General features: G+C 57.7%; 59 protein-coding genes and 1 pseudogene (1 of these 60 only partly in view). 30 read left to right on the forward strand and 30 right to left on the reverse strand.

Annotated features, from left to right (window positions below; translation table 11 throughout):
* Positions 1–58 precede the first annotated feature (58 nt).
* Together MUU53_RS05280 and MUU53_RS05285 are read right to left on the reverse strand one after the other, a co-directional pair.
* Positions 59–1432, reverse strand: a complete 1374-nt coding sequence (locus MUU53_RS05280) for an amidase (protein WP_247259960.1) — start codon at positions 1430–1432, stop codon at positions 59–61.
* Positions 1433–1500: 68 nt separating this feature from the next.
* A complete protein-coding gene (locus MUU53_RS05285; protein ID WP_247259961.1) occupies positions 1501–2256 on the reverse strand; it encodes an IclR family transcriptional regulator in 756 nt (251 codons plus the stop codon).
* Between the two features lie 137 nt (positions 2257–2393).
* Here MUU53_RS05285 and MUU53_RS05290 point away from each other — a divergent pair, with 137 nt between their 5' ends.
* Genes MUU53_RS05290 through pcaF form a run of 3 tightly spaced genes read left to right on the forward strand, consistent with a single transcriptional unit; the run spans position 2394 to position 5004 of the window.
* On the forward strand, positions 2394–3101 hold the full coding sequence (locus MUU53_RS05290; protein WP_247259962.1) for a 3-oxoacid CoA-transferase subunit A: 708 nt from the start codon (positions 2394–2396) through the stop codon (positions 3099–3101).
* The gene (locus MUU53_RS05295) at positions 3098–3787 is read left to right on the forward strand and encodes a 3-oxoacid CoA-transferase subunit B (RefSeq protein WP_247259963.1); all 690 of its coding nucleotides are present in this window, start codon (positions 3098–3100) and stop codon (positions 3785–3787) included. Before MUU53_RS05290 ends, MUU53_RS05295 begins: the two co-directional genes overlap by 4 nt.
* A gap of 11 nt (positions 3788–3798) precedes the next feature.
* A complete protein-coding gene (gene pcaF / locus MUU53_RS05300) occupies positions 3799–5004 on the forward strand; it encodes a 3-oxoadipyl-CoA thiolase (RefSeq protein WP_247259964.1) in 1206 nt (401 codons plus the stop codon).
* A 24-nt stretch (positions 5005–5028) separates the two neighbouring features.
* Here the strand turns inward: pcaF and MUU53_RS05305 are convergent, their stop codons facing one another.
* The 3 genes from MUU53_RS05305 to MUU53_RS05315 all read right to left on the reverse strand — a co-directional run bounded on the left by MUU53_RS05305 (position 5029) and on the right by MUU53_RS05315 (position 7728).
* On the reverse strand, positions 5029–6531 hold the full coding sequence (locus MUU53_RS05305) for a S10 family peptidase (protein ID WP_247259965.1): 1503 nt from the start codon (positions 6529–6531) through the stop codon (positions 5029–5031).
* A gap of 96 nt (positions 6532–6627) precedes the next feature.
* Complete coding sequence (locus MUU53_RS05310; protein ID WP_165131744.1) at positions 6628–7482, reverse strand: sulfite exporter TauE/SafE family protein; 855 nt, start codon at positions 7480–7482, stop codon at positions 6628–6630.
* Between the two features lie 87 nt (positions 7483–7569).
* The gene (locus MUU53_RS05315; protein ID WP_082547372.1) at positions 7570–7728 is read right to left on the reverse strand and encodes a YqaE/Pmp3 family membrane protein; all 159 of its coding nucleotides are present in this window, start codon (positions 7726–7728) and stop codon (positions 7570–7572) included.
* A gap of 241 nt (positions 7729–7969) precedes the next feature.
* On the opposite strand from MUU53_RS05315, the gene MUU53_RS05320 reads away from it, so the two are divergent.
* Entirely contained in the window at positions 7970–8812 is an 843-nt protein-coding gene (locus tag MUU53_RS05320) for a TIGR02587 family membrane protein (protein ID WP_377307317.1), read from the forward strand.
* 8 nt (positions 8813–8820) lie between these two features.
* A complete protein-coding gene (locus tag MUU53_RS05325; RefSeq protein ID WP_062557158.1) occupies positions 8821–9237 on the forward strand; it encodes a hypothetical protein in 417 nt (138 codons plus the stop codon).
* Between the two features lie 12 nt (positions 9238–9249).
* Here MUU53_RS05325 and MUU53_RS05330 read toward each other — a convergent pair whose 3' ends face one another.
* Together MUU53_RS05330 and MUU53_RS05335 are read right to left on the reverse strand one after the other, a co-directional pair.
* A complete protein-coding gene (locus tag MUU53_RS05330) occupies positions 9250–9588 on the reverse strand; it encodes a hypothetical protein (protein WP_247259966.1) in 339 nt (112 codons plus the stop codon).
* A 37-nt stretch (positions 9589–9625) separates the two neighbouring features.
* Positions 9626–10516, reverse strand: a complete 891-nt coding sequence (locus tag MUU53_RS05335) for a helix-turn-helix domain-containing protein (RefSeq protein ID WP_247259967.1) — start codon at positions 10514–10516, stop codon at positions 9626–9628.
* A 120-nt stretch (positions 10517–10636) separates the two neighbouring features.
* On the opposite strand from MUU53_RS05335, the gene pobA reads away from it, so the two are divergent.
* The 3 genes from pobA (at position 10637) to MUU53_RS05350 (ending at position 14219) form a co-directional block, all read left to right on the forward strand.
* Positions 10637–11806: a 4-hydroxybenzoate 3-monooxygenase gene (gene pobA, locus MUU53_RS05340; RefSeq protein WP_247259968.1), complete on the forward strand. Its 1170-nt coding sequence runs from the start codon at positions 10637–10639 to the stop codon at positions 11804–11806.
* A 141-nt stretch (positions 11807–11947) separates the two neighbouring features.
* Positions 11948–12997, forward strand: coding sequence for an NAD(P)-dependent alcohol dehydrogenase (locus tag MUU53_RS05345; RefSeq protein WP_247259969.1), 1050 nt, complete (start codon positions 11948–11950; stop codon positions 12995–12997).
* Positions 12998–13001: 4 nt separating this feature from the next.
* Positions 13002–14219: an MFS transporter gene (locus MUU53_RS05350; RefSeq protein ID WP_247259970.1), complete on the forward strand. Its 1218-nt coding sequence runs from the start codon at positions 13002–13004 to the stop codon at positions 14217–14219.
* Here the strand turns inward: MUU53_RS05350 and pcaQ are convergent.
* The gene (pcaQ, locus tag MUU53_RS05355; RefSeq protein ID WP_062557153.1) at positions 14214–15131 is read right to left on the reverse strand and encodes a pca operon transcription factor PcaQ; all 918 of its coding nucleotides are present in this window, start codon (positions 15129–15131) and stop codon (positions 14214–14216) included. The two genes, MUU53_RS05350 and pcaQ, sit on opposite strands and share 6 nt — an antisense overlap.
* A 90-nt stretch (positions 15132–15221) precedes the next feature.
* Here pcaQ and pcaD point away from each other — a divergent pair, with 90 nt between their 5' ends.
* The 6 genes from pcaD (at position 15222) to MUU53_RS05385 (ending at position 20082) form a co-directional block, all read left to right on the forward strand.
* Positions 15222–16010, forward strand: a complete 789-nt coding sequence (gene pcaD, locus MUU53_RS05360) for a 3-oxoadipate enol-lactonase (RefSeq protein WP_247259971.1) — start codon at positions 15222–15224, stop codon at positions 16008–16010.
* A 12-nt stretch (positions 16011–16022) separates the two neighbouring features.
* Positions 16023–16442: a 4-carboxymuconolactone decarboxylase gene (gene pcaC, locus MUU53_RS05365; protein ID WP_137134727.1), complete on the forward strand. Its 420-nt coding sequence runs from the start codon at positions 16023–16025 to the stop codon at positions 16440–16442.
* Positions 16439–17179 carry a protocatechuate 3,4-dioxygenase subunit beta gene (pcaH, locus tag MUU53_RS05370; RefSeq protein WP_062557150.1) on the forward strand — a complete coding sequence of 247 codons (741 nt, stop codon included), beginning with the start codon at positions 16439–16441 and terminating at the stop codon, positions 17177–17179. Before pcaC ends, pcaH begins: the two co-directional genes overlap by 4 nt.
* A 1-nt stretch (position 17180) precedes the next feature.
* Positions 17181–17798, forward strand: a complete 618-nt coding sequence (gene pcaG / locus MUU53_RS05375) for a protocatechuate 3,4-dioxygenase subunit alpha (protein WP_247259972.1) — start codon at positions 17181–17183, stop codon at positions 17796–17798.
* A gap of 6 nt (positions 17799–17804) precedes the next feature.
* Complete coding sequence (locus tag MUU53_RS05380) at positions 17805–18860, forward strand: 3-carboxy-cis,cis-muconate cycloisomerase (RefSeq protein WP_247259973.1); 1056 nt, start codon at positions 17805–17807, stop codon at positions 18858–18860.
* A gap of 151 nt (positions 18861–19011) precedes the next feature.
* The gene (locus MUU53_RS05385; RefSeq protein WP_247259974.1) at positions 19012–20082 is read left to right on the forward strand and encodes a glycoside hydrolase family 25 protein; all 1071 of its coding nucleotides are present in this window, start codon (positions 19012–19014) and stop codon (positions 20080–20082) included.
* A 22-nt stretch (positions 20083–20104) separates the two neighbouring features.
* On the opposite strand, the gene MUU53_RS05390 is transcribed toward MUU53_RS05385, so the two are convergent.
* The gene (locus MUU53_RS05390) at positions 20105–21154 is read right to left on the reverse strand and encodes an ornithine cyclodeaminase (protein ID WP_247259975.1); all 1050 of its coding nucleotides are present in this window, start codon (positions 21152–21154) and stop codon (positions 20105–20107) included.
* A 130-nt stretch (positions 21155–21284) separates the two neighbouring features.
* Here MUU53_RS05390 and MUU53_RS05395 point away from each other — a divergent pair, with 130 nt between their 5' ends.
* The 6 genes from MUU53_RS05395 (at position 21285) to MUU53_RS05420 (ending at position 27210) form a co-directional block, all read left to right on the forward strand.
* A complete protein-coding gene (locus tag MUU53_RS05395) occupies positions 21285–21722 on the forward strand; it encodes an Lrp/AsnC family transcriptional regulator (RefSeq protein WP_247259976.1) in 438 nt (145 codons plus the stop codon).
* 89 nt (positions 21723–21811) lie between these two features.
* On the forward strand, positions 21812–22231 hold the full coding sequence (locus tag MUU53_RS05400) for an RbsD/FucU family protein (protein WP_062557196.1): 420 nt from the start codon (positions 21812–21814) through the stop codon (positions 22229–22231).
* A 199-nt stretch (positions 22232–22430) separates the two neighbouring features.
* Positions 22431–23489 (forward strand): LLM class flavin-dependent oxidoreductase, encoded by a 1059-nt coding sequence (locus MUU53_RS05405; protein WP_247259977.1) that lies wholly within the window; start codon positions 22431–22433, stop codon positions 23487–23489.
* A 39-nt stretch (positions 23490–23528) separates the two neighbouring features.
* Positions 23529–24173: a TetR/AcrR family transcriptional regulator gene (locus tag MUU53_RS05410; RefSeq protein WP_156379362.1), complete on the forward strand. Its 645-nt coding sequence runs from the start codon at positions 23529–23531 to the stop codon at positions 24171–24173.
* A gap of 47 nt (positions 24174–24220) precedes the next feature.
* Complete coding sequence (locus MUU53_RS05415) at positions 24221–25816, forward strand: GMC family oxidoreductase (protein ID WP_247259978.1); 1596 nt, start codon at positions 24221–24223, stop codon at positions 25814–25816.
* Positions 25816–27210 carry a coniferyl aldehyde dehydrogenase gene (locus MUU53_RS05420; protein ID WP_247259979.1) on the forward strand — a complete coding sequence of 465 codons (1395 nt, stop codon included), beginning with the start codon at positions 25816–25818 and terminating at the stop codon, positions 27208–27210. The genes MUU53_RS05415 and MUU53_RS05420 overlap by 1 nt, the downstream gene beginning before the upstream one ends.
* A 123-nt stretch (positions 27211–27333) precedes the next feature.
* Here the strand turns inward: MUU53_RS05420 and MUU53_RS05425 are convergent, their stop codons facing one another.
* The 4 genes from MUU53_RS05425 to nirK all read right to left on the reverse strand — a co-directional run bounded on the left by MUU53_RS05425 (position 27334) and on the right by nirK (position 30768).
* Positions 27334–27783 (reverse strand): pseudoazurin, encoded by a 450-nt coding sequence (locus MUU53_RS05425; RefSeq protein WP_247259980.1) that lies wholly within the window; start codon positions 27781–27783, stop codon positions 27334–27336.
* Between the two features lie 113 nt (positions 27784–27896).
* Positions 27897–28643 (reverse strand): Crp/Fnr family transcriptional regulator, encoded by a 747-nt coding sequence (locus tag MUU53_RS05430; protein WP_247259981.1) that lies wholly within the window; start codon positions 28641–28643, stop codon positions 27897–27899.
* A gap of 33 nt (positions 28644–28676) precedes the next feature.
* The gene (locus MUU53_RS05435; RefSeq protein ID WP_247259982.1) at positions 28677–29564 is read right to left on the reverse strand and encodes an SUMF1/EgtB/PvdO family nonheme iron enzyme; all 888 of its coding nucleotides are present in this window, start codon (positions 29562–29564) and stop codon (positions 28677–28679) included.
* Positions 29565–29634: 70 nt separating this feature from the next.
* Positions 29635–30768, reverse strand: coding sequence for a copper-containing nitrite reductase (gene nirK / locus MUU53_RS05440; protein WP_247259983.1), 1134 nt, complete (start codon positions 30766–30768; stop codon positions 29635–29637).
* A 183-nt stretch (positions 30769–30951) separates the two neighbouring features.
* Between nirK and MUU53_RS05445 the strand changes: the two genes are divergently transcribed.
* On the forward strand, positions 30952–32175 hold the full coding sequence (locus MUU53_RS05445; RefSeq protein ID WP_247259984.1) for an NnrS family protein: 1224 nt from the start codon (positions 30952–30954) through the stop codon (positions 32173–32175).
* A gap of 74 nt (positions 32176–32249) precedes the next feature.
* Here the strand turns inward: MUU53_RS05445 and MUU53_RS05450 are convergent, their stop codons facing one another.
* The 10 genes from MUU53_RS05450 to MUU53_RS05495 form a co-directional block, all read right to left on the reverse strand.
* Positions 32250–32534: a metal-sulfur cluster assembly factor gene (locus MUU53_RS05450; protein WP_247259985.1), complete on the reverse strand. Its 285-nt coding sequence runs from the start codon at positions 32532–32534 to the stop codon at positions 32250–32252.
* A complete protein-coding gene (locus MUU53_RS05455) occupies positions 32527–33045 on the reverse strand; it encodes a DUF2249 domain-containing protein (protein ID WP_247259986.1) in 519 nt (172 codons plus the stop codon). Before MUU53_RS05455 ends, MUU53_RS05450 begins: the two co-directional genes overlap by 8 nt.
* 4 nt (positions 33046–33049) lie before the next feature.
* Positions 33050–34384 (reverse strand): hypothetical protein, encoded by a 1335-nt coding sequence (locus MUU53_RS05460; RefSeq protein WP_247259987.1) that lies wholly within the window; start codon positions 34382–34384, stop codon positions 33050–33052.
* 28 nt (positions 34385–34412) lie between these two features.
* Positions 34413–34682, reverse strand: coding sequence for a DUF2249 domain-containing protein (locus MUU53_RS05465; protein ID WP_247259988.1), 270 nt, complete (start codon positions 34680–34682; stop codon positions 34413–34415).
* Positions 34683–34789: 107 nt separating this feature from the next.
* Positions 34790–36688: a nitric oxide reductase activation protein NorD gene (locus tag MUU53_RS05470; protein WP_247259989.1), complete on the reverse strand. Its 1899-nt coding sequence runs from the start codon at positions 36686–36688 to the stop codon at positions 34790–34792.
* Between the two features lie 7 nt (positions 36689–36695).
* Positions 36696–37508 carry a CbbQ/NirQ/NorQ/GpvN family protein gene (locus MUU53_RS05475; protein ID WP_281435001.1) on the reverse strand — a complete coding sequence of 271 codons (813 nt, stop codon included), beginning with the start codon at positions 37506–37508 and terminating at the stop codon, positions 36696–36698.
* 66 nt (positions 37509–37574) lie between these two features.
* Positions 37575–38918: a cbb3-type cytochrome c oxidase subunit I gene (locus MUU53_RS05480; protein WP_247259990.1), complete on the reverse strand. Its 1344-nt coding sequence runs from the start codon at positions 38916–38918 to the stop codon at positions 37575–37577.
* Between the two features lie 23 nt (positions 38919–38941).
* Positions 38942–39394, reverse strand: a complete 453-nt coding sequence (locus tag MUU53_RS05485) for a c-type cytochrome (RefSeq protein WP_247259991.1) — start codon at positions 39392–39394, stop codon at positions 38942–38944.
* 158 nt (positions 39395–39552) lie between these two features.
* Positions 39553–39831: a hypothetical protein gene (locus tag MUU53_RS05490; protein ID WP_247259992.1), complete on the reverse strand. Its 279-nt coding sequence runs from the start codon at positions 39829–39831 to the stop codon at positions 39553–39555.
* A gap of 2 nt (positions 39832–39833) precedes the next feature.
* Positions 39834–40379 carry a cytochrome c oxidase subunit 3 gene (locus MUU53_RS05495; RefSeq protein WP_247259993.1) on the reverse strand — a complete coding sequence of 182 codons (546 nt, stop codon included), beginning with the start codon at positions 40377–40379 and terminating at the stop codon, positions 39834–39836.
* A gap of 140 nt (positions 40380–40519) precedes the next feature.
* On the opposite strand from MUU53_RS05495, the gene MUU53_RS05500 reads away from it, so the two are divergent.
* Positions 40520–40675 carry a hypothetical protein gene (locus MUU53_RS05500; RefSeq protein WP_247259994.1) on the forward strand — a complete coding sequence of 52 codons (156 nt, stop codon included), beginning with the start codon at positions 40520–40522 and terminating at the stop codon, positions 40673–40675.
* A 24-nt stretch (positions 40676–40699) separates the two neighbouring features.
* On the forward strand, positions 40700–41341 hold the full coding sequence (locus tag MUU53_RS05505) for an NnrU family protein (protein WP_247259995.1): 642 nt from the start codon (positions 40700–40702) through the stop codon (positions 41339–41341).
* Here the strand turns inward: MUU53_RS05505 and MUU53_RS05510 are convergent.
* The 7 genes from MUU53_RS05510 to MUU53_RS05540 are packed head-to-tail and all read right to left on the reverse strand — an operon-like array spanning position 41335 to position 48097.
* Positions 41335–42264 (reverse strand): sugar kinase, encoded by a 930-nt coding sequence (locus MUU53_RS05510; RefSeq protein WP_247259996.1) that lies wholly within the window; start codon positions 42262–42264, stop codon positions 41335–41337. The two genes, MUU53_RS05505 and MUU53_RS05510, sit on opposite strands and share 7 nt — an antisense overlap.
* Before the next feature lie 6 nt (positions 42265–42270).
* A complete protein-coding gene (locus MUU53_RS05515) occupies positions 42271–43326 on the reverse strand; it encodes an ABC transporter ATP-binding protein (protein ID WP_247259997.1) in 1056 nt (351 codons plus the stop codon).
* Between the two features lie 43 nt (positions 43327–43369).
* Positions 43370–44191 carry a carbohydrate ABC transporter permease gene (locus MUU53_RS05520; protein WP_183898045.1) on the reverse strand — a complete coding sequence of 274 codons (822 nt, stop codon included), beginning with the start codon at positions 44189–44191 and terminating at the stop codon, positions 43370–43372.
* A 14-nt stretch (positions 44192–44205) separates the two neighbouring features.
* Positions 44206–45141 carry a carbohydrate ABC transporter permease gene (locus MUU53_RS05525; RefSeq protein WP_247259998.1) on the reverse strand — a complete coding sequence of 312 codons (936 nt, stop codon included), beginning with the start codon at positions 45139–45141 and terminating at the stop codon, positions 44206–44208.
* Positions 45141–46472, reverse strand: a complete 1332-nt coding sequence (locus MUU53_RS05530; protein WP_247259999.1) for an ABC transporter substrate-binding protein — start codon at positions 46470–46472, stop codon at positions 45141–45143. The genes MUU53_RS05525 and MUU53_RS05530 overlap by 1 nt, the downstream gene beginning before the upstream one ends.
* A 54-nt stretch (positions 46473–46526) precedes the next feature.
* A complete protein-coding gene (locus tag MUU53_RS05535; protein WP_247260000.1) occupies positions 46527–47186 on the reverse strand; it encodes a GntR family transcriptional regulator in 660 nt (219 codons plus the stop codon).
* A 26-nt stretch (positions 47187–47212) separates the two neighbouring features.
* Positions 47213–48097 (reverse strand): dihydrodipicolinate synthase family protein, encoded by an 885-nt coding sequence (locus MUU53_RS05540; RefSeq protein WP_247260001.1) that lies wholly within the window; start codon positions 48095–48097, stop codon positions 47213–47215.
* 442 nt (positions 48098–48539) lie between these two features.
* Between MUU53_RS05540 and MUU53_RS05545 the strand changes: the two genes are divergently transcribed.
* From MUU53_RS05545 to MUU53_RS05575, 7 genes and pseudogenes are all read left to right on the forward strand, one after another.
* Entirely contained in the window at positions 48540–50099 is a 1560-nt protein-coding gene (locus MUU53_RS05545) for an ABC transporter substrate-binding protein (protein WP_247260096.1), read from the forward strand.
* 103 nt (positions 50100–50202) lie between these two features.
* Complete coding sequence (locus tag MUU53_RS05550; RefSeq protein ID WP_247260002.1) at positions 50203–51156, forward strand: ABC transporter permease; 954 nt, start codon at positions 50203–50205, stop codon at positions 51154–51156.
* A gap of 2 nt (positions 51157–51158) precedes the next feature.
* The gene (locus MUU53_RS05555) at positions 51159–52052 is read left to right on the forward strand and encodes an ABC transporter permease (protein WP_247260003.1); all 894 of its coding nucleotides are present in this window, start codon (positions 51159–51161) and stop codon (positions 52050–52052) included.
* Entirely contained in the window at positions 52049–53110 is a 1062-nt protein-coding gene (locus MUU53_RS05560; RefSeq protein WP_247260004.1) for an ABC transporter ATP-binding protein, read from the forward strand. The genes MUU53_RS05555 and MUU53_RS05560 overlap by 4 nt, the downstream gene beginning before the upstream one ends.
* Positions 53111–53114: 4 nt before the next feature.
* Complete coding sequence (locus tag MUU53_RS05565; RefSeq protein ID WP_247260005.1) at positions 53115–54077, forward strand: ABC transporter ATP-binding protein; 963 nt, start codon at positions 53115–53117, stop codon at positions 54075–54077.
* Positions 54078–54089: 12 nt separating this feature from the next.
* Positions 54090–54767 carry an aspartate/glutamate racemase family protein gene (locus MUU53_RS05570; RefSeq protein WP_281435009.1) on the forward strand — a complete coding sequence of 226 codons (678 nt, stop codon included), beginning with the start codon at positions 54090–54092 and terminating at the stop codon, positions 54765–54767.
* A gap of 73 nt (positions 54768–54840) precedes the next feature.
* A pseudogene (locus MUU53_RS05575) lies at positions 54841–55527 on the forward strand (MurR/RpiR family transcriptional regulator) (its annotated part continues 138 nt past the right edge of the window); the annotation flags it as partial.

Raw genomic sequence — 55527 nt, forward strand, 5'->3', positions numbered from 1 at the left:
AGGCGTTCAGCCCCCAGGAGTGCTCCAACTACTTCAGACATGCAGGTTATGGTTCAATTTAAAACTGACAGACTCTAGAGGCCTGCTGCAACACGCGTTCGATGGCGAGACCGACCGAGAGAATCTGGCGGTCACGCATCTCCGTTCCCGCAATCATCAGACCGGAAGGAGCTTCATCGCCCAGATGCATCGGAACGGAGAGTGCACATCCATCGAGGAAATTGATCATCGTCGGGTTGCGAAGGATGAGTCCATTGGCCGCGAAGAACTTCGCATCGTTATCAATGAGCGGCTGGATTGCGGAGGCAATGACCGGCACCGTCGGCATGATCATTGCATCGAAACAGTGAAACGTCTGCAAGACGCGGCGCTTCAATGCAGCCCGTGTCTCGAGAGTGCGGATGTAATCGGCGGCGCTCAGTTCCCCTCCGCGCGTGATACGCAATTTTACCCGTGGGTCATAGTTGTCACCTGCTCTGGCAAGAAGCTCACGGTGCCAGGCGAAAGCCTCGGCAGCAACCATGTTGCCGCGCGCGTAGATTTCAGCGACTTCGGAAAACTCCTCCAGGCCGATTTCGCTGATGATCGCACCTGCATTGGACAGTCGATCCAGCGTTCGGGAGAAGGCTCGCGAGACCGTTTCGTCCATGTCCGACAGGACGATCGTCTGCGGAACAGCAAGCCGTAAACCCTTGATCGGGGCTTCCATCGGAACATCCAGGCCGTCCCCGGAAATGATACTGTCGATGATGGCACAGCAGGTGACACTAGCCGCCAGAGGTCCGATCGAATCAAGGGAGGTCGAAAGCGGCACCACACCATGCGCAGAAACCCGACGCGCGGTGGGCTTGAAACCGGTCAGTCCGCACAGCGCGGATGGAATCCGGATAGAGCCACCCGTATCCGTTCCGATTGCCGCGACGGCCATTCCGTCCGTCACGGAAATCGCTGCACCCGACGAGGAGCCACCCGGTACCCGCCCCGTGGTCCGGTCGTAAGGATTGCGCGGCGTCCCGTAATGCGGATTGATGCCTATGCCTGAAAAGGCAAATTCGCTCATGTTGGTCGTACCGGTGATCACCGCACCGGCGGCGACAAGGCGCTGCACAACTGGCGCATTCTCAAGCGCTGCGGGGGCGTCTTTAAGCGCGATGCTACCCGCAAGCGTCGTCTCACCAGCGATATCGAACAGATCCTTGACCGATATCGGGACACCCTCAAGTGGTGATCGCTTGATCCCTGCCGATCTTAGTATATCCGAGGCTTCGGCCAGCTTCACGGCTCGCTGATCGTTGCGGCGGATGTAAACTCGAACTCCTTCGCCTGCCGGATCATTGATCCGCGCCAGCGTGTCCTGGGTCAGTGTGCTCGACGATACGATCCCACCATCCAGGGCCTTGGCTGTTTCGACGACGGTAGGATATCTGGACATGAATGCTCCGCAGCTGACGTTTTGAGGTCTACCGATTCATTAGCCGCCTGCAATACGAATTCAAAGCTTTATCGCAGCATCGGACGTAGTTCTGCGGCGATCCTTTGCAGCGGGCGAAGGAAGCGGTCCGCCATCTCATCCGCCGCGATTTGCGCTGCCGGCGCGCCGATGTTGACGGCCGCGACCACCCTGCCCTTCGCATCGTGAAGCGGCACCGCGAGAGAGCACAGGCCCAGTTCCAGTTCCTGGTTGATCACCGCATATCCCTGACCCCGTACTCTCTGAAGCTCCGCCATGATATCGTCGGTTTCCGTCATCGTGTGCGGCGTGTTTTTCGTCTTGGGACATTGCTCCAGCAGAGTTCTGGCCTGATCCGGCGGCATCGACGCCAGCAGAACACGACCCATGGACGCGCAATAGGCCGGGAGCCTGCTGCCCGCCGTCAGGTTGATGGACATGACCCTTCTCTGGGAGGCTCGGGCGATATAGACCACCTCCCAGCCGTCCAGAACGCTGACGGATGCGCTTTGACCAACCTCCTCTGAAAGCCTGTCAAGAAACGGCTGCACGATGTTGGGCATGGGCGTTGCAGACAGATAGGCGTGGCCGAGCCGCAGAATTCGCGGCGTCAGACTAAAGAACTTGCCGTCATAATCGGCATAGCCAAGATCCGACAATGTGAGCAGGCAGCGGCGTGCGGTTGCGCGATCGAGGGCCGTGATCTTCGAGACGTCAGCTATGGAAAGCTTGGGCGTGTGTTCGCCAAACGCTTCGATCACGCGCAGGCCCTTGGCAAAGCCAGCCATCAGATCCGTATCAGCCATAGCCACACTCCTCTGCTCCGCATAACTGTAGAATGTGCGATAATCGAACAAATGTCAAATAACGCACAAATTTGTTGACGGTTGCCGGTGACAGGCGCTTACTGCGCCGCGAAGAGGAGCATCGGGAGTCTCTCATCATGGACAAGACAATTCGGAGCGCGGCGGAAGCCGTCTCCAAGATAACGGATGGCGCAACCGTCATGATCGGCGGTTTTGGCGGTTCTGGCGCGCCGATCGAGCTCATTCACGCGCTGATTGACCACGGTCCGAAGAACCTGACCGTCATTAACAACAATGCTGGCAATGGACGGATCGGCATCGCCGCGATGATTGATGCAGGCATGGTCAAGAAGATGATCTGCTCGTTCCCGCGCTCCTCGGATCCACGCGCCTTCACAGATCGCTATCTCGCGGGCGAGATCGAGCTCGAACTGGTGCCGCAGGGGACGCTTGCAGAGCGGATCCGCGCTGGTGGCGCAGGCATCCCGGCTTTCTACACCCCCACGGGTTACGGCACCGAGCTGGCGGACGGCAAGGTGATCGCGGAATTCGAGGGGCGTCACTATGTGCAGGAACGCTGGCTGAAGGCCGATTTTGCAATCGTGAAGGCCGAACTCGGCGATGTTCACGGCAACCTGACCTACAACAAGGCAGGACGAAACTTTAACCCCCTGATGTGCATGGCAGCCAGGACGACAATCGCCCAGGTGTCCAAAATTGTCGAAGCAGGCGCCATCAATCCGGAACATGTCGTCACACCGGGTATCTTCGTAAACGGCGTCGTGGAAATCGCCGACCCGCAACAGGAAGAAGTTCTGATCCGCGCAGGAGTTGCATACGCATGACCCTCGACACACGCGAAGACATCAAGCTTTCCAACGCGCAGATTGCATGGCGCGCCGCACAGGACATCGAAAATGGCGCCTATGTAAATCTCGGCATCGGCTTTCCAGAAATGGTTGCCCGTTTCCAACCGCCCGGACGCGAAGCGATCTTTCACACCGAGAACGGAATCCTCAATTTTGGCGAAGCCCCTGCTGCCGGTGAGGAAGACTGGGATCTCATCAACGCTGGCAAGAAAGCAGTAACGCTGAAGCCGGGTGCAGCCTTTTTCCACCACGCGGACAGTTTCGCCATGGTCCGCGGCGGTCACCTGGATGTCGCCATCCTCGGCGCCTATCAGGTCGCCCAGAATGGTGATCTCGCAAACTGGCGTGTCGGGTCCAAGGGCGTTCCGGCCGTAGGCGGGGCCATGGATCTCGTGCACGGTGCCAAGCAGGTTTTCGTCATTACCGAACATGTCACGAAAGACGGCAAGCCAAAGCTGGTCGACAAGTGCACATTTCCGCTTACCGGTGTCGGCTGCATCACGCGGATTTACACCAGCCATGCGGTGATCGACGTGAAAGATGGTCACTTTGTCGTTCGCGAAAAGCTTGCCGACATGACGATGGATGAGCTTCAGGCCATGACAGGAGCACCGCTCCACACGGATGGTCCTGTGGCCGACCTCATCGTTCCGCAAGTGTAAGGAGCATGCCAATGACCGACGCCTTTATCTGCGATTACATTCGCACGCCGATCGGCCGCTTCGGCGGCTCCCTTTCCTCGGTTCGTGCGGATGATCTCGGCGCCGTACCGCTGAAAGCCCTGATGGAACGCAACCCCTCCGTCGATTGGGAAGCGGTCGACGATGTCATTTTCGGCTGCGCCAATCAGGCGGGTGAAGACAATCGCAACGTCGCCCGCATGTCGCTTCTCCTTGCCGGTCTTCCGGTGGGCGTCACGGGTACAACGATCAACCGCCTCTGTGGTTCAGGCATGGATGCAGTGATCACAGCTGCCCGAGCCATCAAATCCGGCGAGGCCGAATTGATGATAGCCGGCGGCGTCGAGAGCATGAGCCGCGCGCCCTTCGTCATGCCCAAGGCGGAAACCGCCTTTTCCCGCAACGCGGAAATCTACGATACGACCATTGGCTGGCGCTTCGTGAACCCGTTGATGAAGAAGCAGTATGGCGTCGATTCCATGCCGGAAACGGGTGAGAATGTTGCCGCAGACTTCAATATCAGCCGCGAAGATCAGGATGCGTTTGCCGTGCGCAGCCAGAACAAGGCCGCAGAGGCACAAGGCAATGGGCGTCTGGCGAAGGAAATCACGCCGGTTACCATTCCGCAGCGCAAGGGCGATCCGGTGACCGTTGCAAAGGACGAACATCCCCGCGCAACTACAATTGAAACGCTGGCGAAACTGCCGACGCCATTCAAGAAGGAAGGCGGCACTGTCACGGCAGGCAATGCTTCTGGTGTGAACGATGGTGCGGCGGCGCTGATCATCGCGTCTGAAGCGGCGATCAAGAAATTTGGTCTTCGCCCGATCGCTCGAATTGTCGGCGGTGGCACCGCTGGCGTTCCTCCGCGTATCATGGGCTTCGGCCCGGCACCGGCCTCCGCAAAGCTCCTCGCGCGCCTTGGTTTAACGCAACAGCAGATGGACGTCATCGAACTCAACGAGGCCTTCGCCAGCCAAGGTCTGGCGACCCTTCGTGATCTGGGCATCGCGGACGACGATGCACGCGTCAACCGCAATGGTGGTGCAATTGCACTCGGACATCCGCTTGGCATGTCCGGAGCCCGCATCGTAGGGACTGCCGCCATCGAACTGCATGAAACCGGCGGGCGCTATGCGCTTTCAACGATGTGCATCGGCGTCGGTCAGGGGATTTCCACGATCATCGAACGGGTTTGATCGGGGAAGGCGCGATCGGGGCGGCTATCGCCCCGATTGTCGACCGTAGAATTGCGCGGCATCCCCGAACATTTTCCTTCGCTCCGCATCATTCGTGTAGAACATATGTCCACCACGATAGAGCCTGAGTTCGGTTCGATCCTTGGCGATTGCTTCCGGCAAATGATTGAGCACGAAGCGGCTTGCACCATAAGGCGTTAGAATATCGCTGTAGCCGTGGACCACCATGACACGAAATGATGGGATGACGGACAACAGGTCCCTGAGATCATTGGCGATACTTGCCGAGACACGGGCATCTCCGCCACGACCGCCATTCCACTCCCAGCGACGATTAACCTCTTCGTTGAGCAGGGAATAGGTCATCTCGGTCTTGAAGCCGAGGACGTCTCTTGCATAGGCCGCGAAGGCCGACCCGTAGGCGCGTGTATAGCCCTCCAAAATCGGATCATCGTTGCGGTCGTAGCTGGCTTCAGGATAGGCATCCGGCACAGGAACGCTCGCGTCATACGGGCTTAAAATCTGCCCTTCGCCCGCCGCCTGCTTGGCATAGATCTCCCCAACGAAACCGCGTGTGCGAACGACATCTTGCCGTGCAAGGCCTGTCATCGTCGCAATGCGGTCGTAGATCGCGTCAGCATCCGCGCCCTGCTCCGGCGGATCAATCAATGCGCTGACATAGTCGCGATTGGCGAAACGTTCGGCCAGCATCACACCATCCGTGGTGAATGTGCCCTTTCGTTCCATCTGCGCCGCCACGAGTGAGGGGAACTGAAGCGCTGCCGCCAGCGGATCCTTCTCGGGTCCGAAGACGAATCGGCCTTCCATCAATGGCGAGACCATAAGGATCCCGGCTGGCACCATGTTCTGATTGTTCTTCAGCGCGAGCGCCACCTTGGCTGCGCGAAAGCCGCCATAGCTTTCACCCAGCAGATATTTCGGAGCCGCTAATACGCCATTGTTCTGCACGTAAAGCGCGATGGCCTTTGCAAGGCTCTCGGCATCCTGACGCACACCATAGAAGCGCGCCGCCGCATCATCGTTGACGGCGCGGCTCCAGCCGGTCCCCACCGGATCAATCAGAACCAGATCGGTGAAAGCAAGCCAGCTCTCTGGATTATCCCGAAGCTCGGGCCGGGTTCCATCCCGATTGGCTCCTTCGAAGGGGAGGATCTTCGGTCCGACGAGCCCCAAGTGAAGATAGGCAGATGCGGCACCCGGCCCACCATTGAAGGCGAAGGTTAAGGGTCTGTCCTGTACCGGATCCTTTGCCCGATAGGCCGTATAGAAAATCCTTGCGGTAACTTTACCGTCGGAGCCGCGCAGCGCCAGTGTTCCAGCCGTTGCTCGGTAAGCCATCTCGCCTTGCGACGTCTTCAGGACTGCTTCAGTCGTCACATCGGATGGTAGAAGGTCAAGCAGACCCGATGGGTCAGGCGATGCCTGTTCGGCTCTCTCCCCTCTTGGTCGCTCCTGCGCGAACCCAGGTGCAGCGAGGCCGACTGCGGCAACGAGAGCTGAAATCAAGACATATCGCAATGGATTACCCCTTCTGCTGATTTCAACATAGGGCAGTCCGCCATGAGGGAAACTCAACTCAGCTTCAATACCCGGTGAATGCCTTCAAAGCGAAAGCAGGAACCTGATGCAAATCAGCAGCAGAAAGACACCGAAAGCCAGTTCAAGTCGACGGCGGGACAGGCGGTGCGCAAGATTGGCGCCAAAAGAAGCGCACAACACGCTGGTGGGGATAAACAGTATGGCGCCGAGAAGCGATACGTAACCGATGGCGAGCGGGAATTGCAGCGCTGCAATCTCCGGATTCTCCGCCGCTCGCCCCCAACCCGCGTAGATGTAGCCGAGCGCTCCCGGGATCGAGACAAGCAGCCCGACTCCGGAAGAGGTAGCTACGGCCTGATGGATTGGACGCGAATAGAAGGTCAGCATCAGCGTCGATAACTGCCCTCCACCGATGCCCATGAGCGACGACAGCAAGCCGATCACGACACCATAGGCCCGCAGGACAGGCTTGCCCGGAAGTTCTACACCGAGCCGCCAACTCTCCCGACCAAACAGAAGCCTGACAGCTGAAAAACCTGCAACAGCGATGAAGACCAGCTTGAAGACTTCCGGCGGCGCATAGCGGGCAATCACACTTCCTGCTAGGACGCCAAACAGGATCGGAACCGCCCAAACCTTCAAGACGTCCCGATCAACGGCCCCCTTGCTTCGGTGTGTTCGGTAAGAGCGGAAGGACGTCGGGATGATGATGGCCAGCGAAGTGCCGACGCACAGTGGCATCCGCAACTCTTCCGGCACACCGAGCAGACGAAAGAGTTCGTAAAGCACAGGCACAATGATGGCGCCCCCGCCGACACCGAACAATCCTGCCAGTATTCCTGTCAAACATCCCGCGAGAAGGAGTGCAATGACAAGCAGTGCAAGTTCCTGCACCGATACTCCCAAAAACGCCACCATGTCGTCCCTCGCAAAAACGCCTCATGCTCATAAGCATGAGGCGCAAATTGGCCAAGGGCGCTCAAGACGTAAATACGCCCATCAACTTTATTTTTTCACGATCACCCAGATCGCGTGAATGATACCCGGGAGATAGCCGCACAGCGTCAGCAGTATGTTCAGCCAGAAATGAAGGCCGAGACCGACCTGCAGAAACACGCCTACCGGGGGCAGGAGAATGGCGAAAAGAATACGAATGACGTCCACGGTCGTTCCTCATAATCGGCGTTGTCTGGAGCCGTGCAAACGCACAACTCCGCTGATGGTTCAGATCTGGTTTTTCTCAGGCCGCACTGCAAGGCATCCCGAGCAAGAATTATGATCAGGATCCCTTTCCGATGCATCCAGCCGCTCTAATTCCGCAAGGTCAGGACTTGAGCTAATCTGGAGGTCGATCCTTTGAAGGACTTGCATCGTTGCGTTGCAGACGACTCGGTATCTTTTGCGCATGATGGCTGACAATCAATCCGAAACGATCCGCTTCGCCATCGGGCTGCTGCGTGGCGCAGCCGGAGCACTGATCTTCGGTATTCCGATGCTGATGACCATGGAGCTTTGGTTCCTTGGCTTCTACATGCCACGAGAGCGGCTTCTCCTTCTCCTCGGCGTCAATTTTCCGGTTCTCGTCCTGTTGGCGCGGCGCATCGGGTTCGAACATACATTCACTTGGTCCGAGGCGGCGCGAGACGCCATCGTTGCATACGCGCTCGGCATCCTTACCAGTGCTGCAATTCTCGCCCTTCTCGGTATCGTGATGGAGGATCAGCCTCCGCGCGAATGGGTCGGAAAAATCGCGCTCCAGGCTGTTCCGGCAAGCATCGGTGCGCTTCTTGGACGCAGCCAGTTGGGCGGACAGCAGGACGACGATGAGGAGCAAGAGCCGGCCGAAGAGGCATCAACCAGTTACTCGGGTGAACTCTTCATGATGGCTGTAGGCGCTCTGTTCCTCAATCTCAACATAGCGCCGACAGAGGAGATCATCGCGATCTCCTACAAGATGACGCACTGGCACAGCATGGCGACGATTGTCATCTCCATCGTACTCATGCACGCTTTCGTCTACGCGGCACAGTTTCGCGGAACACACACGCTTGCAGGAAATGCACCCGCCTGGCACGCGCTCGTCCGGTTCACACTGCCGGGCTACATCGTCACATCACTCATCAGTGTCTACGTCCTTTGGACATTCGGCCGACTGGACGATACGTCCCTGACGCAGGCCATGATGTCCATGATCGTGCTGAATTTCCCCGGCGCCGTGGGCGCTGCCTCCGCTCGCCTCGTTCTGTGAGAACGACCATGACCACATCCAACAGGCAACAGAAAACGCATACGGAAACCGGGAAACCGCACTGGATCGAATGGTTGACCGGTATCGTATCGACCGTGCTCGTTCTGGCGTTGATGTCGTGGATAGGCCGGGAGGCGGTTCTGGCTGACTCGAGACCACCCGACCTTAGCGTCAGGATGCTACAGATCGAGCAGGCCGGAGCGCTTTACCGGGTCGATATTGAACTGCAGAATTCAGGGCCGAGCACCGCAGCATCAGTTCGAGTGGTTGGAAAGGTAACGCCGCAAAACGTACCGTCCGAGACAGCCGAGGTCACGTTCGATTTCGCGCCCGCTGAATCCCGAACGAAGGGAGCTCTCTACTTTCGAACAGACCCGCGTTCGAATCCGCTCGAGTTGATGCCGTCAGGCTTCACGGAACCCTGACGACACATTGCGTCAATCTCTCATCCGGCCCAATTCAGGAAAGGCCGCTCGAGCAGCCTCGAGGGAAGAGAATGTCTGATCTTGGCTGCGAAGCGTCACAGAGATGGGATGGCTGACGTCCAACTGGCCGTCGAGAGCGACGTCAAGGTCTTCACCAGCGTCGCGGTGGAGCGTCGCCTCTCGTTCAAAACCTTGTTTCAGAAGCCAGTCCCGAGGAGCCATGACGCTGACGGCGACAACAATCTGCTGGTCCGGCTGTTGTGTGGCAACAAGCTTGTAGCCGACGCTGGATTCTTCTCCACCCAGAGATAGACGTCCGTTGCCAGACAGTTCCTGCAAATGCTCGGTCATGAAACCTCCTTTATCGTTCAGTCCGATAAACAGGCATTCAAACCTCTTTGTTCCTCATCCGCGCAATCTCCTGATCGCGATACGTCTTGGGTGTAAGACCAATCCGGCTGCGAAATACGCGACAGAAATATGCGGCATCACTAAAGCCCAGATTTTCTGCGACCTGATGAATGCTGTATCCGGTAAAGACGAGCTCACGACATGCTTCGTCCATCAAGCGATCCATAATGAGTTCATGAGCCGTCTTGCCGGTGACGAGGCGAGCCATCCGGTTAAGATGAGTTGGCGAAACACCCAATTGCCGCGCGTAGGCTTCGGCAGGCAAATGATCGCGCAAATGACGAACGATCAAATCCTTGAACTGACGAACACGCAATTCCGCCAGTGTTTCGGGCTGGGTTCCAGGTGTCGGCAAGGCTCTGCGAAGCAGCATGACCACGACCGCCGCAACATGCAATTCGAGAAGAATGTCATTCTGCGGCGTATCCAGCTGATGTTCGGTTACAATGCGGGCGAATGTCGCCTGAAAGTAGCTTGCGTCGGCGGTATCCTGATCAAGTGGCACCATGAGCGGATCTGGCAGTCGTCCGAGTGCATCATCAATCACGCTACGCAAGGGCTCGCGTACAAGCCGGGTGGCTATCGTGACCACGAGGCCATCGATATCGCGGGAAAAGCGGAAACCATGTGCGGGGCCAGGTGGTATCACGACCACGCAAGGGGGTTGCAGCGTGATGGTACCGTCCTCCAGCACAACATCGCCCGCGCCGGAGCGGATGTAAAGAAACTGCAAGAAACTCTCGTGCCGGTGTAACGCAATCTCGAAGCGGTACGTGCTGCTCCGCGACACGATGGTTTCGCAATGCAACCAGAAAAGTCGGCTCTCGGCTGGATCTTCGCCATAAAGTCCGTAAGTTGGAACTGACATGATCCACCCGCCTCCCTACTTCTATGTTCGATTTGTTCAATAAACCGGCAGAATTGTCCATTGTTAAGCCACGTCGGCTTTGTCAATTTTCACGGAGAGGAAGAGCATCCGGAGGACTTCATGCGTACCAAAGTTGCCATCATTGGATCGGGGCCATCGGGCCTGTTGTTGGGACAGCTGCTGACCAGAGCAGGCATTGACAACATCATCGTCGATCGGGTCAGCCGGGACTATATTCTGGGCCGCGTCCGGGCGGGTGTTCTGGAATGGGGAACCGTTGGGCTGCTGGAGCAGGCCGGTGTTGCGGCACGGATGTTTGCCGAGGGACTGCCGCACGACGGATATTCGCTTGCCTTCGACGGACGCGATCATCGGATTGATCTCTTTGCCCTGACTGGCAAACGGGTCATGGTCTACGGCCAGACTGAAGTGACTCGCGACCTGATGGATGCGCGCGAAGTCGCTGGCGCCCCCACTGTCTACGAAGCGAACCATGTGCAGATCTTCGACTTTGATGGGGCAAAACCTTATGTCACCTACGAAAAGGACGGGGTGACGCACAGGATTGATTGCGACTTCATTGCAGGCTGCGACGGCTTTCACGGTGTCAGCCGGAAGTCAGTTCCGGAGAAGTCCATCAAGACCTTCGAAAAGGTCTACCCATTCGGATGGCTTGGCATCCTCGCCGACATTCCGCCTGTCAGTCACGAACTGATCTATGCCAATCATCCGCGAGGATTTGCGCTCAGTTCCATGCGCTCCGAGACCCGTAGCCGCTATTACATTCAGTGCGAGCTTGACGATAAGGTAGAGAACTGGAGTGACGAGCGTTTCTTTGACGAGTTCCGTCGTCGCCTTCCTGCGCATCACGCGGAGGCTTTGGTCGTCGGTCCCTCGTTCGAAAAATCCATCGCCCCCCTTCGGTCATTTGTTGCAGAGCCCATGCGATTCGGCCGACTATTCCTGGTGGGGGATTCTGCTCATATCGTGCCGCCAACCGGTGCGAAGGGGCTGAACCTTGCTGCGAGCGATGTCTACTATCTCTTCAACGGCCTTCAGGAGTATTTCGCAGAAAAATCCGAAGCCGGTATTGACGCTTATTCGGAACGCGCGCTCGGCCGCGTCTGGAAGTCGGTTCGCTTCTCCTGGTCCATGACGACGCTGATGCACCGCTTTCCGGACACCGGGGACTTCGGGCAAAAGATCCAGGAGTCAGAGCTCGACTACCTTATCCACTCCAAGGCGGCGTCCACGGCCATGGCAGAAAACTATGTCGGGCTGCCATATTGACCGCGGCCTGAAGCAGTCTGGAGAATCGTGCAACAATTCCGGCTGATCGAACAAACCAGAATGCGAATTTGCGCGTTAAATGGATTTTACTGCCCTCATCGGGGCAGTTTCATTTTCAGGTTAATTCCGGAAGGTTCAAACATGGCTATAGCACGAGGCTATGCGGCAACGGATGCATCCAAGCCGCTTCAGTTCTTTACCTTCGAGCGCCGTGAGCCGCGCGAGGATGATGTCGTGATCGACATCAAGTTCAGTGGTGTCTGCCACTCCGATATTCACCAGGCCCGTAACGAATGGGGCAATTCCCGCTTTCCGATGGTCCCGGGTCATGAAATCGCAGGCGTCGTGACCGCCGTCGGGCCGAAGGTAACACGCTTCAAGGTGGGCGATCATGTCGGCGTCGGATGCTTTGTCGACTCTTGCATTCATTGCCAGACGCGCGACGTCGATAACGAGCAGTATCTGCCGGGTCTCGTTCAGACATATAACGACGTAGAGGCTGATGGGCAGACACCCACCTACGGCGGCTATTCGGACCATATCGTCGTGAAGGAAGGCTATGTGTTGTCGATCCCCGACAACCTGCCGCTCGACAAGTCTGCGCCGCTTTTGTGCGCCGGCATCACGCTTTATTCACCGCTCGCGCATTGGAAAGCGGGTCCGGGCAAGAAGGTCGCGATTGTCGGCATGGGCGGCCTTGGCCACATGGGTGTGAAGATTGGCGCGGCAATGGGTGCCGATGTGACGGTTCTTAGCCAGACGTTGTCGAAAAAGGATGATGGACTGAAGCTTGGCGCGAAGGCCTATTATGCAACGTCCGATGCAGAGACCTTCAAGACGCTGGCCGGAACATTCGATCTGATCATCTGCACCGTTGGCACGGACATCGACTGGAACGCCTATCTCAACCTTCTGAAGGTCGATGGCACGATGGTTCTGGTCGGCGTGCCGGAAAAACCGGTGCCGGTGCATGCATTCTCGCTGATCCCGGGTCGGCGCAGCCTCGCCGGTTCCATGATCGGATCGATCAAGGAAACGCAGGAGATGCTGGATTTCTGCGGCAAGCACAATATCACTGCGGAAATCGAACTGATCGACATCAAGGATATCAACACAGCCTATGAGCGTGTGATCAAGAGCGATGTCCGCTACCGCTTCGTCATCGACATGGCGACTCTCCCAAAGGCTTGAAGCAATGACAGATCAACGCACCGAACGCCGGCACGACAGTGACGCTGGACCGTCACGGACGTTGATCTCTGTTGTGGGGTTGGCGGCGGGTTCCCTCGTCGCCAACATCTATTACGCGCAACCACTGATCAACGAGATCGCCCCTGAACTCGGAATTACGGGAGACCTGGCCGGCGCGCTCGTCAGTACGACCCAGATCGGTTATGGCATTGGGCTGTTCTTCCTCGTGTCTCTGGCGGATCGGATCGAAAACAAGCGGCTGACGCTGACGCTGTTGGCCATCACGCTCTTCGGTCTGCTCGGCATGGCGGTCTCAACATCCGTAGTGCCGTTTTTCGTCTGTTCTTTCCTGATTGGCGTCTGCTCGACGGGAGCGCAGGTTCTCATCCCCTTCATCGCGCACAGGGTTCCGATCGAGAAGCGTGGTCGTGTGGTGGGAAATGTCATGGCAGCAGTCCTGACCGGGATCATGCTGTCACGCCCCATCGCGCTTTTTGTTTCAGCGACATTCGGCTGGCGAGCGATTTTCCTTCTTTCTGCGTGCCTTATGGCATTCATCGGCGTCACCCTGCTCAAGGTCATGCCGCAACAAAAACCCCAGTCCAGCATGAGCTATCCCGCAATCCTGCGGTCCATGGGGAGCCTGATCCGGGAAACGCCGGTTCTTCGCTGGCGGTCGATGTATCAGGCAATCATCTTCTGTGCGTTCAATCTCTTCTGGACAGCCATCCCGTTTGCTCTCAGTGAGCGGTTCGGTCTCAGCCAGGAAGGGATTGGCCTTTTTGCACTTGCGGGCGCCGGTGGTGCGCTCGCGGCACCGATTGTCGGACGTCTGTCTGATCGCGGCTGGGGCCTGGCGTTATCCATGTCTGCCATGCTTGGGCTGGCCGTCTTCTTCGCATTGTCGGGATATGCGGTCGCTGCCGGTGCTCTCATCCTGCTGACGATGTGCGCTGTTTTGATCGATGCCGCCGTGCAGGGCAACCAGATCGTATCGCAGCGGATCATTTTCGCCATCGCACCGGAAAAGCGAGGGCGCCTGAACGCGATCTATATGACATCCGCATTCATCGGTGGCGCTATTGGTTCAACGCTCGGCACCGTCACCTATCATGCGGGCGGATGGAGCGGCACCGCCGCGACCGGCGGCTTGCTTGGAATTCTCGGTCTGGTCCTCTTCCTGATCGAACATGGTGGAAGGCTAACGACCAGACACTCATGAAATCTCGGCAGCCGCCTGACGAATGGTCTGCATCAGGATGGACATCGGCAGGCTTGGTGTCGCGTCCGTACGAAGCGTGAGGCCAACGGGGCCGCGCGTTTCCGTCGTATCGAGCGGAAGTGCTGCCAGGACGCCATCCTCAATATCGCCCGCAACGACGCCGCTGGAAATGATCCAGATGGCGTCGCTCGACCGGACGAAAGCACGGCCGAACGAGTCCGATACAGTCTCTACCTGGTTGGAGAGAGGCCCAGCACCATTTGCAATCAGGAACTGCTCCACAAACGGTCGGATGATCGAACCGCGCGTCGGCATAAGCACCGGGTAATCGCCGAGACTGGCGAAAATCGGTCCTCTTTCTGTCAACAGCGGGTGCTCCGCCCGGACAATGAAGAGCACTTGCTCGGAATAGAGGTGCTCAAACGAGAAGCCAGTCATCTTTTCGGGCGGCGCCAACCGGCCGACGACCAGATCCAGATCACCGGTTCTCAATTGCTCCAGGAGAACAGCGTTCTCTCCTGTCACGATCTTGATGCGGCTTCGTGTGCCTTCCGCCAGAAAAAGCTCCATAGCGCGCGGCATGATGCGGGTCGACACGGTTGGCAAGGCACCGATGCGAACAGGTGGGACGCTGTCCAACTGCTCCTGAGAGACTGAATCAATGCCCTGGCGTAACGCCGTCAGGGAGGCCGTTGCATGCCGGAGGAACACTTCCCCCGGTTTGGTGATCCTGATGCCGCGCCCATCTCGCTCGAAGAGTTCGACCTTCAAGACGTCCTCAAGTTCCCTTATCGTTTTCGTCACAGCAGGCTGACTAATGTGCAGACTGTCTGCGGCCTTCACGACGCTCCGCTGCCGTGCGACCTCCACGAATGTCTGAAGGTGGCGGTACTTGATGCGCGATCCGATCAAATAATAACCCCTGAGTTAAGAATATGGCCTCAAAATCTTATTTTACCTAACCATTTGAGCGATGCAATAAAGAGCGTGGAGGAACTCATCATGAAATTCTTGCGCATTGGCGATGTTGTAATCAGCCATGACATCGTCGGGGCTGACAGTAGCAAGCCCGCGATTGCCTTCATTAACTCGCTCGGAACGGATCGACGCATCTGGAGCCAGGTTGTTGAAGCGCTTTCGGATGAATTCACGCTTTTGACATTCGATAAGCGCGGACATGGCCTTTCGGATCTTGCTTCGCCGCCCTATCAGATCGAAACGTTTGCGGACGATCTGATCGCGCTGATTGAGCACTACGACCTGCGCGATGTGACGCTTTGCGGACTTTCCATCGGTGGGTTGATTGCGCTCAGCACTTACGACAAGCGCCCGGATCTCATTCGAGGTCTCTTCTTCGCAGACACGGCACATAAAATCGGCACGCCGGAATTCTGGGCAGCGCGCATTGGTGCGGTGGAGAGCGGCGGGATTGGGAGCATACTCGAACCCATCATGTCACGCTGGTTTACAGGTCCGTACCGTACAAATGAAAACGCAGATTATCGAGGCTACTGCAATATGCTCCTTCGTCAGCCCGTCGAAGGATATGCCGGCGCTTGCGCAGCCATTCGGGATGCAGATTTTACCGATGTCGCAAAACGTATCGCGGCCCCTGCGCACTGCGTCGTCGGCGCGGAAGACGGTTCCACCCCTCCGGAACTGGTGCGCTCGCTTGCCGACCTCATTCCGGGTTGCGGTTTCGAGATCATCGAAGGAGCGGCGCACATACCCTGTGTCGAGACGCCGGAACTCTTCATCGGCATTCTCCGCCGTTTTCTATCCGCCCTTTGACTGGAGCCGATCATGACCGACCGTACAGATGTCTCGGACCGTTATCGCCAAGGTATGATAACGCGCCGTTCCGTTCTGGGTGATGCGCATGTCGACCGCGCCAATGCCAATGAAACCCCGTTTGATCAGCCATTCCAGCGCCTCATTACAGAGGCGGCCTGGGGAACGGTCTGGTCCGGCTCGCACTTTTCAAAACGCGAACGCTCCATCGTGACGATCGCACTTCTTGCTGCCCTCGGTCAGGACGATGAGGTAGCTATGCATATTCGTGCCACGGCGAATACAGGCGCGACAAAAGAGGATATCCGCGAGGCACTCCTCCATGTCGCAATCTATGCCGGAGTTCCGGCAGCAAATCATGCCATCAAGATAGCAAAATCGGTCTATGCCGAGATGGAGGCGTCAGCCGGCGCCGAGGAGGTTACGAAATGAAAAACACATTGCCCGAGACGGGAGGGTTCTTCGCTCGAGACAGAGCCATGCACCCGCCTGCATTGACACCCGGTTACAAGACTTCGGTGCTGCGCTCGCCCCAGCGCGCCCTGATATCCCTTGAAGGTACGAAGAGCGAAATCACCGGCCCGGTCTTCGGCCACAACATGATAAACGAGTTCGACAACGATCTGATCGTCAACTACGCCAAGCCCGGCGAAATGGCGATTGGCCAGCGTATTCTCGTGCATGGTCGTGTATTGGATGAACGCGGTCTCGGCGTTGCAGGTGCTCTCGTCGAATTCTGGCAGGCCAATGCGGGTGGCCGTTATCGGCACAAGAAGGAAACCTATCTTGCGCCGCTCGATCCGAACTTCGGCGGCTTCGGCCGGTGCGTGACGGATGAAAACGGCTATTACTGGTTCAAAACCATCAAGCCGGGTCCCTATCCTTGGCCAAACGGCGTGAATGACTGGCGCCCAGCGCACATTCATTTCTCGGTGTTCGGTCACGGCTTTGCCCAGCGGCTGATTACACAGATGTATTTCGAGGGCGATCCGCTGATCTGGATTTGTCCGATCGTCAAAACCATTCCGGATGAGGAAGCGATCAAGCGTCTCGTTGCACCGCTCGATATGAACAATACGATCCCGATGGACATGCGCGCCTACAAGTTCGATATCGTTCTGCGCGGTCGCCGCTCGACCTTCTTCGAGAACCGCAAGGAGGGCAACTGATATGGTACAGCCGCTGAATTATTTGAAGGAATCTCCTTCCCAGACAGCCGGTCCGTATGTGCACATCGGCTGCACTCCCAACTTCACAGGCATTCACGGTGTCTATGAAACGGATCTCGGATCGGGTCCTCTGCACAACGACAAGACCCGTGGCGAGCGGATCACGATCCGTGGCCGTGTGATCGACGGTTCTGGCACGCCATTGCGGGACGCTCTGATCGAAATCTGGCAGGCAGACAGCGACGGTTTCTACAACAGTCCGTCCGAAACACGCGGGACCGCAGATCCCCATTTCGCCGGTTGGGGACGATGCCCCGCCGACATGACCACAGGCGAATTCGTATTCGAGACCATCAAGCCGGGGCGCGTGCCTTTCAATGATGGTTCGCTGATGGCGCCTCATGTAACGCTGTGGATCGTTGCACGCGGCATCAATATCGGCCTGCACACGCGTATGTACTTTTCTGATGAAGAAGCGGCCAACGCGCAGGATCCCATCCTGAACCGAATCGAGCATCGTGTACGCGTGCCAACGCTCATCGGCAAGCGCGAGGGCGATACGGTGACCTTCGACATTCACCTGCAAGGTGAGAATGAGACCGTATTCTTTGATATCTGAGGCCCTATGAACGCGACCGCCTTCGCCCATCCTTTTCTCTCCGGCCTGTTTGGAGACGATGAAATCTCTGAACACCTTGGGGCGGAGGCGGACATTCGCGCGATGCTGACATTCGAAGCTGCGCTTGCGCACGTGCAGGCTGAAGCTGACATGGTTCCGCAAACCGCCGCTCATTCGATTGTTGCGACGTGCAAGAACTTCTGGCCTGACATGGGTCAGTTGAAGGCGGGGGTTGCGACAGATGGTGTTGTCGTCGCAAATCTCGTCAAACAGCTACGCACTGCCCTGCCTTCCGAAGTGGCCGGGCACCTGCACTACGGAGCAACAAGCCAGGATGTCATCGACACAAGTCTGATGCTGAGGCTGAAGTCGATCTTTCCGATCCTTATCCGTCGGCTGCAATCCGTGATCGAGCACCTCGCGAAGCTGAACGAGGCGCATGGATCGTGCTCACTCATGGGATATACCCGCATGCAGGCGGCGATCCCGATCACCGTCGGCGATCGTGTCTCGGCGTGGCAGGCGCCGCTCGAACGGTGCCTGCAACGCTCCCTTGAAATGTCGAAGACAGGATTTCCGGTCCAGTTCGGAGGAGCTGCCGGGTCTCTCGACAAGTTCGTTGCTCAGGGGCAGGCGCTTCGAGCCGCCTTGGCCGCAGAGCTTGGTCTTGTCGATTGGCCGCAATGGCAAAGTCAACGTGACCTTATAGTTGACCTTTCCAACCTGCTGTCGCTTATCACAGGCAGCCTCGGCAAGTTCGGGCAAGACATTGCCTTGATGGCCGAAATCGGCGGCGAAATCGCCATGTCCGGCGGTGGTGCATCCTCCGCCATGGCGCACAAGCAGAACCCGGTAACGGCAGAAATACTGGTCACGCTGGCCCGATTCAACGCCGTTCAGCTCTCCGGAATGCATCATTCTCTCGTGCATGAGCAGGAGCGTTCCGGTGCCGCCTGGAGCCTTGAGTGGCTCATTCTACCGCAGATGCTTCTTGCAACCGGCGCTGCCCTTCTCCAGGCAAACAAACTCGCTTGTTCCATCACCTCGCTGGGCCGTGATTGAAAGTTGAACTGGCGCTCTGGATAAAACTAATCCGAACCGGAATGGTAAAGTTAGCATTTACCATTCTCTGGTAAGCCTCTGTTAGCTAATCCCCGTTGAACGGGCGCATTCGGACATTCCGGTGTGATGAAGCAAGCAGAGTGTTGGTGTAATGCGTTTTCCGGTCTTACCTGCCATTTTCATCGGCTGCATCCTTCTTGGGGGCTGCCGTTCCAGTGGACCCGAGGATGCGCTTGACCTCGCTCCTTCCAAGGAAACGACGAGTGCGCTGACCCCAGTCACGCCACCGGCCTCGATTGGCAATAGCGCGGCGCCGCCCTCCTCCCGAGCGGCAGCCGTGCCTTCGCAACCAATGCCACAAACAGCACCGGAGGCAGCACCCCACGAACTTGCCTGGGCAGGATCTGCCGCACCTCACGCGCAGGCGCTGGATGTTCAGCAAAGTCAGGTCGGCATGCCCATGCCGTCAGCGCGTCCGGTCGCGATGATGATGCCGCAGGACCCTTCGCCATCAACCTCTGCCAAGGGCCCGCGGATCTATAATCAGCGCTTCCGCGATGCGAAACCGATCAATTTCGGGAAGATCACGCCACGCCATCATCCCGTCCACGGAGTCGATGTCTCACGCTGGCAGGCCGATATCGATTGGCCAACCCTGCGTACGCAGGGTGCGAACTTTGCCTTCATCAAGGCGACAGACGGCGGCGACCATCTCGATCCGATGTTCAGAACGAACTGGCGCAAGACCAAGGAAGCCGGCATCAAGCGAGGTGCCTATCACTTCTTCTACTGGTGCCGGGTGGCAAGCGAACAGGCAGCCTGGTTCATTCGGAACGTGCCAAAGGACCCCGACGCGCTGCCGCCGGTGATCGATGTCGAATACAATCACCTTTCCGACTGCAAGCGCAGACTGTCGCCAGAGAAGATCCGCGAGAAGATGCAGGTCTTCATGGACATTCTCGAAAAGCACTACGGCAAGCGGCCGATCATCTACACGGCACCGGATTTCTATGCCGACAATCTACGCGGAGCCTTCCCGCACCATCCCTTCTGGCTGCGGGCGGTTGCACAACACCCCTCGCAGGTCTATCCGGATCGCCGCTGGCTGTTCTGGCAATATTCAGGTTCCGGCCTTTCCCAGGGCGTAGACGGGAAAATCGACCTCAACGTCTTCTACGGCAGCGAAGCAGATTGGCATCGCTGGTCTTCGGGACGAGGCTGATCAGGGTCTCAGGCGCGCGGCGTCAACCCGCCGCCCGGCTGAGCATGCCGAACAGATCGCGTGGATCGTCAGGATCGGCAATCATGTCCAGTTCCTCGAAGAACTGGGTGTCGCGGATTTTCTCACGAACATATCGAAGCGCTGAAAAATCTTCGATGGCGAAGCCAACACTGTCGAAGAGCGTGATCTGGCGTGGATCACGGCGTCCCTCTGTCTCACCTGTCACCACACGCCAAAGTTCGGTAATGGGATAGTCTTTCGGCATCTGCTGGATCTCGCCTTCAATCCAGGTCTGCGGAGGATATTCGACGAACGTATCCGCCCGCTTCAGGATATCCGGGTGGAGTTCGGTCTTGCCGGGGCAATCTCCACCAATCGCATTGATGTGCACGCCAGAGCCGACCATGTTGTCGGTCAGGATGGTTGCAAAGGCTTTGTCGGCAGTACAGGTCGTGATGATATCAGCACCTTCAATGGCTGCCTGAGCCGAAGTGCATGCAACCGTTTCCAAGCCACTGCCCGCAAGATTGCGGAGGGCTTTTTCAGTCGCCTTAGGGTCAATATCGAAAAGCCGAACGCTCTCGATGCCCAGTACGGCACGCATGGCGAGTGCCTGAAATTCGCATTGAGCGCCGTTGCCTATGATCGCCATTGTCCGGCTAGATTTCGGCGCCAGATGTCTGGCTGCCATGGCAGAGGTTGCGGCTGTGCGCAGAGCCGTCAGTACAGTCATCTCTGTTTGCAGGACGGGGTAACCCGTGGCGACATCGGCCAAAAGTCCGAAAGCCGTGACGGTTTGCAAACCCTGCGCCATGTTCTTCGGATGACCGTTCACATATTTGAAGCTGTAGATCTGACCGTCAGATGTCGGCATCAACTCGATGACACCGTCATGGGAGTGCGAGCCAAGTCTCGGCGTCTTGTCGAATTCCGGCCAACGTGCAAAGTCGGCTTCTATTGCGTCCGTCAACTCCTTCAGGAAGACCTCTACCCCGACATGATGAACCAGTCGCATCATATTGGCGACACTGACGAACGGTACGAGGGCCTTTTTCGATGGAGCGAGCAACATATTCACCTCATTGGTTGAACCTGAGTATGAGTGTGCCCGTTGCCAAATTTATAGAAAAGATCAAGTTTGTGTTGAAACCGATAGCGAATTGGGCAATTTGATCTACCAACTTAGCTGAACGGACATTTTGATGAACAGGCCGCATTACATTCCAGACGATCTCGATCGCCAATTGATTGCACAATTGCGGATCGACGGACGCGCATCCCTATCGAAACTGGCCGAGTTGCTGGATGTGGCGCGAGGCACTGTTCAGAACCGCCTCGATCGGCTTCAAGAGTCGGGCATACTGCTGGGCTTCACAGTGCGCGTCAGGGAGGAGTTCGATTCCCAGAGCGTTCAGGCCATCATGATGATCGAAGTCACAGGCAAGTCGACCGGGCAGGTTATCCGGAAGCTGCGCGGCATTGCGGAAATCAACAGTCTGCACACCACCAACGGCAACTGGGATCTCGTAGCGCAGATTCGTGCCGCCAATCTGGGGGAATTCGATCGCGTCCTTCGTGAAGTCAGGATGATCGAAGGGGTTTCGAACAGCGAAACAAGCCTGCTGTTGAGCAGCGTCTAATCATATACTTGACGGAGACCGGTCGCTATCGGTAACGCTTTGTCCCCGTGGTCATGCATCAGTCCATCGACCGCGTCGAGGAGGATGACATGCTGATCAATATCGACCCACTGCTCTCGCCAGATCTGCTACATATTCTCAGGGCGATGGGCCATGGCGATGAAATTGCCATCGTCGACGCGAATTTTCCGGGAACGACGAATGCCCAGCGGCTCGTGCGGCTGGACGGGATCAGCGTCACAAGGGCGACGGAAGCGGTTCTTTCTGTTATGCCACTCGATGATTTCGTCGAGGTTCCGGCCGTCACCATGGAGGTCGTTGGCAATCCGGATGAAGTTCCGCCTGCCGTGCAGGAACTGCGGGCTATCGTGGGTGACCGTGGACAGTGCGGCACTCTGGAGCGCCACGCGTTTTACGCACGGGCAAAACAGTGCTTTGCGATCATTCAGACCGGAGAAACACGCCTGTACGGCAACATCGTTCTGAAAAAAGGCGTTGTGCGCAGTTGAGGCAGTGCTTGCGTGGTGAGGCTGGCCCGATCCGTCTCATCTGGCTGCGCGTTTCCGACGCTTCCAATCCGCATGTCGGCAGTGATTTGAAATATCATATCAAAATTGCCGGACCATGCGGATCGCTTTTTCTTCATCTGAAGATTGCCCGTTTTTAAAAGCAGAAGATACGTTATTTGGGAATGAAGGACTGACTTGAATGACGAAGGCCTGTGAGATCGCCTGGTTTTCCGCGTTATGCGATGACGATTACCAGTTCCTTGGCGTTCCTGATCCAAGGCTGCAGTCCAGCTTCGAGCACTGTCGGGATATCGTTCTTCAGGCCGAAAGCGGTGGCTTCGATAACATTCTTCTGCCTTCCGGTTACGCGCTTGGCATAGATACCACGGCCTTTGCATCGGCCATGGCTGTTCTGACCCAGCGGATAAAGCTGTTGATGGCGCTTCGTATGGGGGAAGCATGGCCCGCCCAGCTTGCGCGCCAGATTGCGACAATAGACCGGATGGCGGGCGGTCGCCTGGCTATCAACATCATTTCCAGTGATCTCCCGGGAGAGGCCTTGGCCAGTGGGCCTCGCTATCAGCGAACGATCGAAGCGATGACGATCCTGCGATCGCTCCTGAACGGAGAGAGCGTTGATCACGACGGGACCTTCTGGAAGCTGAAGGTAGAGCCACCGCGTATTTCCACGCTTTCTGGACGCTGCCCGCAATTCTATTTCGGCGGCCTGTCCGAAGATGCGCGTCATGCAGCGGCAGTCGGCGCTGATGTTTATCTCATGTGGCCGGACCGCATGGAGGCCGTAAAGGATGTCATCAGCGATCTTACAGAGCGCGCGAAAGGCCAGGGCCGCACGCTTCGCTTCGGTTATCGCGTCCATGTCGTGGTGCGCGAAACTGAAATTGAGGCGCGCGAAGCTGCAGACCGGCTGCTTTCGAAACTGGATGATGCCACCGGCGCTGCAATTCGTGCGAAATCACTGGACAGCCAATCGGTGGGCGTTCGCCGTCAGGCCGAATTGCGTGAGCAGTCGGCAAATGATGGCTATGTCGAGGACAACCTCTGGACCGGGATCGGTCGGGCAAGGTCCGGATGTGGCGCTGCGATCGTCGGCGATCCGGATCAGGTTTTGGCCAAATTGAAGGCCTATCAGCAAGCAGGCATCGAAGCCTTCATTCTGTCCGGCTACCCTCACGCTGCGGAAGCGGACCTGTTTTCGCGATACGTACTTCCCCGCATCGAGCATGGAAAGCTATAAGCAACCATCTGCAGGTGGTTTTCAGCAGACCTATCTTCCGTGACCGGGATCATGATGGAAAGCGCGAGCAAGCCAAAGACGTCTTCCAAGCTCGAAGCCAAACGGATACGCAATCGCGACGCGATCAAGCAGGCGGCTTGGTATGTCTTCGCGCATCATGGGCTGGACGGATCCACTGTGCGCGACATCGTTGCTCACAGCGGTATTTCCATTGGAACCTTCTATAATTATTACGGAACACGGGAAGCCGTTTTCCAGGAGCTACTGGCCGACCTGACAACGGAGATCCGCAGGCGATCCAACGAGGCTCGCGGGAAGGAAACGGAACTGGAGGCGATGCTGCAATCCAGCTATCGCGGTTTTCTGGAATTCATTCTCGGGATTGAGCATGCGCTCGATTTCTGTGCACGCAACCAGCACCACATCCGCTCCTACCTGTTCAAACTCTCGGCCACCACCGGCATCGTCGATGACCTCATCCTCGATCTGCAGCGCACGCTTCCCAACAACAGCTTCGGACAGGGTGAACTGAAGCAGATCGCAACATTGATAGTGGCCAATGGTCTCGAACTTCTTCTGCAATCGCGTGACGAGGCGGAGGCAGATATCTTCACAGCCAGCGTTCTACTGGTTCGCGTTCTTGTCGGCGGCATAGCCAATCTCGGATCAGGCAATCAGAATTGACGCCTGCGTCAATTTTGCTAGTGTCTGTTCGGGGTGGGGGACAAGACATGACGATTGCCGATTTCATTATCGTCGGAGCGGGTCCGGCGGGGTGTGCGCTGGCCGCGGGCCTGGCAAAATCGAAACATGCGCCGCAGGTCGTGCTGATCGAAGCAGGTGGCTCAGATCCATCGCTGTTTTCTCAGATTCCCTTGGGTCTTGCGACGCGTGTTCCCTGGAGAAACCCCGAGAACTATGCATTCGAAACGATCCCGCAGCCGGGCATGAACAACCGCAAAGGTTACGTGCCCCGTGGCCGTGGCCTCGGTGGTTCCAGCCTGATCAACGCCATGATCTACATTCGTGGGCAGCGTCAGGATTACGATCACTGGGCGGCCCTTGGGTGCAGAGGCTGGGGCTGGGCGGACGTGCTTCCATTCTTCAAAAGAGGCGAGACCAACAGCAGAGGCTCGGACGACCATCACGGAGGCGACGGTCCGCTGCGTATCACAGATCTCACAGCGCCCGGAGCCGCGACTTACGCCTTTCTGGAAGCGGCAAAGCACTGCGGATTTCCACTTAATGAAGACTTCAACGGCGCAGATCAGGAAGGCGTCGGTCTCTATCAGGTCTTTCAGCATCAGGGCAAACGCTTCAATGCTGCAGAGGCCTATCTCGGTGCCGCCCCCTATCCGCAAAACCTGCAGGTGATGACGAATATCGAGGTTGAGAGCGTGGTCTTCGAGCAACGGACAGCCGTTGGCGTAAAGATCCGGTCAGGCGGGAAAGAAACCGTGATACGGGCCAGGCGTGAGGTCATTCTATCCGCCGGTGCCATTGGCTCGCCACACCTTCTTCAGCTCTCCGGCATCGGACCAGGAGACGCTCTGCGGTCTCATGGCATTGACGTCGTGTACGATGCCCCGGATGTTGGCGAAAATCTGCAGGACCATGTGGATTATACTGCCAACATCCTGTCCCGATTGGACGGACTTGTGGGTTACACGCCAAAGGCGCTCGGCAATATCGCCAAGGCCGCTTTTGAGTACCGGAAGAGGACAGGGTTGCTGACCAGCAACGTTGCCGAGGCTGGAGGATTTGTTCGCAGCCGCCCGGAGGTCGACCGACCAGACCTGCAGCTGCATTTCTGTATTGGTCTGGTGGACGACCATGCGCGAAAAATGCATGTCGCGACCGGCTATGCGCTCCATGTCTGTGTATTGAGACCCGAGAGTCGCGGTCGCGTGAGCCTTTCGTCCGGTCGCGCTGGTAGTAAACCTCTCATTGATCCACGGTTCTTTTCCGACGAGAGAGATCTGGACCTTCTCGTGAGGGGCGCCCGGATCGTGCATGACATTGTCGAGGCGCCTCCCCTTGCCGGTCCCGCATCACGTCCACTCTATCCGATCGATTTCACGAATGAGACTCAGGTGAAACAATTCGTCCGTGAACATGCAGATACGATCTATCACCCGGTCGGCACCTGCCGTATGGGAGGGGATGAGAGGTCTGTCGTTGACCCGACACTCAAGGTTCGGGGCGTGGATAGACTTCGGGTGGCAGATGCCTCCATCATGCCGACCCTGATCAGCGGCAATACGCAGGCGCCGTCCGCCATGATTGGCGAAAAGGCGGCCGCTCTCATTCTTGACGAGGCAGTTTAGTGGCAGAGTTTCAGCAGGTCTTTCAATCGATGCATCTTGCCTCGCGGACGGGACCCGACGCGACCTATTCGGAACGCATCGACAGGCTTGGTCGACTGGAAAAACTACTTTCTGACAATGTGGAAGCGCTTTGCAAAGCGATATCCTCCGATTTCAAATGGCGGTCGGATACGGAAACCAAGCTTCTGGAGATACTGCCGTTACTCCGCGGGATTCGCCATGCAAAACGGCATCTGGCGCGCTGGATGAAAGAGGAGCGGCGGAAGATCGATCTGGCATTCCAGCCGTCAAGGGCATGGGTTCGCTACGAAGCGCTGGGTGTCGTGGGCATCATTGCGCCCTGGAACTATCCGCTTGCGCTTGCAATAGCGCCGCTGACGGATGCTTTGGCGGCAGGCAACAGGGTCATGGTCAAACCATCGGAACAGACGCCCAGCTTTTCGGATCTTTTGGCGAAACTGATTTCCGAAAACTTTGCCGCGGATGAGGTTTCCGTTGTCCTGGGAGATGTTTCGATCGCTCAGGACTTTGCAAGACTGCCGTTCGATCATCTGCTCTTCACCGGATCGACCGAGGTCGGTCGATCGATCATGCGCGCAGCGTCGGACAACCTCACGCCGGTCACACTCGAACTCGGAGGAAAATCTCCAGCCATTGTCTGCGAGGATTTTTCGATCGACGCCGCAGCTCGCTCCGTCAGCTTCGGCAAGTTCATCAATGCGGGCCAAACTTGCATCGCGCCAGACTACGCGCTCGTGCCCCGCCATAGCGTTGACCAGTTTGTCGATGCTGTCATGAACCACGTGGCACAAGCCTATCCGAACCCTGCATCCAATCGAGACTACACATCCATCATTTCCGAAAGACATCTGATGCGTCTCAGGAATGCTGTGCAAGAGGCAGAAGCCGCGGGAGCACGGGTTGTCCAGTATGCCGGAGAGACACCCGATCGCGTGATGCTTTACCCGAAACTGGTGGTTGATCCGCCGCGCGACGGCCTGCTGATGCAGGAAGAAATCTTTGGGCCTGTGCTGTCTGTTGTCCCATACGACACAGTGGATGAGGCCATTGCTTTCGTGAATTCGAAGCCACGGCCGCTTGCTCTCTATCTGTTTACCGACAGTGGAGAGATGCAGTCAAAGATCATCGGCAATTGCAAATCAGGCGGCGTGACCGTCAACGGTACCTTGCTGCATTACGCCATGGAGAATTTGCCTTTCGGCGGAATTGGACCAAGCGGCATGGGCGCCTATCACGGCAGGGATGGGTTTCGTCGGTTCAGTCACGCCCGCGCGGTCCACAAGGTCGGCAGAATCAACATGTTTGAAAAGCTGGGTCCACCCTGGGGGCCCCTCCTTCGTCTGACATTGCGGGTACTCGGCAATATCAAGTGAAGCGCAATTGGCCGGACATAGGCTACTGTATGGAAGTCAAAAAAGCCTGCAGCATCTGGGGAGCTGCTGCAGGCCAGCGGTGAAAGGCTTGCGGGCGCACAGCCTTTCACCAAGGTAGGCTCCCTAAAGACCGAGCGACGCGAGCCCGGCCAAAACGCGAGCCTTCGCCTTGTTGGGAAGATCGTTCGCCTTCACGGCGGCCAGATTTGCCGGTGCCTCTCCCACAACGATGACACCTGCCATGCCCATGCCGACATGCGGCGCGCATTTGACGACATAGGCGCCTGGCACATCAAGCGTCACCTTGACCTCTTCATTCATCTTGCCCTTGAAGGCCTGCGCTCCTGCGGGAATAAGATTTGCCACCGCTTCCGCGTTATGGCTTTTGTCCGTCGGGGTAAAAATCACCGTGTCGCCGGGTGCTACCTTGATGGCGGCCGGTTCGAAAACCATGGCTCCGTTCGTGCCCTTGTTCAGCATTTGAACGTGATGTTCGGCAGCGTTTACCAGACCGGCAAAGGCGATTGTCGCGGTGATAGCTGCGGCATACAGCGAGAAAATTCGTGGGCTCATTGTCTTACTCCTTCAGGAAGGTCGGTTGCGACCTTGAATGGCAAGAGAATAGCTGGGCTGTCAGAACCGTCTTTGCGCAATGGCAAAGAGCAGGAAGGATCGGGCCACTGCGCTCAAAGCTTCGCACTGTCGGCGAGAGCCTGAAGGCGAGTCACATCACGAACCGTCAGTTTCTGGCGCCCGCCTTCTACAAGACCATCACCTTCCCAGGCACTGAGGATGCGCGAGACCGTATGAAGAGTGGTGCCGGTCATTTCCGCAATGTCCTGGCGTGTGATCGGAAAGTCGATGCGGATACCGCCTTCGGCTGCGCGCCCCGCCTGTTTGGTCAGCCGCAGAACGGCATGCGCCACGCGACGCTCGACCTCCTGGGTCGACATTTCTCGAATTCGCGTATGCGCCTCCTCCAGACGCGCACCGATGGTGTTCAACGCACTCGCTGCCAGGACGGGACTACGATCGATGAAATGCGGCCAGAGATCGGTCGGCCAGCAAACCGTGAGGCTCTCGATGACGCTAAGCGCGGTGCCGGGGTAATCAGGCCTTCGCAACGCTTTTGCAAAGCCGAACAGGTCGCCCGGATGCACGACGCGCACGATGATCTGCTGACCATCTGGTGTCACCTGTGTAACCTTCAACCGACCGTTCAGCAGCAGAAAGAAATGCGAGGCAGGTGCGCCCTGCTCGAAAACCGCCTCACCGGAAGGCACCCGTCGTGTGGTAGCGCGCGAAAGCAGTTCTTCGATTTCCACATCGGGCATTTTCTCGAAAAGAGCGAATGAGCGAAGAACGCTTTTGTCAATTTTTACCACGACCGTTCCCCCGGCTGAGACCCCAAAGGGCCCAAAGTCGGAGCACATTAGCATGCAGGTATGAGTGCGATTTGTCAGAGATCAAATCCAGTCGGGCAGATGTCGCCGTAAGCGGGCAAGCCATGGCTCATCCCGCACAAGACGAAAGCCTAAGTTTGCGGGGGGTGTTCCCACCGCGCAGCCACCGGATTTCGGTTCGCGCACGAAAGAACTCATGGGAGAGCGATGCCTGCCCACCGTCACATAGACGCCGCAGGCCACATCCTGCTTTGTGGCACCGGCATTGCCGCCAAGCTCCACGCGCCTGTGACAGGTGGAGGTCCATTCCCAGACATTGCCTGCAAAATCCGCGAGCCCGCTTTCCGCTTCACCAAACGAACCGGCTGGCTGCGGGCGTGCATCCACGGGTTTGCGCCGTGTTTCACGATCATAATCGGCAAGCCAGCGAATGGCGGGATTGGTGGTATCAGTATCCACGCCCAGCGCATCGTCGGGAAATTTCTCTCCTGCCGCCATGGCCATTTCCCGATCAGTTGGCAGACGCCATTGCTCGCCCGTGGCCTCACTCAGCCAGGCGGCATAGGCCGTCGCATCATCGAAGCTCATGCCGGTGGCGGGGAAACTGCTACGCGCTGGCGCGGAGCGATCCGCAGGTTTGCAGCGCCGTGCTTCTACACAGCGTTCATAGTCCGCTTCGCTGACCTGATATTTCATGATGTTCAGCGGAATGCCTGTGCCTTCCACTTTCAGCAAGGGTCCATCGACCGCAAAGCCGTTGCGATAGAACTCGCCATCCTGCCGGTAAGAGAATTCGTGCGGCAGAACCGAGATCGTCGGTGATGTCTTTACGCTGCTATCTCTGGCAGCGAAGGTCAGGCTTTTCACCTGTGAGGCCACGCCACCGGACAAGGCCACAAGCAGGATTGCGGGAAGGGCAATAGATCTGATCGAGCTTGTTCCGGTGGTCATGCCGCACCTGTTTTAACCTTGAGGCTCTCCACACCAGATGCGGAGAGCGATGTCGATGTCGGATAGTCGGTCAATGCGTGTTGGGCGAAAGCACCGCGGTCATCAGGTCATTGTTCCATTGACCTTCGACCTTGAAATGGGCGGCAGCACCCTTCTCGAATGCCTCGATAAGATTGTGGTTCACGTAGGCATAGATGCCCGGCTGCTGGAACGTGTAGAGCGCGGCCCCGGCGGCACCGCCTGGAATGAACCACGTCTCCTGATCGAGTTCCGGCGGATTGGCAAACTTGCCGGTTGCCCAGACATAATCCCCATGCCCACCGATCAAGTGCGGGCGCGTATCGCGATTGGCCTGCGAATGGAGGATCAGAACCTTCTCGCCGACTTTGGCCTTCAGGGCGTTCTCGCCGGTCAGCGCCCCCACCTTACCGTTGAACACGATATGGCTTGGCGTCAGCGTCCGCATGACCTCCAGCACATCGGCATAGGCATCGCCGTGGCTTTCGTATTTCTTGTATTCGCCATTTGCGTCGCGGGGAACGTAGAAATCCTGCTCGCCGACGTAATAGGCGCGGTCATAGCTGATATACTGCCCCTTGTGATCCTTCAGGCCATCACGCGGCAGAACCATGATTGCACCGTTCATGCCCGAGGTGACATGCCACGGAACCATGCCGGGAGGTGCGCAATGGTAAACGAAGACGCCAGCCTTCGTTGCCTTGAAGCGCATGATTGCCTTTTCCCCCGGGTTCACGACAGTCAAGGCGCCACCACCCAGCGCACCCGTTGCTGAATGGAAATCGATGTTGTGTTGCAACGTGTTCGTATCGGGATTGACTAGCGTCAGCTCAACATAATCGTCCTGATGGACCACGATCATTGGGCCAGGGACCGAGCCATCGAAGGTCATGGCATGAACTTCCGTTCCGGCATCATCGACGACGATCTTCTTTTCCTCGATCGTCAGGGTGACTTCGTAGATCTTGGGCGCACCTTCAGCCTTCTGAGGGTGCGGGTGAACGAAGGGAGGCTTAATCAATGCAAGCTTGACGCGCTCAAGCTTGGAGAGGTCCGGTTTGTGTGGAACCGTGACGGTGGGGTTTGCGGCCTTCGTCGCCGTGGCCGCAACCAGCGGCACGATTGCGCTGGCGAATGCGGCACCGCCCAACATGGAACGTCTGGTCAGTTCAAAATTTCTGGGCATCGACTTGATCTCCTGTGTGGAACGGAACAGCGCCGTTCTTCGACACAGATAAAAAGCCAATTCGAACCGTCGCTCTTTGCTCCAAAACAACAAGCTCGATCTATTTCTTCCCTGTAATTGTCATTGCGCAAAGAACAGACGCGCCAGAATATTAGCATTGCTCTCACCTTCAGGAGCAATCACATGACACATGCAGCACATAATGCGGATGCTGGCACGACCAGAACAATCCGCGGCCTTTCTCCCAACCAGCTCACACTGTTTTCCTACGGGTTTCGACCTTTCTTTCTGGGAGCCGTCATCTGGGCCCTCATCACCATGGCCCTGTGGCTTCTGGTGCTGAGAGGGACGATCGAGGTCGCCGGGGATTATGGGCTCAAAGCCTGGCACGCCCACGAAATGCTTTTCGGCTTCGGTTCAGCAGTTCTCGCCGGCTTTTTGCTGACAGCTATTCCGAACTGGACGGGAAGGCTGCCCGTCTCGGGTCTGCCTCTTGCCGGTCTTTTTGGTCTCTGGGCCATCGGGCGGCTCTCGCTTTCGCTGGTTCCGTTGGTAGGTGCGCTTCCAGCAGCAGTGCTTGAGGCTCTTTTTCTTCCGGCCTTATTCTTCATCTGCGCCCGTGAAATCATCGCCGGACGCAAATGGGCGGATCTGAAGATTCTTGCCGGTGTAGCCGCGCTAACCCTCGCCAATCTCTGCTTCCATCTCGAAGTCATTCTATGGCAGGGACCGGATCATTCCGCGCGCCTTGCCGTCTCGGCCTATGTCATGCTGATCATCATCATCGGCGGACGGATCTTGCCAAGCTTTACCCGCAACTGGCTGAACAAGCAGGGCCGCACGGATTTCCCGACACCGTTCAATGGCTTCGATAAAGCCGCAATCTTGTTGAGCTTGCCAGCCCTTGGCCTGTGGGTCGCCGCTCCGACTGCGCTTGCAACGGCGGTCTTCGCCGTCCTGGCCGCAGACATGCACATTGTGCGGCTGATCCGGTGGCGCGGCTGGACGACATCCCGCGATCCAATCGTGGTTGTGCTCCACATCGCCTATGCCTTTGTGGCGCTCGGCTTTTTTGCGATTGCAGGCGCGGCGCTGAATCTGCTTGAACCGACCGCGGCACTGCATATCCTGACAGTCGGAACGATCACGTCCATGATGCTGGCGGTGATGACACGCGCCACCCGTGGCCACACAGGTCGCGTATTGAAAGCGTCGCGCATGACGTGCATCAGCTACGCTGCATTGTTCCTCTGCGCACTCGTGCGGCCGCTTTCAACGCTTTTTCCCGCTTACCTGCCTGAGATCTACGGGCTGGCGGGACTGTTGTGGCTCACGGCTCTCGGGCTGTATCTGGTTGAATATGGTCCGATGCTGGTCTTCAAACGCAGGCAGCCGCTGCACCGCTGAGCCTAAAAATGATCCATAGAAAATGCCGCGTCTTCTATGGGAGGTGCGGCATTTTATTGTGAGGAATGAAGCCTTCAGACGCGTATCATTGAGGAGTTCCACGGTGGCTCGTAGGTCAGTTCAACATCAACAGCATCCACATGCCCCTGTTCCAGCAAACGGTGACGCACAGCTTCTGTCAGAAATCCTGCCGCCGGGCAGCCACGGGCGGTCGTGGTCATCAGGATATGCGCCTGCCGTTCACCACGCATCTCGATCTTGTAGATAAGACCGAGATCGACGATGCTCATGGCCGCTTCGGGATCCATGACCGCGCAGAGGCTTTGCTCGATAAGTTGACTGACTAAAGGTTCAGACATCGCGGTTCCCCTCCCCCCGCCTGACCAGCATGCGAAACACGGTGCCGGTTTCATCGTGATTGCCAACCCATTGGTGGCCGCGCCGCTGTAGCTCCGGAAACAGGAAGACCGGCTCTCGCGACAAAAGGGCAAAGAGAACCTCGCCCGGCTGCATCTCTTCCAGTTCGGCCAGGATTCGAACCATCGGCTGGGGAGGGTCGAGATCCGTCAGGTCGAGTTCCAGCACGGCTTCGGGCCAGATATCGGCGCTTTCGGCATCCTGGGAATGGGCCACACTTGCCGCCACAGGCAGGAAGCAGACCTCGTAGTCTCCACCACCCAATTCCCGCACCTGATGGCTGAAGCCTCGCCTGCGCATCACATTGAACAGCGGCTCTGGCCGGAAAGGTGCCAGCAACCGCAAGCCTTGCTGCGGGGAAAGCGCCTCCACGGCGCTCATGATCCGTGGGAAAGGTTCAACCCCATTCGCCAGCAGTGGACGCACGTCCAGTTCTGCGAAATCCTGTGCCATGGCATCACTCCTGTCTGGCGGTTGCAATGAAAAGAAGGGGGCGTTGCGCGCCCTTTGGGAGTTTGAGAGCAAGTGGCACGTAGAATAACCTGCGTGCCCGGATGAATTCGATGATCAGGATCAAGACAGAGAAAGCCGTTCCGCCGGAAGCGGTCCTGAACAGCATTGGCCAATCCGCTGCAAGCCCAATGGCAGCGGCGCAGACAGCAACGAAATACGCCGCAAAGGCCAGCCACGCGGGCTTTTCGCGTACCAGATCCTGCACCGCCGGCACCGGCCCCCTGCCCATGGCAGGGCCATAGGTCTCCAGCCAGGTGAGAAACGGAATGATCTTGTAGAGTTGCGCCAGTCCAAGTCCTGACAGCCACCCCATGGCGAGCAGATAAACGCCGGTCATGGCCAACGGGCGAGGAAAATCTGCCAGCGCATCAAGCGCGACAAGGCCTAGCCCGATCGGCAGAAAGTCCAGCGCCACAAGGCTGGCGAACATGTTGGATTCTATCTTCTTGCGTCTTCTGGTTCTCGCGATGGCGATGACATCCCGCGCATAGATGGCGGCAGCGATGGCAGCAAATGCCGAGGCCGCAAGGGTCATAGCTCCAGCGGCGATGACAAGCGAAGCAAGCAGGCACAGCAGTGCAAGCAGCGTGAAAGCAAGGACAAGGCGCGAACCGCGCCCACCATCCTGCGACAGAAGAAACATGGAAAACAGCCGATAACTGACGCCGATCGCCGTCACTCCCATCCAGCCAACTAAACCGAAGCCCGCATGGATGGGAACCGCAAAGGCGGTGAGCGCAATCAGCCAAGGTAGCGCTGACACACTCGAAAGAACGAGCGTGAAGCAGAGGCCGAGCAGCAGAGTGGCAGTGAGGGCTGCGAGCCCTGTCAGCACGAAGACACCCGGCAGTGAATTGAGCGACAACGGCACGAGAGTGGCACCGCACATGAGGGCGACCAATCCTAGGCCGAGGCACAGCAGCAGGCCACCCGCTGGCAGCATGACCGGGGGCGCATCGATAAATCCTCCTAGTGAGGCAAAGCCTGACAGAAGGAGGGTCAGACCCGCCAAAATCAGCAGCAGGGCCGGGGCTGCGCAAGATGAAAAACGCAAGGACTGCGATGCCAGCACCGGCACGAATTGCAGAAGAGCGCCGCAGAACAGCAGTCCGAGCCAGCCAAGGGCAATGGTATGGACGGTGATGAGTGTGGCCGGGTCCTGCCAGATTTCCTGCGGGAAGCCGAAGCCTGCCGCCATCAGACAGAGCCCGATCAGGAGGAAGATCAGGGCGCATGCGAAATAGGACATGGTCCAGCGCGAAATGGATGCGCCCTGCATGAAACGACACTCCTTAATGCGTCAGAAGTCAGTGGCCGCAGCAGCAGCCACAGCCGCCGCCCGCCTGCCGCCGGATTTCAACCCGCCAGACATCCGGCCCGGCTTCGAGATAGCTCCAACGGAAAAGATCCGGATACCGGCTATCGATCTGCATATGTAGCGGCTGCGGATCATGGTCGCTGGCCACATGCAGCGCATCGCCAGGAGCCAGATCGCCCAGCAAACCAAAGATGATCGGGTGACGTTGGCGGGGAGGAAGCAGACGAACATCAACTTCCTGAATGGGGGTAGTATTCATGTGAGAGCCTCATGATGAAGGAAATTCTGCGCAGGAATGAACTCGCATCCTGAGACTAGAGAGGCGGCAGGCTGCCTTCGTTGTTGCGCGACAAACAGCAGCGCATTTTATCGGGTCAGCGAGCGGTAGATTGCCGGAAGCGACTGCGGAAGCTTGCTGATATTGCCGACGATGGCAAAGCCATTGCGCCCGAACATGGCAGGCAGATAACTACGAGCGTCCTTGTCAACGGTGACGGCAAAGACACTGGTTCCCGCTCGTCGGGCTTCAGCGATGGCCTTGCGGGAATCCTCCAGTGCAAACCTCCCCTCATAATGATCGATGTCGTTCGGCTTGCCATCGGTCAGGATCAGAAGCAGCTTGCGGCGGTTCGGTTGTTTGACAAGTTCGGCATGAGTATGGCGGATGGCGGCTCCGATGCGGGTATAATAGCCGGGCTTCAAGCCCTCGATCCGCCGCTCGACATCCGAGTTCATGGTTTCACCAAACGCCTTGACCGTCTCGATCTTCACCCAATCGCGGCGGCGTGAGGTGAAAGTCTGGATCGAATAACGGGTGTCGCAAGCGCTCAAGCCATGCGCCAGAACACGCACCGCCTTCTTCTCCACATCCAGCACACGATGATCGTCAAACCAGGCATCAGTGGACAGCGATACATCCACCAGAAGCGTCACCGCAAGGTCGTGTCCCCTGGGGCGCGAGAGAAGATGGATGCGGTTTCCGCCGTCCCCTCCCGATGCCAGATCAGCGCGCATGCGCACCACCGCATCAAGATCCAGTTCCGAGCCGTCCACCTGCGCCCGCAGGATTTCATGCCGGGGTCTGAGAATTTCAAACTGACGCCGCACCTGACGCACGAGATCGCGCATATCTGCCGTTTGTGGCTCAGAGGTTTCTGAAAGCGCCGCAGGGCCTGAAATGACGCGGCAATAATTCGGCATATAGCTCAAGCTGCGGTAGTTCCATTCGGGGTAAGTGATCTCAGCCTCAAGTGTACTTGTGTCCACCGCTTCCGGCGGCAAATCCAGATCGAAGCGAAACTTTGCGGAAGGCCGCTCTTTGCGTCTACCGAGCCGGATTTCATCCAGATCGCGGCTGGCATCATCGTTTTTGTCATCGCTGTCGTCGGTCGGACGATTGACATTGACCATTTCCGCCATGGCGAGAATTTTCTCGAAGCGGTTCAGAATGAAGGGACTGCGATCGCTTTTCCGCTGCTCGGTTTCACGTTCACCGCGAAAGAATCCGGCGCCATCTGCGGCGGCAGCGGCGGTGCTGCCGTCTTCATCGCCAGTTTCAGCAGTAGAAGATGCTTCCGGCCGCAGATCATGAACAGGCCAAAGTGGCACCAACAGCAAAGGCTGGTAACCGACGGGTGCCTGTGCCGGAAAGATGGCGGGCATAATCTCATCGGCCAAGCCTGCGGCCCGACGAAGCAGGGCCATGGCGCGCGCTTCAACCAGCTTTTCGACGGGCGGAAGCACCGCTCTGCGACGCACGGCCAAGCCAGCACGGCAAAGCGCGGCGTAACGGTGCCGCAAGCCGGGAAAAGCGTTCAAAACTCGCTGTACCGTGGCAGAGGCCAGATCAAGACGTGCAAGATCTGCCTGAAGGGGATCACCCGGCTCCACTCCACCTGACGGCATCAAGGCCAGATAGGCGACCAGCCAGATATAGAGATCGCGGTTGAGCGCCCGTTCCGGAAAAATGTCGATGACAGGCGGCAGGGCCATTGCCCCCTCCCCTCGCGCAGCCCAGGCAAGCTTTTCCTCACCCAGCCCGACGAGTTGACGAAGCCTGAGCCGGTGGGAAGACGTGCGGGCATGGGCGGGGCCCAATTGCGCGGTAAGCTCTCCGCCGAAGGCGCGAAAGCAGGTTGCGAGATACGGCTTCACCTCGTCGAAGGTGACGGCCTGATCCGGGTAGCGCGGCATGCTCGAGGTCTGTCCCACAAGGCGGTGCCAGAACTTGCCGACGCTTTCTTCCAGTTCCAGAAACTCGAACATGGCAGCCTCAGACAATCACACTATGGGCGACTTCCGTCAGCGCCAGTTTCACATCCGCATCATCCGTCAGCGGTTCGATGATGGCAGCGCGCACCGCATCGCGCACCGGCATTCCGCTATCGATCAGGCAGGCGCAGTAGACCAGAAGGCGGGTCGAGACACCCTCTTCGATATCATGACCTTTGAGGCGGCGAAGTTTGGCCGCAAGCTCTACCAGCGGTGCCACGCGGGCCTCATCCAGACCGCTTTCCACGGCGACCACTGCAATCTCTTGCGCCTTCGGCAGAAAATCGAACTCGATTGACAGGAAGCGCTGCTTCGTCGACGGCTTCAACGCCTTCAGCATATTCTGATAGCCGGGATTATAGGACACTACGAGCATGAAGCCGGGAGGCGCTTCCAGCTGTTCACCGGTGCGCTCCAAAGGCAGAATGCGGCGGTCATCCGTCAGGGGATGCAGCACGACGGCGACATCCTTGCGGGCTTCGACCACCTCATCGAGATAGCAGATGCCGCCTTCGCGCACTGATTTCGTCAGCGGTCCATCCACCCAGACCGTATCACCACCCTTGAGCAGATAGCGCCCGGTAAGATCCGCAGCGGCGAGATCGTCGTGGCAGGAAACCGTTGTCAGCGGCAGGCCGAGCCGCGTTGCCATGTGGCTGACGAAGCGGGTCTTGCCGCAACCAGTCGGACCTTTGAGAAGCAACGGCAGCTGCCGCACCCATGCCATTTCGAACAATTGGCATTCGTTCCCGTTTGGAATGTAGGGCGGTATGTCAGCGAGCGTGACCCCGCGCAGTTTCTGATGGATCGTCATCGTGCAATGTCCTGTGTGAGGGGAGAGGCCCTGCAGGATTAGGCAGGGCCTGAGGCTGGGATGCGCTTATTCTGCTGGCTGGAGCGAAGCGGCTGAAGCGACGCGCTGCTTCCCGGGCACGAAGATGGCCCAGATGAACATGATGGCAGAGATCAGCACGAAGATGCCGGAGCCAAGCCTGATCCAGTAGAACAGCGCCAGCTGGTCCTGCACATCCATGTAGCTTTGGCCGAGTACCCGCTGCAAATGCACCTGAAGCACGCCCGCAAAGGTCAGCGCGAAGGTCATGACGGACATGGCCGTGCACATGATCCAGAAGCTGACCATGGAGAGCATCTGGTTATAGGGTTGGCGACCCAGAAGTTCCGGCACCGCATAGACCATGGCGGCAAGGTTCAGCATGACATAGGCCCCGAAGAAGGCGAGGTGGCCGTGCGCAGCCGTGACCTGTGTTCCATGCGTGTAATAGTTCACCGATGACAGCGTGTGGAGGAAGCCCCAGACACCGGCACCGAAGAAGGCCATGACCGAGCAACCCAGCGACCAGAGAATGGCGGCACGGTTCGGGTGCTTGCGCCCTGCCTTCCAGGTCATGACGAATGTAAAGACAACCATGGTGAAGAAGGGAGCAACTTCCAGCGTTGAGAAGATCGAGCCGATCCACTGCCAGTAGCCCGGAGCGCCGATCCAGTAAAAGTGGTGGCCGGTGCCGAGAATGCCGCTGAAGAGCGCCAGACCGACGATGACATAGAGCCACTTCTCCACCACTTCACGATCGATGCCGTTCAGCTTGATCATCAGGAAGGCGAGAACAGACGCCATGATGAGTTCCCACACGCCTTCGACCCACAGATGGACGACGTACCACCAATACATCTTGTCCAGCGCCAGATTGGCCGGATTGTAGAAGGCGAACAGGAAAAAGATCGCCACACCCCAGAGCCCGAAGATCAGGATATTCGTCACCACCGTCTTACGGCCTTTCAGCACTGTCAGCGTGATGTTGAACAGGAACATGAGGCAAACGATGACGATGCCAATCTTGATCGCAAACGGCTGCTCCAGAAATTCACGGCCTTCGTGAATGTGGAAGAGATAGCCCACCACGGCGGCGGCAGCGGCAATCAGGAAAATCCAGAACTGCGCAATGGCAAGCTTCGGGCTGTAAAGCTCCGTCTCCGCTTCTTCAGGCAGCAGGTAGTAGGTGGTGCCCATGAAGCCGATCAACAGCCAGACGATCAGCGCATTCGTATGAACCATGCGCACGATATTGAAGGGCAAAAGAACGGAAAGCGTGTTCGGCAGAACATAGATGGTGCCTGCCAGGACGCCGAACAGAACCTGGGCGATGAACAGGCCGAGTGCACCGTAGAAATACAACAGCGCGACCTTTTGTGTTTTATATTTCATGATGATGTCCTCTGGAGTGACGGTCAGCCGGCTTCGTTCGGCGGCCATTTTTGCGTCTTGATCTTGCTGGCCCAGCGCAGGAATTCCGCCAGATCACTCGCTTCCTGATCCGTCAGGTTGAACTGCGGCATCTGCCGGCGACCTTCGATGCCGGAGGGTTGGGCAGCCATCCACGCCTTGAATGTGTCGCGCGTGGATTCAACATCCTTGTCTCCACCCATTCGGGTCCAGACATTGCCGAGTTCAGGCGCGAAATAGGCACCTTCCCCCAGAAGCGTGTGGCAATTGATGCAGGCGTTTTTCTCCCAGACGTGCTTGCCGCGCGCGACAGCCGCCGTCAGCGTTGTCTCGTCCGTGGAGGTGGTGCGCATGTAATAGTGGCTGTGCGCCGTCAGCCCCAGAAAGATGGCAAAGAAGAAGGCGGATCCGCCGTAGAAGACGTTCCGCGCTCCGGTTTTGGTGAGATGTTCCGACATATCCTGTCCCTCTCGCGCTCCGTCATGCTGCAACGGAGCCGGATTGTTTCAGGCGTCATGCGGTTGAAGCCGCATCAGCCTTCGGGACGAGAAGTGCCTGAGAGCGGCACTTCATTCTTTGTGAAAGTGCAAACAAAATGCCGGAAGGTGATCTGTTCTCAATGAAACAGAACCGGCGCGAGAGCCTTGGCAAGCGCCACAAGGGCAAACAGGCCAACCCATGACGTGAGCGCCAGTGTCAGTGTCGGGTTGCGCAGGTCCATGTAGTGCTTGATGACGATGCGCCCTTTCAGGATTGTGAGCCCGAGAACGGCAGCGATTGCAGCAACCGGCAGGGCGCTGTGGCGCCATTGCACGATGATGAGCGACGCGATGATGGCAAGAAGGAGCAGCCAGAGGGCCGCTCCAAACAGCCAGTGATCAGCCTGTTTTCGCATGATTACACCAGATAGAGAACGGGGAAGAGGACGAGCCACACCAGATCCACCACGTGCCAGAAGGTGGCCAGTGCGCCTGCCGTTTCCGCCTTGGGGCGGACTGCGGAAAGGAGCATGAGAACGGGCAAAAAAGCGACATGCGCAAGATGGAAGCCGGTGACGAGAAAATACATCTCGAAGAAGCCCTGCAGGCCCGGCTCTTGAGAGAACGGAATCTCGCTTGCGTATTCCAAGAGTTTGACAGCAACGAAGACAAAGCCGAAGAGTGCCGCAAGCACCAGCCATCTGCGACGCTTTCGATCTTCATCGGCACGCGCCGCCTCAGCCATCAGCCAGCCGCTGGTCAACAGGATCAGCGTGTTGAAACTGGCAAGGCCGGTGCCGAGATGCCGCCTTCCCATTTCGAACGCTTCCGGTTGCTGTAGCGACAGAAAAAGAAAGCCACAGATCAGGATGGAGAAGACGGCGAGTTCGCTCCAGACCAGAAGCCAGAGCAATAAGCCGCCATCGGCGTCATCTGCACTCGTCATGTCATCGATGGCAGCCATTTGAACGTCTCCTGCAATCCGCCAGATATCGATCGGGATATGCGTCTTTCAGCGACCGGCTTCTTTGCGCAGAAACAAAGACGAGCGCCGTGAAGAAAGGCAGTGTGCAGGAAACGAGATTGCGGATCAGGAGAACGGGCATGACCGACGCACAAACTGGACTTGTTGTTGCGACGCCGATCATTGTCGGCTTTTCAATCGCGCTCTACAAAATGGGCGTCCTCCAGCGCTACAGCACGGTCATCGCGGTCCTGGCTTCCTGCGTGATCGCAGGCGTGTTGTTCGTTCAGCAGTAGGCGCGACATCGGAAAGCGCGGACCATGGAAGAACTTTTGATTGCCGGTGGCCTGTTCATTGCCCTGCACTCGATACCGGCCAGCCCGCAGGTTCGGTCCCGGCTGATTGGCCTGCTCGGACGAACAGTCTATCTCGTGCTGTACTCCCTCGCCTCAACGCTTGTGCTCATCTGGCTTTTCGTCCAGGCCCTGAGAATGGACTATGTCGAGCTATGGGCACCCGCTGCGTGGCAGGCGGCAGTCAATTTCGTACTTTCGCCCATCGGTCTGTTTCTGGTGCTTGCAGGTCTACTCAGCCCTAACCCCTATTCAGTCACATTGCGCAAGCCGACCGGCGACTGCGGAGCCATTCTTCGGTTGACCCGCCATCCCGTTCTATGGGGCTTTTTTCTCTGGGCCATCGGCCATGTGATTGCGAATGGAGACGTGCGTTCGCTCGTCCTTTTCGGCGGCTTTGCCGGTTTCTCACTGATGGGCATTCGCCTGCAAAACAAGCGTGCAGCCCGGCAAAGCCTGCCGAAATGGCGCATCCAGCCACAAGCCCGCATCGACCGACCAATGATAGTCGGGCTGTTGCTGACATCAGCGGCGCTTTTGCTTCTGCTGACGGGCGGTCACGCGCTGCTGTTCGGCGCCGATCCGCTGGTCATGCTGACCATTCAGTGAGGCCGCAGCTTAGACGATGAGGGCAGTTGCTGGAGAGCCTTTTCAGCATCATCACGAAGCGGCATGCCGGTTCGTCCGCCGAAGACCGTGCACTTCAGGGCTGCAGTGACCGAACCAAGACGAACGGCATCCGATGTGCCAAGTCCCTCCGCAACCGCGAGCGCATAAGCACCATGGAAGGCATCGCCCGCCGCGAGTGTATCCACCGCCTGCACCTCAAGGGCGGGTTGATGGTGAAGCTCCGCACCCTCCACCCAGTAGGCACCGGCGGCACCGAAGGTTACGCAGACCAGCGCCTGCGGAAAACGCTCCGCCAACTCCCGCACCAGGTCAGTCTCCGCCTTCGCCTGACCAAGTGAGCGGGCGGCAGGTTCGGAAAAGATGATATGATCAGCTACGTCAGCCAGCGAGAGAAGCGTCTCGACAGGCGCTACGTCACCATCCAGAATGGCGGGAATACCGACGCGACGCGCAGCCTGTAGCACTTCACAGGCAAGCCTTGCCCAGCGTACATCGACCAGAACTGCATCGAAGCCAGCAATCATCTCATCGGAGATTTGCGGAATGGTGTGATGAAGGCGCGGGTCGTAGAACGGCACGATCAGCCGGTCGCCCCGATCATCAACAAGTATCGTGGATAGGGCGGAAGGCGCACCGGCCACAATAGTCATGGCCGATGTATCAATCCCGGCTTGCGCCAGATCATCACAGATGCGCCTTCCGGTATCATCATCACCGACAGCGCCAAGAAGTGTAGCGCTGCCACCCAACCGCACAATGGCATAGGCTGCACTGGAGGCCATGCCTTCCGCAACCTGCACCATCTCGTAAGGTAGGATCTTGCCCTCCCCGCTTGGCAGAGCGCGAACGCGGAAGATGGTGTCGAGCACGGCAGCACCGACGCAAAGAATGCGCTTGCTCATTGCGCCTTAAATCCGACGACCGGTCTGCTTGTCGAAAAGATGGACCTTCGACGGGTCGATTTCGATGAAAACGGTATCGCCGAACCGGACATCGAAACGTTCGCGGAAAAGACACGCGATGTCTTCGCCATGGGCATCCAGACGCGTGAAGATTTCCGATCCCGTGCCTTCCACCAGCGTCACGCGGCCTTCGATGCCCTGCGTCGATGCCCGGATATGTTCGGGACGAATGCCGTAGACGAGATCCCGGCCACCCATCTTCTCCGCGACGGCTTGCGGGAGCGGCAGGATGAGCCCCTTTGTGGTGCGGAACACGCCCTCTTCCACCCAGCCGTCGATGAAGTTCATGGCAGGCGAGCCGATGAAGCCTGCAACAAAGATGTTCGCCGGGCGATCATAGAGTTCGAGCGGTGCGCCGATCTGCTCGATGAAGCCGCCGTGCAAGACAACGATCTTGTCGGCCATGGTCATGGCTTCCACCTGATCATGCGTGACATAAATCGTCGTGGTACCGATTCGCTGGTGCATGGTTTTGATTTCGCCGCGCATCTGCACGCGAAGCTTCGCATCGAGGTTCGACAGAGGCTCGTCGAACAGAAATACCTGCGGATCGCGCACGATGGCGCGACCCATGGCAACGCGCTGGCGCTGACCGCCGGACAATTGCTTCGGGTAGCGATCCAGCAGGGCTTCGAGCCCCAGGATTGAGGCGGCCCGCTTGACCTTGGCCTGGATTTCCGCAGCCGGAACCTTCTTGAGCTTCAGAGCAAAGCCCATATTGTCTGCAACAGTCATATGCGGATAGAGCGCGTAGTTCTGGAAAACCATGGCGATGTCGCGATCACGCGCCGGCATGTTGGAGACTTCGCGCGAGCCGATGTGGATCTCGCCGCCGCTCACCTCTTCAAGGCCGGCGATCATACGCAGGAGAGTAGACTTGCCGCAGCCGGACGGACCGACAAGCACGACGAACTCACCATCGGCAATATCGATATCGATGCCGTGAATGACCTTCACCGCGCCGTAGTGCTTCTGGATGTTCTGAATATTGACGGTTGCCATGTGCGTTTCCTGAATTTGAGAATTGAGGGAGGGCGGCAAGCCCTCAACCTCCCTTGACGGCACCGGCGGTGAGACCGGCCACAATCTGTTTCTGGGCAAACATCGTCAGCAGCAGCACCGGCAGCGTCACAATGAGCGCGGCAGCCGCAAGCGGGCCCCAGCTGACCTGTTCGAAGGACAGCATGTTGTAGACCGCAACCGGTAGCGTGCGGGTTTCACGGTTGGCCAGCACGATGCCGAAGACGAAGTTATTCCACGAGAAGATCAGCGCCAGGATGAAGGATACCACGATGCCGGGCTTGGCGATGGGCAATGCCACCAGCCGGAAAACCTGCCACGGGGTGGCACCATCAATGCTGGCCGCCTCTTCCAGTTCCATCGGCGTCGTTTCGAAATAGCCAATCATGATCCAGACGACGATCGGCACCGTGACGACGAGGTGAATGATGATCTGCGGCCAGAGCGTGCCAATTAGCCCTGTCCATTGGAAGAGCAAGAACAGCGGAATGAGGAAGGAAAGTCCAGGCGTCATACGGGCAATCATGATGACGACGGCAGATTTCTCAGCCTTCAGGCGCGCAATGCCGTAGCCGGAGGGAACGCCGATCACCAGCGCCAGCAAGGTCGCAGTTCCGGTCACCAGCACCGAATTCCAGAAGTAGAGGAGGAAATTGTTTTCCTCGAACACTTTCAGATAATTCGACCAGGCGACATTCTCGGGAAACAGGATGGGCGGATACGCACCGTTGTCGATCTCATATTTGAGCGAAAGCGAGATCATCCAGAGAAAGAACAGGATGACCGGCGACACCATGATGAAGGCCACGAATAGCAGGCCCAGACTATCGAGCGTCTTGCGTCGAATAAGGCGCTTTGCCATCACTTCGTCTCCATGTCGGACCAGTTTGCGCGTTGCCTGACCATGAGCAGGACGAAGGAAAGCGCAATGATGATGAAGAAGAACACAACCGCCATGGCTGAACCGTAGCCGATATCGTAATAGGCAAAGGCGGTGTTGTAGAGATAGATGTTGATCGTCTCGGATGCGGTTCCCGGCCCACCTTGCGTCATCGCATAGATGATGTCGAAGCTTTTGATTGCATCGATCGAGCGGATGATGACGGCAATCATAAGGAACGGCGCAATCATCGGCATGGTGAGATAGCGGAATTTCTGCCAGGCGTTGGCGCCGTCAATTTCAGCGCTTTCGTAAGGCTCACGCGGAACAGCAGCCAGACCACCCAGAACAATCAGCATGACCAGCGGTGTCCACTGCCATGTCTCCACAAGCACCAGCGAGGGGATCACCGTGAACTGGTTGTAGATCCACTCCTGCGGTCCGATGCCGAGGAAGGAGAGAAGATAGTTCAGAACGCCAAGCTGCGGGTGGAACATCATCGTCCAGACCAGCGCGACGGCGACTGGTGTCGCCATCATCGGCATGACGAAGACACCACGAAGAAGCCCACGGAACGGAAACTTGGCATCGAAAATCAGCGCAGCCAGCGTTCCGAAGAAGAGCGGCAGCACGACCGAGAGCGCCGTATAGGTCGCGGTATGCCAGAGCGATTCCCAGAAGCGCATGTCCTGCGCCAACCGCACATAATTGGCAAAACCGATAAATGTTCTCGGTTGGCCAAGCGTCCAGCTATTGACACTCATCCAGAGGGTGAAGACCCATGGAAAAACGATGACGGCAGACACGACAAGCAGGGCGGGCAGGACGAACGGCCAGTAGTTGGGAGCAAGCCGTGACGGCTTGCTCCTTTTCTGCTTGGCGTTAGCAACGCTGTTTTCGATACTCACGGATGCCATTATCCCTCGCTTCGCGCCAGAACCGGCTCGAACTGCGCTGTTGCATTCTTGAGTTCAGTTGCAGGATCGGCGCCGCCAATCATGTTGGTGAGAGCAACACCGTAGATGTCGCGGAACTCGGTGACGGGAATGACAACCGGCAGCGCGAGCTTGGAGATCTTGCCAGATCCTGCCACCGCATCCAGCCAGGCTCCCGGCATCTTCACGCCTTCGCGGACCTTGGCATCGGCCAGGATCGACTGGCGGAACGGAACGCCGGCACCGGCCTGCAACAGACGCGCGCCCATGTCATGCGAGATTGCCCACTGGCAGAATAGGTAAGCCGCCTCCTTCTTGGTCGAAGCTTCTACGACGCCGAGACCATCGCCGAAGGTGCCTGCTGCCTGCGCGGCCGGACCCTTTGGCATGACGCCATAGCCGGTCTTGCCAACAACACGCGACTTCTGCGGATCTTCGATCGGCGGCGCAAAGCCTACGCCATCGAACCACATGCCGATCTTGCCTTGCAGGAAAGCAGACTGCGCTTCTGCCCAGTTGAAGCCGGAAACGCCGGGAGGTGCTGCCTTGGTCATCAATCGCTGATAGAGCTTGGCAGCCTCAACGGCTTCCTTGGAGAGCGTATCGACCTTGCCCTGCGCATTGATGGGTGCCGCACCGTAGCCCAGCATGAGCGACGTCCAGACCGGCGTGTTGGCGTTCTTTAGACCGCGTGCGACGAAACCATAGGTGTTGGTGGACGGATCGGTGATCTTCTCTGCCGCATTGACCAGTTCTTCAAACGTGGTCGGATAGGAAAGACCCTTCTTCTCGAAGAGTTCCTTGTTCCAATAGACGATCCAGTAATCCACCGAGAACGGCAGCGAGCGGAGTACGCCTTTGGAATCCTTGGCGAACAGCAGGCCTGCCTCGGCGAAATCCTTTTCCGTCAAGGACGCATCGGTCAGCGATGGATCCTTGAGGAACCCGCTGATGTCTGCCAGCCAGTTGCCTTTTTCGAACTGACGCTTCTGCACGTGATAGCTAAGGTGCACAACATCGAAGCTCGGCTTGCCGGTGCTGAGTTCGATCACCGTCTTCTGGCGCTGTTGCTGCTCCGGCGTTGCTTCGGCATTGACCTTGATACCGGTCAGGCTCTCGAACTCGGAGAGATATTTGATGAGGGTTTCACTGCGCGGGCTTTTCACCAGGTTGACGTTGATGGTCTGGCCCGAAAACTTTTTCCAATCGACGGCAGCAGACGCAGGGCGGCTGCCCAGCATTGCGGCACCGCCCAAGGCAGCGCTGGCTGCCAAAAATCCACGGCGGGTTGGCTTCAAGATTGAAGTCGTCATTTTTGTCCTCCCGTTTTGAAAGTCGCATCTCCTCAGAGCGACAGATGAAAACTGCTAGATTGCGAGGGCTCGATCCCTTGCATTTCCGATATGCGCCACGAGGCGCTGAACGGCGTCATCCACGGATCGGCTTTCGATCGCTTCGAGAACCGCCAAGTGCTCACGCATAACCGGACCAACGCGACCCTCAATGCGGATGCGTTCCTGATTGATGAGCCGCATCTTGATGGCATTGACCCGATAGGCATTGGAAATGATCGAATTGCCCATGGCATCGATGAAGGCGTTATGCATGCCCCAGTCAGTCGCCTGCGCCCGTTGCTCAAGTTCAGGTGACGGACCACTTTCCTCGATTTTCTGAGCGATCTCGCGGTGCGCGCTCAGAAGACGATGAACCTCCTGATCGCTTGCATTGCGTGTGAACAGGGCAACGGCCTCCTTTTCCAGCAAGATGCGAAACTGAAACGCCTCCCGGATCAGGCTGAGATCGATATGGGCAATCTGCAGCCCGCGTTGAGGAACAGTCTTGATCAGGCCTTCCGTTTCGAGCCGCGGAATCAGCTCCCGTATCGCGCCTAGCGTCAGCCCGGTCAGTTCTACCAACTGCCTTTGGGAAATGAACTGGCCGGGACGAACATCACGCGCCAGCAGGTGGCGCGTGAAACTCTCATACGCCTTTTCCCGCAGTGGCACCTGTTCGCTCATCTCGTCCATTGCGTCCCCACCCCAACTGGTTGATATCAGGCGGCCTTTTCGGAGAAAGCCTGATCGAACACGCTGCAAATTCTGTCGCGATCCTGAGCCGCAATCGTAATCAACGGAGGCCGCACGTTCAGCCATATCCCGTTGCCGCTGGTATGAGCAACCAGGACTTTGACGGCAGGCGTGACCGGATAGTTGAGCAGGACCTCGACAAGACCGGTGACGCGATCATCGTCACGACCATCGACCGCCATGGCCCACACTTCTGCGCCCAAGAGGTTGGCCATGCCGGAAATGGCACCCTGCCCACCCAATCGGGTTCCCTGGGCAAGATGCCGCTCGTCGCCGATCATGATGGCAAGATCGCCATGCTCCTTCAAAAGGCGCTCGGTGTGCGCCCAATCACCACCAGAATCCTTCACGCCCGTGACAATACTAGGAAACGCCGCGCATAGTCTTGTTACGAGGTCGACGGAGATCTTGACCATCGTGACTGATGGAATGTTGTAGACGATGATATCCCGAGCCTTGGATCCCAGACCCGCGAATACTGCCGAAAACCAGGTGAACAGACCATCATCCGATACATTCTTAAAATAGGAGGGCGGCGCCAAGAGAATGTTACGCGCTCCGAGATCAAGTGCCTGGGCGGACTGCTCGACAGCGTCGATGACAGAATCAACCAGAACGCCAGCGACAATGTTGGCACCAGAAATGCCTGAAGCCTTAAGAGCAGAGAGAACCTTCCCGCGCTCGCTGTGCCCAATGGAACTTCCCTCGCCCGTCGTACCAAAGACCGTCACGCTGTCACAGTGGTGGTCGAGACAGAAGCGTGCATGCTCGGTCAGCATTGGCAAAAGAATGTTTCCGGTCTCATCGAACGGCGTGGTCAGGGCGGCCGACAGGCCAAACTTGCGAGACAATTCTGTGCTCCTTCAACTAACATCGTTTATGTACTACACTAACATGTTAGTCGTAAAGTGGTGAATTTTAGCTTCTTAACTTTTTCTGAAAGAGCTGAATTCGTCGGGCGGGAGAGCGGAATGGGTCGCTCGCATCTTCGCAAATGATCAGATGATAGTATGTGCACATACTAGCAGCTCGCATAGTAGCTCAGCAGTCACCGACCCATGGGCGGCCTCATCAAAACAAAATATTTCTGTAAACATCCGATATATCTATGAAATTATGTTTTCACCGCGTCTGGCATGAAATCTGCTTCGCTTCCCTCGACTGGATACAAGTCCGGCATTCACAACGAAAAGAGGGAACAGCATGACGAAGACATCATCCAAGCCCGAGGCTTCGCAAACAGTGGTCAACGTGCTGCGGTTGAGCACGATCCTGTGTGCTGCCACCTTTGGAATGATCGCGATAACCGGTCAGGCCGACGCTGCCGGAACGTTGAGAATCGGGATGACCGCGTCAGATATTCCTCTCACCACGGGTCAGACGGACCAAGGCGGTGAAGGTCAGCGATTCATGGGCTATACGGTCTATAATGCTCTGGTCGAATGGGATTTGACAAAGGCTGACAAACCGTCGGGCCTCGTTCCAAGCCTTTCGACATCCTGGCAGGTCGATGCGAACGACAAGACGAAATGGATCTTCAAACTCCGGGATGGCGTGAAATTTCATGATGGCAGCGCATTCACGGCCGAAGCAGTTGTCTGGAACCTGGACAAGCTCCTGAAACAGGATGCGCCGCAGTTCGACAAGCGTCAGTCTGCGCAGGGCAAGTCTCGTATTCCTGCTGTCGCATCGTATAAGGTCATCGATCCACTGACTGTCGAGATCACCACCAAATCGCCGGATGCGACGCTCCCCTATCAGTTGAGCTGGATCCTGATTTCCTCTCCCGCAAACTGGGAAGCGCAAGGAAAGAACTGGGACAATGTTGCTCAGAAGCCTTCTGGAACCGGCCCCTGGAAGATGGAAAGCGGCTTTGTTCCACGCGAGCGGGCCGAACTCACGCCCAACAAGGATTACTGGGACAAGGCCCGCGTGCCGAAGCTGGACAAGCTCGTACTGATCCCGCTGCCCGAGCCGAACACGCGTGTTGCGGCCCTGCGCTCCGGCCAGGTGGATTGGGTGGAAGCCCCTGCCCCGGATTCGGTCAAGTCACTGAAGGATGCCGGTTTCAAGATCGTCACGAACTCCTATCCGCATAACTGGACCTGGCATCTTTCCCGTATCGAAGGCTCACCATGGAATGACATTCGTGTTCGAAAGGCCGCAAACCTGGCAGTCGATCGTCAGGGTCTTAACGAGCTTCTCGGTGGTTTGTCTGTTCCGGCGCAGGGCTACATGCCGCCTGGCCACCAGTGGTTCGGCAAGCCAAGCTTCAAGCTCGACTACAACATCGAAGAAGCCAAGAAGCTGATGAAGGAGGCCGGCTTCGGTCCTGACAATCCGATCAAGACCAAGGTCGTCATCTCTTCATCCGGCTCCGGCCAGATGCTGCCATTGCAGATGAACGAGTATATTCAGCAGACGCTCGGCGAAATTGGCATCAACGTCGAATACGAAGTGATGGACTGGAACACGGTCATCAACGTGTGGCGCGCAGGGGCCAAGGATGCGAGCGCCAAGGGCGCGACCGCCGTCAACTACAGCTATTTCATCCAGGATCCCTTCACTGCCATGATCCGCCAATCGCAGTGCAATCTGGCGCCGCCTGCGGGCACCAACTGGGGCTATTATTGCGACAAGGATATGGATGCCCTGTTCGACAAGGTGCGCAACACCTTCGATGCGGCGGAACAGGACAAGGTGATGCAGCAGATCCATGAGAAATACGTCAACGATGCGCTCTTCCTCATGGTGACGCATGACGTTGCCCCACGCGCCATGACGGGCAAGGTCAAGGGCTTCGTCCAGGCGCAGAACTGGTTCCAGGACTTCTCGACCATCTCGATGGATTGAGTGACACACGGGCGCGCCGGTGTTTCCGATTCCGGCGTTCTGCTGCAGCCGCCCGGCGCGCCTGACTTGTTTGTGCCAATTCAACCGATCGAATGAGGCCCTTATGCTGCTTTATGCGCTCAAACGAATTTTGCATGTCATCCCGGTCACGATTGGCGTCAGCATTGTTTGCTTCATGCTGATCCACATCGCGCCGGGAGATCCCCTCGCTGCGATCCTTCCGTCGGATGCTTCCGCAGAGATGCAGGCGCAAATGCGCAGCTTCTACGGTCTTGATCAGCCACTTCCGGTTCAATACCTGCTCTGGGCATGGCATGCACTGAAAGGTGACCTCGGCACATCGATCGCAACCGGACGTCCAGTCCTCGGCGAAATTCTCGATGCCTCGGTAAACTCCATCATCCTGGCTGTCGCTGCTGCCTGCGTCGGCTTCATCACCGGTTCGGTACTGGGGTTTTTGGCAGGCGTATTTCGCGGAACATGGATAGATCGCGCGGCCTCCGCTGTCTCAATGCTTGGCGTCAGCGTGCCTCATTACTGGTTGGGCATGGTTCTCGTCATCGCCTTCTCGGTCACGCTTGGCTGGCTACCGGCCATGGGCGGCGGTCCGGAAGGATCCACGGGACGCGGATTCAGCTGGGCCTATCTCCAGTTTTTGATTCTGCCTGCCGTGACCATGTCAGTCATTCCAATGGGTATCATCGCCCGCACGATCCGTTCGCTCGTTGCAGACATTCTTTCACAGGATTTCACGCAGGCGCTCGCGGCCAAGGGGCTGATGAGCAGGCAGATCATGCGTCACGTCATTCGCAATGTCGCGCCGACGGCGCTTTCGGTCATGGGCCTTCAGCTTGGATACCTTCTCGGCGGCTCAATTCTCATCGAAACCGTCTTCTCCTGGCCTGGCACCGGATTTCTTCTGAACGGCGCCATCTTCACCCGTGACCTGCCGATACTACAGGGCACCATCCTCGTACTCGCAATGTTCTTCGTGCTGCTGAACCTTGCCGTCGACGTGCTCCAGAGCGCTATCGACCCCCGCATCCAGAGGAGCTGACCATGAGCGCAGTCACTACAGACATCGACGCGCCGGTCGGTGTCCTTGTTGCAAAATCCCCTGGTTTCTGGAGCAATGTCCTGCGTCGGCTCATTCGCGATCCGGTGGCCATGATCGCTCTGGCAATCATTGTCATTCTGGTTCTTATCGCGATTTTCGCGCCTTACATCGCGCCATACGATCCATCCAAGGGCAGTGTGATCCGCCGTCTGAAACCGATCGGCACGCCCGGATACATTTTCGGAACCGACGAATTAGGCCGCGACATGCTCTCCCGCCTGATCCACGGCACGCGCCTGTCTCTGATCATGGGCGTTATACCGGTGCCGATCGCCTTCATCATCGGCTCCACCATTGGCATCATCGCCGGATATGCCGGCGGCATCGTCAACACGCTCATCATGCGCACCATTGACGTATTCTACGCCTTCCCATCCGTCCTTCTCGCGGTGGCATTGTCGGGCGCGCTGGGATCGGGTCTGACCAATGCGCTTGTTTCGCTGACTGTCGTCTTCATCCCCCAGATTGCACGTGTTGCGGAAAGCGTCACCACCCAGGTGCGCAAACTTGACTACGTGGATGCCGCTCGCGCGTCAGGGGCTTCCGCAGCAACAATCATTCGCGTTCATATTCTGGGTAACGTACTTGGGCCGATCTTCGTTTTCGCGACCAGCCTGATTTCCGTCTCGATGATCCTCGCATCGGGCCTCTCCTTTCTAGGCCTGGGCGTAAGACCGCCCGATGCGGAATGGGGGCTGATGCTCAACACGCTTCGCACCGCCATCTACAGCAATCCGTTTGTGGCAGCCCTTCCCGGCGTGATGATTTTCATCACCTCCATCTGCTTCAACCTTTTCTCCGACGGGCTTCGTACCGCGATGGATGTGAAATCATGATCAATCTTGTTGGCGAACCTAGTCCTATCCTTCCCGTGGGCGAGAGGGGCGGTCCGGCTCAGCCTCTCATTTCTGTAAGGGGCCTGCTGAAGCATTTTCCGGTCAAGGGCAGCGGCTTCCTGAAGCCGAAAAAAGTCGTTCACGCGGTGGATGGCGTGGATTTTGACATCCTGAAAGGCGAAACGCTGGGGGTTGTGGGTGAGAGCGGCTGCGGAAAATCCACCACCGCCCGCCTGCTGATGCAGCTCATCACGCCGGATCGCGGGGAGATCCTGTTCGATGGTGAGTCGGCTGGCGAGACGCTACCGCTCTCGGAATACCGGCGTCAGGTGCAAATGGTGTTTCAGGACAGCTATGCCTCCCTCAACCCACGCCTGACGATCGAGGAATCCATCGCGTTCGCGCCCCGCGTTCATGGCGTTCCGGCCGCCAAAGCCATAGCAAGGGCTCACGATCTGCTGCACCGGGTAGGACTTGAGCCGGTTCGGTTCGCCGGACGCTATCCGCACGAATTGTCTGGCGGTCAACGCCAGCGCGTGAACATTGCCCGCGCTCTAGCCCTGGAGCCGCGTCTGGTCATTCTCGACGAAGCAGTCTCGGCTCTGGACAAGAGCGTGGAGGCACAGGTTCTCAATCTGCTGCTGGACCTCAAGCGCGATTTTGGCCTGACCTATCTCTTCATCTCCCATGACCTCAACGTGGTCCGCTTCATGTGTGAGCGGGTTATGGTGATGTATCTGGGAAAGGTGGCGGAGATCGGCGAACGCGATGCCATATTCGAGAAAACTCGCCACCCTTATTCGTCCGCTCTGCTTGCTTCAATGCCGAAAATGAACCCCGGTGAGAGGACGCTCGAACCGCCTCTTTCCGGAGATCCGCCGAACCCTATCGATCCGCCTGCGGGCTGCCGCTTTCATACGCGCTGCTCCTTCGCGGAAGATGTCTGTCGCCAGACGCTTCCACCGCTTTCCCGCATCTCTGGCGCACAGTCGGCGGCCTGTCTAATGGCCATGACGAATTCAGGCCACAGCCGTGCACCGGTACAAATGGAGGCATGACCTAATGAAAGATCCAATGATCGACATCCGTAACCTATCGGTGACATTCAATCGTGGACGAAAGCCGGTCAAGGCCGTCAACGGTGTCAGCCTTTCGGTAAACAGTGGCGAGGTTGTTGCACTTCTGGGAGAGTCCGGATCAGGCAAGAGCGTGACCATGCGATCGCTTCTCCGGCTCCATCCGAAGGGCACCAGCATAGAGGGGTCCATGCGTGTGGCAGGCAATGACGTAACCGAACTTTCTGCGCGCGAACTAGCAGACTATCGCGGTGCAACCGTTTCCATGGTATTTCAGGAGCCGCGCCTTGCGCTCGATCCGGTCTACACGCTCGGTCAACAGATCGAGGAAGCGATCATGCGCCACGAGAATGTCTCACGGCGCGAGGCCGCGTTACGGGCTCTTGGGCTTTTCGAGAAGGTTCGCATCCCCTCCCCCGAGCGAAGACTGATGAACTATCCGCATGAAATGTCCGGCGGCATGCTGCAGCGCTCGATGATCGCCATGGCGATAGCCTGCAACCCCAAGGTTCTGCTTGCAGATGAACCGACGACCGCGCTCGATGCGACAGTCCAGATCCAGATTTTGCTGCTGATCCGCGAGCTGCAAAAGGAATACGGGCTATCCGTCATTTTCGTAACGCACGATATCGGTGTCGCCGCGGAGGTCGCTGACCGGATCGCGGTAATGTATGCCGGGCGGATCGTGGAAGAAGGCAAGGTGGCCGACGTGATCCAGAATCCGAAGCATCCCTATACCAGGGGTTTGCTCGGAGCGCGTGTCGAGCTCGCGCATGGGCGCGACCGGCTGATTACGATCCCCGGCGCGCCTCCGGACCTCGCTGCCCTGCCGCCGGGCTGTGCATTCGCGCCCCGTTGTGCTGAGGCCGCCGCACAGTGCATCACCGATGTGCCTCGCTTGACAGCGATTGACGACACGGCAAGTGTCGCCTGCGTAAGATATGCCTAGACTATGCTCGCTATGCCCCACATCACCTTGATCAATCCGAATACATCGGAGGATACGACGGCGATGATGACGGAAGTCGCGCGCAACGAGCTTCCGCCGGGTTTCAGTGTCGAAGGAAAGACCGCTCGCCACGGCGTTGCCATGATCCTGAATGCGTCCCAACTTGAGGATGCTGCGGAAGAGACAATCTCGATCGGGCTTCTGGCATCAGCGAAAAGCAGTGGCCTCATCATTAGCGCCTTCGGAGATCCCGGACTGGAGAAACTGAAAGCCGGATGCAGCATCCCGGTCGTTGGCATTTGCGAAGCGAGCATGCTGGAAGCCACCGTTGGAAAAAGGCGCTTTGGAATTGCCACGTTGACGCCGGAACTGGTTCCAAGTTTTGCGGCAAAGGCGGACGACTTGGATCTAGCCAATCTCTACACCGGAACCCGGCTGACACCGGGCGATCCTGTGGATCTGGCCGGATCTCCCGAGCGGCTGTTTGAAGCGCTGGAGAAGGCTGTGAGGGAGTGCGTTCATCTGGACGGCGCCGATGTCGTCATTATCGGCGGGGGCCCTTTGGGGCAGGCCGCCCACGCGCTCCAGAAGGCTTTGGCTGTTCCCATCATCGCACCGATCGGGTCTGCTGTCCGGTCTATCGTTGCTGAAATCACGAAACGCGCCGCTCCCGCAGAACATCCAACATAGACCTTGCGGCTGCTCGAATTGAGCGGGAAGATCCTGTGCAACGGGAGTATGGAGCGCGGATGCCAAGGATTGATCTTTTCTTTTCAGGGTAAGGGAGGCCTTACCTGAACTGCACCCTGCCGAACGGCGTCTGGGGGAGTTCGTTTGCGACTTTCCGGGCGAAATGGCCAGCTATTCTGCTCAGGAACTGGCATTGCTTGCCCATGTCTCCAAGGCGACGGTCACTCGTTTCATCCAGCGGTTGGGCTATGCCAACTATGAAGAAGCTCGACGCCATGCCCGGATAGACAAGCAGAGTGGATCGCGGCTTTTTCTGAACAGGGCTGAGGAACCGGGGAGACTGCAAACGATAGAAGCGCATGTTGCGCAAGCCATTTCCAACCTGGAAACGACATTCCTTACCATCTCCGAAAGTCAGATCGAGGCTGCGAGCCAGGCGATGATGACAGCCCGCAAGGTCTGGGTGATTGGCTTTCGCAGCAGTTTCCCTTTCGCCTCATATCTCCAGTGGCAGTTGACGCAGGTGCTCGAAGAGATTGTGGCTATTCCCGGTGCCGGCCAAACACTTGGCGAACATCTGGTGAGTATCACTCCCGACGACATGGTCGTGTTCTTCGCGTTACGCCGCAGGGTGGCGCAGGGGGAAAACATTCTCGCGCATATTCGGAAGACCAAAGCGCAGCTTCTCTACATTACCGATGAAAGTGCCCAGTTCGAAAGCGGGCCGACATGGCATTTTCAGTGCCAGACGCTGGCACCG

Source organism: Affinirhizobium lemnae, from assembly GCF_022968395.1.
Classification (GTDB): domain Bacteria; phylum Pseudomonadota; class Alphaproteobacteria; order Rhizobiales; family Rhizobiaceae; genus Neorhizobium; species Neorhizobium lemnae.

Bases quoted from the DNA above. Each gene is read 5' to 3' on its own strand.
- MUU53_RS05280 (WP_247259960.1), bottom strand. From the start codon at position 1,432: ATGTCCAGATATCCTACCGTCGTCGAAACAGCCAAGGCCCTGGATGGT.
- MUU53_RS05285 (WP_247259961.1), bottom strand. From the start codon at position 2,256: ATGGCTGATACGGATCTGATGGCTGGCTTTGCCAAGGGCCTGCGCGTG.
- MUU53_RS05290 (WP_247259962.1), top strand. From the start codon at position 2,394: ATGGACAAGACAATTCGGAGCGCGGCGGAAGCCGTCTCCAAGATAACG.
- MUU53_RS05295 (WP_247259963.1), top strand. From the start codon at position 3,098: ATGACCCTCGACACACGCGAAGACATCAAGCTTTCCAACGCGCAGATT.
- pcaF (WP_247259964.1), top strand. From the start codon at position 3,799: ATGACCGACGCCTTTATCTGCGATTACATTCGCACGCCGATCGGCCGC.
- MUU53_RS05310 (WP_165131744.1), bottom strand. From the start codon at position 7,482: ATGGTGGCGTTTTTGGGAGTATCGGTGCAGGAACTTGCACTGCTTGTC.
- MUU53_RS05320 (WP_377307317.1), top strand. From the start codon at position 7,970: ATGATGGCTGACAATCAATCCGAAACGATCCGCTTCGCCATCGGGCTG.
- MUU53_RS05325 (WP_062557158.1), top strand. From the start codon at position 8,821: ATGACCACATCCAACAGGCAACAGAAAACGCATACGGAAACCGGGAAA.
- MUU53_RS05330 (WP_247259966.1), bottom strand. From the start codon at position 9,588: ATGACCGAGCATTTGCAGGAACTGTCTGGCAACGGACGTCTATCTCTG.
- MUU53_RS05335 (WP_247259967.1), bottom strand. From the start codon at position 10,516: ATGTCAGTTCCAACTTACGGACTTTATGGCGAAGATCCAGCCGAGAGC.
- pobA (WP_247259968.1), top strand. From the start codon at position 10,637: ATGCGTACCAAAGTTGCCATCATTGGATCGGGGCCATCGGGCCTGTTG.
- MUU53_RS05345 (WP_247259969.1), top strand. From the start codon at position 11,948: ATGGCTATAGCACGAGGCTATGCGGCAACGGATGCATCCAAGCCGCTT.
- MUU53_RS05350 (WP_247259970.1), top strand. From the start codon at position 13,002: ATGACAGATCAACGCACCGAACGCCGGCACGACAGTGACGCTGGACCG.
- pcaD (WP_247259971.1), top strand. From the start codon at position 15,222: ATGAAATTCTTGCGCATTGGCGATGTTGTAATCAGCCATGACATCGTC.
- pcaC (WP_137134727.1), top strand. From the start codon at position 16,023: ATGACCGACCGTACAGATGTCTCGGACCGTTATCGCCAAGGTATGATA.
- pcaH (WP_062557150.1), top strand. From the start codon at position 16,439: ATGAAAAACACATTGCCCGAGACGGGAGGGTTCTTCGCTCGAGACAGA.
- pcaG (WP_247259972.1), top strand. From the start codon at position 17,181: ATGGTACAGCCGCTGAATTATTTGAAGGAATCTCCTTCCCAGACAGCC.
- MUU53_RS05380 (WP_247259973.1), top strand. From the start codon at position 17,805: ATGAACGCGACCGCCTTCGCCCATCCTTTTCTCTCCGGCCTGTTTGGA.
- MUU53_RS05385 (WP_247259974.1), top strand. From the start codon at position 19,012: ATGCGTTTTCCGGTCTTACCTGCCATTTTCATCGGCTGCATCCTTCTT.
- MUU53_RS05390 (WP_247259975.1), bottom strand. From the start codon at position 21,154: ATGTTGCTCGCTCCATCGAAAAAGGCCCTCGTACCGTTCGTCAGTGTC.
- MUU53_RS05395 (WP_247259976.1), top strand. From the start codon at position 21,285: ATGAACAGGCCGCATTACATTCCAGACGATCTCGATCGCCAATTGATT.
- MUU53_RS05400 (WP_062557196.1), top strand. From the start codon at position 21,812: ATGCTGATCAATATCGACCCACTGCTCTCGCCAGATCTGCTACATATT.
- MUU53_RS05405 (WP_247259977.1), top strand. From the start codon at position 22,431: ATGACGAAGGCCTGTGAGATCGCCTGGTTTTCCGCGTTATGCGATGAC.
- MUU53_RS05415 (WP_247259978.1), top strand. From the start codon at position 24,221: ATGACGATTGCCGATTTCATTATCGTCGGAGCGGGTCCGGCGGGGTGT.
- MUU53_RS05425 (WP_247259980.1), bottom strand. From the start codon at position 27,783: ATGAGCCCACGAATTTTCTCGCTGTATGCCGCAGCTATCACCGCGACA.
- MUU53_RS05430 (WP_247259981.1), bottom strand. From the start codon at position 28,643: ATGTGCTCCGACTTTGGGCCCTTTGGGGTCTCAGCCGGGGGAACGGTC.
- MUU53_RS05435 (WP_247259982.1), bottom strand. From the start codon at position 29,564: ATGACCACCGGAACAAGCTCGATCAGATCTATTGCCCTTCCCGCAATC.
- nirK (WP_247259983.1), bottom strand. From the start codon at position 30,768: ATGCCCAGAAATTTTGAACTGACCAGACGTTCCATGTTGGGCGGTGCC.
- MUU53_RS05445 (WP_247259984.1), top strand. From the start codon at position 30,952: ATGACACATGCAGCACATAATGCGGATGCTGGCACGACCAGAACAATC.
- MUU53_RS05450 (WP_247259985.1), bottom strand. From the start codon at position 32,534: ATGTCTGAACCTTTAGTCAGTCAACTTATCGAGCAAAGCCTCTGCGCG.
- MUU53_RS05455 (WP_247259986.1), bottom strand. From the start codon at position 33,045: ATGGCACAGGATTTCGCAGAACTGGACGTGCGTCCACTGCTGGCGAAT.
- MUU53_RS05460 (WP_247259987.1), bottom strand. From the start codon at position 34,384: ATGCAGGGCGCATCCATTTCGCGCTGGACCATGTCCTATTTCGCATGC.
- MUU53_RS05465 (WP_247259988.1), bottom strand. From the start codon at position 34,682: ATGAATACTACCCCCATTCAGGAAGTTGATGTTCGTCTGCTTCCTCCC.
- MUU53_RS05470 (WP_247259989.1), bottom strand. From the start codon at position 36,688: ATGTTCGAGTTTCTGGAACTGGAAGAAAGCGTCGGCAAGTTCTGGCAC.
- MUU53_RS05475 (WP_281435001.1), bottom strand. From the start codon at position 37,508: ATGACGATCCATCAGAAACTGCGCGGGGTCACGCTCGCTGACATACCG.
- MUU53_RS05480 (WP_247259990.1), bottom strand. From the start codon at position 38,918: ATGAAATATAAAACACAAAAGGTCGCGCTGTTGTATTTCTACGGTGCA.
- MUU53_RS05485 (WP_247259991.1), bottom strand. From the start codon at position 39,394: ATGTCGGAACATCTCACCAAAACCGGAGCGCGGAACGTCTTCTACGGC.
- MUU53_RS05490 (WP_247259992.1), bottom strand. From the start codon at position 39,831: ATGCGAAAACAGGCTGATCACTGGCTGTTTGGAGCGGCCCTCTGGCTG.
- MUU53_RS05495 (WP_247259993.1), bottom strand. From the start codon at position 40,379: ATGGCTGCCATCGATGACATGACGAGTGCAGATGACGCCGATGGCGGC.
- MUU53_RS05500 (WP_247259994.1), top strand. From the start codon at position 40,520: ATGACCGACGCACAAACTGGACTTGTTGTTGCGACGCCGATCATTGTC.
- MUU53_RS05505 (WP_247259995.1), top strand. From the start codon at position 40,700: ATGGAAGAACTTTTGATTGCCGGTGGCCTGTTCATTGCCCTGCACTCG.
- MUU53_RS05510 (WP_247259996.1), bottom strand. From the start codon at position 42,264: ATGAGCAAGCGCATTCTTTGCGTCGGTGCTGCCGTGCTCGACACCATC.
- MUU53_RS05515 (WP_247259997.1), bottom strand. From the start codon at position 43,326: ATGGCAACCGTCAATATTCAGAACATCCAGAAGCACTACGGCGCGGTG.
- MUU53_RS05525 (WP_247259998.1), bottom strand. From the start codon at position 45,141: ATGGCATCCGTGAGTATCGAAAACAGCGTTGCTAACGCCAAGCAGAAA.
- MUU53_RS05530 (WP_247259999.1), bottom strand. From the start codon at position 46,472: ATGACGACTTCAATCTTGAAGCCAACCCGCCGTGGATTTTTGGCAGCC.
- MUU53_RS05535 (WP_247260000.1), bottom strand. From the start codon at position 47,186: ATGGACGAGATGAGCGAACAGGTGCCACTGCGGGAAAAGGCGTATGAG.
- MUU53_RS05545 (WP_247260096.1), top strand. From the start codon at position 48,540: ATGATCGCGATAACCGGTCAGGCCGACGCTGCCGGAACGTTGAGAATC.
- MUU53_RS05550 (WP_247260002.1), top strand. From the start codon at position 50,203: ATGCTGCTTTATGCGCTCAAACGAATTTTGCATGTCATCCCGGTCACG.
- MUU53_RS05555 (WP_247260003.1), top strand. From the start codon at position 51,159: ATGAGCGCAGTCACTACAGACATCGACGCGCCGGTCGGTGTCCTTGTT.
- MUU53_RS05560 (WP_247260004.1), top strand. From the start codon at position 52,049: ATGATCAATCTTGTTGGCGAACCTAGTCCTATCCTTCCCGTGGGCGAG.
- MUU53_RS05565 (WP_247260005.1), top strand. From the start codon at position 53,115: ATGAAAGATCCAATGATCGACATCCGTAACCTATCGGTGACATTCAAT.
- MUU53_RS05570 (WP_281435009.1), top strand. From the start codon at position 54,090: ATGCCCCACATCACCTTGATCAATCCGAATACATCGGAGGATACGACG.